This is a genomic window from Chthoniobacterales bacterium, from assembly GCA_035274845.1.
In the GTDB taxonomy this organism is placed as follows: domain Bacteria; phylum Verrucomicrobiota; class Verrucomicrobiia; order Chthoniobacterales; family UBA10450; genus AV80.
Map to the genome: position 1 here is coordinate 57,672 of DATENU010000015.1, position 57,671 is coordinate 115,342.

The 57,671-nt window shown below is 59.1% G+C and carries 52 protein-coding genes, 4 tRNA genes and 1 pseudogene (2 of these 57 cut by a window edge); 30 read left to right on the forward strand and 27 right to left on the reverse strand.

Going from position 1 to position 57,671, the window contains the following annotated elements:
* A protein-coding gene (locus tag VJU77_09880) for a hypothetical protein (protein HKP03654.1) crosses the window boundary here: on the reverse strand, positions 1-510 show its start. 1,323 nt of this gene lie to the left of the window's left edge; the window shows 510 of its 1,833 coding nt (coding positions 1-510); the start codon lies at positions 508-510; its stop codon lies beyond the left edge, outside the window.
* Between the two features lie 2 nt (positions 511-512).
* Complete coding sequence (locus VJU77_09885; protein ID HKP03655.1) at positions 513-1,736, reverse strand: metallophosphoesterase; 1,224 nt, start codon at positions 1,734-1,736, stop codon at positions 513-515.
* Positions 1,737-2,310: 574 nt separating this feature from the next.
* Between VJU77_09885 and VJU77_09890 the strand changes: the two genes are divergently transcribed.
* From VJU77_09890 to VJU77_09900, 3 genes are all read left to right on the forward strand, one after another.
* On the forward strand, positions 2,311-3,717 hold the full coding sequence (locus tag VJU77_09890; protein ID HKP03656.1) for a hypothetical protein: 1,407 nt from the start codon (positions 2,311-2,313) through the stop codon (positions 3,715-3,717).
* A gap of 1,163 nt (positions 3,718-4,880) precedes the next feature.
* Positions 4,881-5,312 (forward strand): hypothetical protein, encoded by a 432-nt coding sequence (locus VJU77_09895; protein ID HKP03657.1) that lies wholly within the window; start codon positions 4,881-4,883, stop codon positions 5,310-5,312.
* Between the two features lie 81 nt (positions 5,313-5,393).
* Positions 5,394-5,540, forward strand: coding sequence for a hypothetical protein (locus VJU77_09900; protein HKP03658.1), 147 nt, complete (start codon positions 5,394-5,396; stop codon positions 5,538-5,540).
* Positions 5,541-6,035: 495 nt separating this feature from the next.
* Here VJU77_09900 and VJU77_09905 read toward each other — a convergent pair whose 3' ends face one another.
* Positions 6,036-6,746: a hypothetical protein gene (locus VJU77_09905; GenBank protein HKP03659.1), complete on the reverse strand. Its 711-nt coding sequence runs from the start codon at positions 6,744-6,746 to the stop codon at positions 6,036-6,038.
* Positions 6,747-6,949: 203 nt separating this feature from the next.
* Between VJU77_09905 and VJU77_09910 the strand changes: the two genes are divergently transcribed.
* Complete coding sequence (locus tag VJU77_09910; protein ID HKP03660.1) at positions 6,950-7,261, forward strand: hypothetical protein; 312 nt, start codon at positions 6,950-6,952, stop codon at positions 7,259-7,261.
* Between the two features lie 377 nt (positions 7,262-7,638).
* Positions 7,639-8,094 (forward strand): hypothetical protein, encoded by a 456-nt coding sequence (locus tag VJU77_09915; GenBank protein HKP03661.1) that lies wholly within the window; start codon positions 7,639-7,641, stop codon positions 8,092-8,094.
* Positions 8,095-8,403: 309 nt separating this feature from the next.
* Here VJU77_09915 and VJU77_09920 read toward each other — a convergent pair whose 3' ends face one another.
* Positions 8,404-9,756: an aminotransferase class V-fold PLP-dependent enzyme gene (locus tag VJU77_09920; protein ID HKP03662.1), complete on the reverse strand. Its 1,353-nt coding sequence runs from the start codon at positions 9,754-9,756 to the stop codon at positions 8,404-8,406.
* 273 nt (positions 9,757-10,029) lie between these two features.
* On the opposite strand from VJU77_09920, the gene VJU77_09925 reads away from it, so the two are divergent.
* The 3 genes from VJU77_09925 (at position 10,030) to VJU77_09935 (ending at position 17,893) form a co-directional block, all read left to right on the forward strand.
* Positions 10,030-10,398 (forward strand): energy transducer TonB, encoded by a 369-nt coding sequence (locus tag VJU77_09925; protein ID HKP03663.1) that lies wholly within the window; start codon positions 10,030-10,032, stop codon positions 10,396-10,398.
* A 346-nt stretch (positions 10,399-10,744) separates the two neighbouring features.
* A complete protein-coding gene (locus tag VJU77_09930) occupies positions 10,745-14,173 on the forward strand; it encodes a kelch repeat-containing protein (protein HKP03664.1) in 3,429 nt (1,142 codons plus the stop codon).
* 210 nt (positions 14,174-14,383) lie between these two features.
* Complete coding sequence (locus tag VJU77_09935) at positions 14,384-17,893, forward strand: hypothetical protein (protein ID HKP03665.1); 3,510 nt, start codon at positions 14,384-14,386, stop codon at positions 17,891-17,893.
* A gap of 31 nt (positions 17,894-17,924) precedes the next feature.
* On the opposite strand, the gene VJU77_09940 is transcribed toward VJU77_09935, so the two are convergent.
* The 6 genes from VJU77_09940 to VJU77_09965 all read right to left on the reverse strand — a co-directional run bounded on the left by VJU77_09940 (position 17,925) and on the right by VJU77_09965 (position 20,323).
* Positions 17,925-18,341 carry a hypothetical protein gene (locus VJU77_09940; protein ID HKP03666.1) on the reverse strand — a complete coding sequence of 139 codons (417 nt, stop codon included), beginning with the start codon at positions 18,339-18,341 and terminating at the stop codon, positions 17,925-17,927.
* A gap of 42 nt (positions 18,342-18,383) precedes the next feature.
* Entirely contained in the window at positions 18,384-18,593 is a 210-nt protein-coding gene (locus VJU77_09945; protein HKP03667.1) for a hypothetical protein, read from the reverse strand.
* 21 nt (positions 18,594-18,614) lie between these two features.
* Positions 18,615-18,899 carry a hypothetical protein gene (locus VJU77_09950; protein HKP03668.1) on the reverse strand — a complete coding sequence of 95 codons (285 nt, stop codon included), beginning with the start codon at positions 18,897-18,899 and terminating at the stop codon, positions 18,615-18,617.
* A 60-nt stretch (positions 18,900-18,959) separates the two neighbouring features.
* The gene (locus VJU77_09955) at positions 18,960-19,145 is read right to left on the reverse strand and encodes a hypothetical protein (protein HKP03669.1); all 186 of its coding nucleotides are present in this window, start codon (positions 19,143-19,145) and stop codon (positions 18,960-18,962) included.
* An 8-nt stretch (positions 19,146-19,153) separates the two neighbouring features.
* Positions 19,154-19,984, reverse strand: a complete 831-nt coding sequence (locus VJU77_09960; GenBank protein ID HKP03670.1) for a hypothetical protein — start codon at positions 19,982-19,984, stop codon at positions 19,154-19,156.
* Positions 19,985-20,134: 150 nt separating this feature from the next.
* Positions 20,135-20,323: a hypothetical protein gene (locus tag VJU77_09965; GenBank protein HKP03671.1), complete on the reverse strand. Its 189-nt coding sequence runs from the start codon at positions 20,321-20,323 to the stop codon at positions 20,135-20,137.
* A 120-nt stretch (positions 20,324-20,443) separates the two neighbouring features.
* Here VJU77_09965 and VJU77_09970 point away from each other — a divergent pair, with 120 nt between their 5' ends.
* From VJU77_09970 to VJU77_09995, 6 genes are all read left to right on the forward strand, one after another.
* Positions 20,444-20,782 (forward strand): hypothetical protein, encoded by a 339-nt coding sequence (locus VJU77_09970; protein HKP03672.1) that lies wholly within the window; start codon positions 20,444-20,446, stop codon positions 20,780-20,782.
* Between the two features lie 11 nt (positions 20,783-20,793).
* A complete protein-coding gene (locus VJU77_09975) occupies positions 20,794-21,138 on the forward strand; it encodes a hypothetical protein (protein ID HKP03673.1) in 345 nt (114 codons plus the stop codon).
* A 13-nt stretch (positions 21,139-21,151) separates the two neighbouring features.
* Positions 21,152-21,457 (forward strand): hypothetical protein, encoded by a 306-nt coding sequence (locus VJU77_09980; GenBank protein ID HKP03674.1) that lies wholly within the window; start codon positions 21,152-21,154, stop codon positions 21,455-21,457.
* A 71-nt stretch (positions 21,458-21,528) separates the two neighbouring features.
* The gene (locus VJU77_09985) at positions 21,529-21,825 is read left to right on the forward strand and encodes a hypothetical protein (GenBank protein ID HKP03675.1); all 297 of its coding nucleotides are present in this window, start codon (positions 21,529-21,531) and stop codon (positions 21,823-21,825) included.
* A gap of 155 nt (positions 21,826-21,980) precedes the next feature.
* Complete coding sequence (locus VJU77_09990; protein ID HKP03676.1) at positions 21,981-22,463, forward strand: putative molybdenum carrier protein; 483 nt, start codon at positions 21,981-21,983, stop codon at positions 22,461-22,463.
* A 120-nt stretch (positions 22,464-22,583) separates the two neighbouring features.
* On the forward strand, positions 22,584-23,264 hold the full coding sequence (locus tag VJU77_09995; GenBank protein HKP03677.1) for an RDD family protein: 681 nt from the start codon (positions 22,584-22,586) through the stop codon (positions 23,262-23,264).
* A gap of 72 nt (positions 23,265-23,336) precedes the next feature.
* Here VJU77_09995 and VJU77_10000 read toward each other — a convergent pair whose 3' ends face one another.
* Complete coding sequence (locus VJU77_10000) at positions 23,337-23,879, reverse strand: hypothetical protein (protein ID HKP03678.1); 543 nt, start codon at positions 23,877-23,879, stop codon at positions 23,337-23,339.
* Positions 23,880-24,110: 231 nt separating this feature from the next.
* On the opposite strand from VJU77_10000, the gene VJU77_10005 reads away from it, so the two are divergent.
* A complete protein-coding gene (locus VJU77_10005; protein HKP03679.1) occupies positions 24,111-24,830 on the forward strand; it encodes a class I SAM-dependent methyltransferase in 720 nt (239 codons plus the stop codon).
* A gap of 145 nt (positions 24,831-24,975) precedes the next feature.
* On the opposite strand, the gene VJU77_10010 is transcribed toward VJU77_10005, so the two are convergent.
* Together VJU77_10010 and VJU77_10015 are read right to left on the reverse strand one after the other, a co-directional pair.
* A complete protein-coding gene (locus tag VJU77_10010) occupies positions 24,976-25,569 on the reverse strand; it encodes a hypothetical protein (protein ID HKP03680.1) in 594 nt (197 codons plus the stop codon).
* A 33-nt stretch (positions 25,570-25,602) separates the two neighbouring features.
* Positions 25,603-26,025: a VOC family protein gene (locus tag VJU77_10015; GenBank protein HKP03681.1), complete on the reverse strand. Its 423-nt coding sequence runs from the start codon at positions 26,023-26,025 to the stop codon at positions 25,603-25,605.
* Between the two features lie 118 nt (positions 26,026-26,143).
* Here VJU77_10015 and VJU77_10020 point away from each other — a divergent pair, with 118 nt between their 5' ends.
* Positions 26,144-27,133, forward strand: a complete 990-nt coding sequence (locus VJU77_10020) for a serine hydrolase domain-containing protein (protein HKP03682.1) — start codon at positions 26,144-26,146, stop codon at positions 27,131-27,133.
* A gap of 120 nt (positions 27,134-27,253) precedes the next feature.
* Here VJU77_10020 and VJU77_10025 read toward each other — a convergent pair whose 3' ends face one another.
* From VJU77_10025 to VJU77_10040, 4 genes are all read right to left on the reverse strand, one after another.
* Positions 27,254-28,327 carry a hypothetical protein gene (locus VJU77_10025; protein ID HKP03683.1) on the reverse strand — a complete coding sequence of 358 codons (1,074 nt, stop codon included), beginning with the start codon at positions 28,325-28,327 and terminating at the stop codon, positions 27,254-27,256.
* A gap of 47 nt (positions 28,328-28,374) precedes the next feature.
* Entirely contained in the window at positions 28,375-29,400 is a 1,026-nt protein-coding gene (locus tag VJU77_10030; GenBank protein ID HKP03684.1) for a hypothetical protein, read from the reverse strand.
* A gap of 8 nt (positions 29,401-29,408) precedes the next feature.
* Entirely contained in the window at positions 29,409-30,734 is a 1,326-nt protein-coding gene (locus tag VJU77_10035; protein HKP03685.1) for an amino acid permease, read from the reverse strand.
* Between the two features lie 223 nt (positions 30,735-30,957).
* Positions 30,958-34,185, reverse strand: coding sequence for a hypothetical protein (locus VJU77_10040; protein HKP03686.1), 3,228 nt, complete (start codon positions 34,183-34,185; stop codon positions 30,958-30,960).
* On the opposite strand from VJU77_10040, the gene VJU77_10045 reads away from it, so the two are divergent.
* The 5 genes from VJU77_10045 to VJU77_10065 all read left to right on the forward strand — a co-directional run bounded on the left by VJU77_10045 (position 34,170) and on the right by VJU77_10065 (position 38,161).
* Positions 34,170-36,311, forward strand: coding sequence for an MMPL family transporter (locus tag VJU77_10045; GenBank protein ID HKP03687.1), 2,142 nt, complete (start codon positions 34,170-34,172; stop codon positions 36,309-36,311). The two genes, VJU77_10040 and VJU77_10045, sit on opposite strands and share 16 nt — an antisense overlap.
* A 73-nt stretch (positions 36,312-36,384) precedes the next feature.
* A tRNA-Met gene (locus VJU77_10050) sits at positions 36,385-36,461 on the forward strand.
* 96 nt (positions 36,462-36,557) lie between these two features.
* A tRNA-Asn gene (locus VJU77_10055) sits at positions 36,558-36,632 on the forward strand.
* A gap of 55 nt (positions 36,633-36,687) precedes the next feature.
* On the forward strand, positions 36,688-37,623 hold the full coding sequence (locus VJU77_10060; GenBank protein HKP03688.1) for a DUF72 domain-containing protein: 936 nt from the start codon (positions 36,688-36,690) through the stop codon (positions 37,621-37,623).
* Between the two features lie 4 nt (positions 37,624-37,627).
* Positions 37,628-38,161, forward strand: a complete 534-nt coding sequence (locus tag VJU77_10065; GenBank protein HKP03689.1) for a DUF2062 domain-containing protein — start codon at positions 37,628-37,630, stop codon at positions 38,159-38,161.
* A 27-nt stretch (positions 38,162-38,188) separates the two neighbouring features.
* On the opposite strand, the gene VJU77_10070 is transcribed toward VJU77_10065, so the two are convergent.
* Complete coding sequence (locus tag VJU77_10070) at positions 38,189-40,342, reverse strand: hypothetical protein (protein HKP03690.1); 2,154 nt, start codon at positions 40,340-40,342, stop codon at positions 38,189-38,191.
* Between the two features lie 261 nt (positions 40,343-40,603).
* Here VJU77_10070 and VJU77_10075 point away from each other — a divergent pair, with 261 nt between their 5' ends.
* On the forward strand, positions 40,604-41,125 hold the full coding sequence (locus VJU77_10075) for a hypothetical protein (protein HKP03691.1): 522 nt from the start codon (positions 40,604-40,606) through the stop codon (positions 41,123-41,125).
* 119 nt (positions 41,126-41,244) lie between these two features.
* On the opposite strand, the gene VJU77_10080 is transcribed toward VJU77_10075, so the two are convergent.
* The 3 genes from VJU77_10080 to VJU77_10090 form a co-directional block, all read right to left on the reverse strand.
* A tRNA-Glu gene (locus VJU77_10080) sits at positions 41,245-41,319 on the reverse strand.
* Positions 41,320-41,405: 86 nt separating this feature from the next.
* Positions 41,406-41,813, reverse strand: a complete 408-nt coding sequence (locus VJU77_10085; protein ID HKP03692.1) for a hypothetical protein — start codon at positions 41,811-41,813, stop codon at positions 41,406-41,408.
* Positions 41,814-41,984: 171 nt separating this feature from the next.
* Positions 41,985-42,061, reverse strand: a tRNA-Pro gene (locus tag VJU77_10090).
* Between the two features lie 207 nt (positions 42,062-42,268).
* Between VJU77_10090 and VJU77_10095 the strand changes: the two genes are divergently transcribed.
* Complete coding sequence (locus tag VJU77_10095; GenBank protein HKP03693.1) at positions 42,269-43,192, forward strand: acyl-CoA desaturase; 924 nt, start codon at positions 42,269-42,271, stop codon at positions 43,190-43,192.
* On the opposite strand, the gene metH is transcribed toward VJU77_10095, so the two are convergent.
* Positions 43,186-47,040 carry a methionine synthase gene (gene metH / locus VJU77_10100; GenBank protein HKP03694.1) on the reverse strand — a complete coding sequence of 1,285 codons (3,855 nt, stop codon included), beginning with the start codon at positions 47,038-47,040 and terminating at the stop codon, positions 43,186-43,188. The two genes, VJU77_10095 and metH, sit on opposite strands and share 7 nt — an antisense overlap.
* Positions 47,041-47,194: 154 nt before the next feature.
* Positions 47,195-47,578, reverse strand: coding sequence for a hypothetical protein (locus VJU77_10105; GenBank protein ID HKP03695.1), 384 nt, complete (start codon positions 47,576-47,578; stop codon positions 47,195-47,197).
* 170 nt (positions 47,579-47,748) lie between these two features.
* On the opposite strand from VJU77_10105, the gene VJU77_10110 reads away from it, so the two are divergent.
* On the forward strand, positions 47,749-48,978 hold the full coding sequence (locus tag VJU77_10110; protein ID HKP03696.1) for an MFS transporter: 1,230 nt from the start codon (positions 47,749-47,751) through the stop codon (positions 48,976-48,978).
* Between the two features lie 285 nt (positions 48,979-49,263).
* On the opposite strand, the gene VJU77_10115 is transcribed toward VJU77_10110, so the two are convergent.
* Positions 49,264-49,962, reverse strand: a complete 699-nt coding sequence (locus VJU77_10115) for an N-acetylmuramoyl-L-alanine amidase (protein HKP03697.1) — start codon at positions 49,960-49,962, stop codon at positions 49,264-49,266.
* Between the two features lie 108 nt (positions 49,963-50,070).
* Here VJU77_10115 and VJU77_10120 point away from each other — a divergent pair, with 108 nt between their 5' ends.
* From VJU77_10120 to trmD, 6 genes and pseudogenes are all read left to right on the forward strand, one after another.
* Positions 50,071-51,405: a polysaccharide deacetylase family protein gene (locus tag VJU77_10120; GenBank protein HKP03698.1), complete on the forward strand. Its 1,335-nt coding sequence runs from the start codon at positions 50,071-50,073 to the stop codon at positions 51,403-51,405.
* Between the two features lie 60 nt (positions 51,406-51,465).
* The gene (gene ffh, locus VJU77_10125; protein HKP03699.1) at positions 51,466-52,785 is read left to right on the forward strand and encodes a signal recognition particle protein; all 1,320 of its coding nucleotides are present in this window, start codon (positions 51,466-51,468) and stop codon (positions 52,783-52,785) included.
* 4 nt (positions 52,786-52,789) lie between these two features.
* Positions 52,790-53,026: pseudogene (gene rpsP, locus VJU77_10130) on the forward strand (30S ribosomal protein S16).
* A 294-nt stretch (positions 53,027-53,320) separates the two neighbouring features.
* Entirely contained in the window at positions 53,321-53,953 is a 633-nt protein-coding gene (locus tag VJU77_10135; protein ID HKP03700.1) for a hypothetical protein, read from the forward strand.
* 144 nt (positions 53,954-54,097) lie between these two features.
* Complete coding sequence (locus tag VJU77_10140) at positions 54,098-54,328, forward strand: KH domain-containing protein (protein ID HKP03701.1); 231 nt, start codon at positions 54,098-54,100, stop codon at positions 54,326-54,328.
* Between the two features lie 16 nt (positions 54,329-54,344).
* Positions 54,345-55,061, forward strand: a complete 717-nt coding sequence (trmD, locus tag VJU77_10145; GenBank protein HKP03702.1) for a tRNA (guanosine(37)-N1)-methyltransferase TrmD — start codon at positions 54,345-54,347, stop codon at positions 55,059-55,061.
* Between the two features lie 80 nt (positions 55,062-55,141).
* Here trmD and VJU77_10150 read toward each other — a convergent pair whose 3' ends face one another.
* The 3 genes from VJU77_10150 to VJU77_10160 all read right to left on the reverse strand — a co-directional run.
* Positions 55,142-56,383, reverse strand: coding sequence for a beta-ketoacyl-[acyl-carrier-protein] synthase family protein (locus VJU77_10150; GenBank protein ID HKP03703.1), 1,242 nt, complete (start codon positions 56,381-56,383; stop codon positions 55,142-55,144).
* On the reverse strand, positions 56,376-56,906 hold the full coding sequence (locus tag VJU77_10155) for an SRPBCC family protein (GenBank protein HKP03704.1): 531 nt from the start codon (positions 56,904-56,906) through the stop codon (positions 56,376-56,378). Before VJU77_10155 ends, VJU77_10150 begins: the two co-directional genes overlap by 8 nt.
* A gap of 337 nt (positions 56,907-57,243) precedes the next feature.
* On the reverse strand, positions 57,244-57,671 hold the 3' portion of the coding sequence (locus VJU77_10160; GenBank protein ID HKP03705.1) for a RibD family protein. 304 nt of this gene lie beyond the right edge of the window; only the last 428 of its 732 coding nucleotides appear in the window; the start codon falls outside the window, past its right edge — the gene reads right to left on this strand; the stop codon is at positions 57,244-57,246.

A 57,671-nucleotide genomic window follows, 5' to 3' on the forward strand; every position in this document is an offset into this window, starting at 1 on the left:
CGGGTAAGAACCACTCTCCGCAAACCAAATGCTGCCACACAAGCGAATGATAGCTTCTTCCGCTATCAGTCGTTCCTTCGTGGCGCTGAAACAATCCTTCAAAAGGACGTGAACCTCTGCTAACAGCGCCTTCGCCGCTGCGCAGTTGAAGGCGAACTGAAAATATTCGAGCTTCTCATCATCGTTGCACTTCTTGCCCGCAATGGACGCGAGGAACTCTAAATGGAGCGGCACATAAAAGGCAACGTACGAGCGATTACGCAGAATCTCTTTTGCTCTAGGATGATCGAAATCCCTCAGGAGCGAGTAAGACATCATTCTAAGAAGGAAAGTTTTGCCGCTACCTCGCGTGCCCAGAAGAATCTCATGCTGGTCGTTGAACAGCGACCAAAAGCCCGATGTGGGGAAAAATTCCGCGAGGATTTTTTGTTCGGCACCAGCCCTTCCTTGGGATTCATGGAAAGGGTTGGGACCGGTATAGTCTTTGAGGAGATCGCTGCGTCGCTTCATAATCAGTTTCGCTTGAGGTAAACCTCCTCCGGATAGGCACCGACGACGTTACAATTTAACCCGGCGGCCGCATCGTGAAGTTCGCCACGCAGGTCGTTGATCGCCATGCAAGCGAGCTCTAGAGGTAGAGCGCCGTACGTCGGCATAGGCACAAAGGCGCCAGGATCTCCCGCCAACGCAGTCTGAACACATGCGATCATGGCCGCCTGGCGCTCGGCTGCAGTGGCGCAGCTACCAAAAGTCTGCTTCCCGTCCAGCGGAACCGCCGCGGCGCGCTTGACTGGCATCCATCCCGCGGCCGCAGAATAGGCGTATGTCTTCACGGTCCCAGTAGCCGCCCCGTGGGGTCCCTGGCCTTCCAACCGCACAACATGGAACAGATTCGGAATTTCACCTCCGTATCGGTGATCGGCCGAAACGGCTACGCTGCCCGCGCAAAGGAACGTAATCGGGTTTGACCATCCCTCTTTGAGTTCCGTTGTCAAAAAGGGGTGGTGCCGGTGTCCATGAATCACGATATCCACCCCGCCCGCTCCCAGAAGGGCGCAAACTTCCGCTCCTTCCTCTAAGGTGGAAATATCCAACCCGGGCGTGGGATACGGCAAATTGAACGGATGGTGATGGAGCATAACGACTCTCCATTTGCCCGCCTGTTTGGGCTTCGCCAAAACCTCCGCCAACCAAGCGAGCTGCGTCGAACCCAGTCTGCCATGTTTTACCTTCTGCTCGCTGCTGCAATAATAGCCGGTGTTTAGAACGATGAGTTCGAAACTGTCGCGTTCAAAGACTCCAGAGCCGGGAATGGGACCGGGATGTGTCGGCCGGATATTGTTTACGAAAAGCCCAGCAATTTCTCCACCCACGCGCGAATATTCGCCATCAGCCCGGAATTCGGGGGACTGTTCTCCGAGGCGGCAGATTCGCCAATTGGTATCATGATTACCGAAGGTGTAAAAGATGGCGTCCTGGGCAATTTCGCATCCGGCCGCGATGTCGTTTACCGCTTGCACGGCTCCCGAAAATTCGGCGGGCGAAGCGACAGACGTCATGTCCCCCGACACCAAGATTGCATCGATGACCTCGTGCCGAGCGACCTCGATTAAAGAGGCTTTCATTGATACGGCATTTTGAAGTTCACCAGCGCTATCGTCCGGGAGGGCGAAATCCTTCGAGCAAGACAGTCGCCCGAAATGAATATCGCTCAAAATCAAAAACGAAACTGGCATGGTTATCTGCTCGCTTCAGGCCAGAACTGGACAAGACGCGCACCTTCATTGCAACATCCGTTGTGAAATTCGCCGTTCCACTCGGCGAATATGCGCACAGTCATGGCGGGGGATGGCAGGCTCTGGTGGATGACAAGGGGAAGGGGCCGTCTGTTTTGCGATCCTCGAAAAGGAAGAGAATAGGAGGTTCGACGCGAAGTCAACCGTCGCGGTCGGCGTGGCATCGGTAGCCTTGGGAACGCAAAACGGAAGGGTTAAGGAGGGAGATCAGAAGGGGTCCGTCCTCACCTTTCACACTGATGCCGCCGCTCGGCCGGGCTTATTGAACCGTTGGCACCTTGAATTTGATCTGCGCGAGCTGCTCGGGGCCTTGCCGAGCTTGCGCAGGAGAGGCACCCAGCGCGGGTCGGAACGGATGTTGTCGAAGAGGTTCTCTGAACGATTTCGGCGAGGCCGGATTGAGCGCGGAAAAGCGTGACAGCGGGCGGCGTTTCCCGATAGGCTCGGCCAAACGCGAAGCGGCACAGCTTCGCTCCCCGACCTCAGAAAACCCCAACCCCAAACCAACCCCATCATGAAAAGAAACTCCCGGGCGCAATCCGCCTTCTCCAGTCTGATCGCGACGCTTCGCGTCGTCCTGTCTTTCGCCGCCGTTTTTTTGATCTTCGGCTTTGCCGGAGCGACGGCGGCTCCCGGCCCTCGACCGATCGTGGTGCGAAGCACCCTGATCCCCGGCCCCGACCAGGGGGTTCGCGGGCCGTTCGGTCCGTTCGTCGTTCTGGCCGACCTCGATTATGGTTATGCCGCCGGAATGGTTCGTTACTACCACGGCGGCTACATCTGGGTGGATGTTTACGCCCCGTTCCTCTGGCTGGAACGCGATAACAGCGCGACCCTGTTCAAGCTCCGGGAAGATCTGGCGGAAGTGGAGAGCCGCTACATCACCAACGGAGTGACGCCCGATGGAAAGACGGTGGTGGGCGCGGTCGTTTTCCTGGACGACGCGACCAATGCGCCCTGGGTTTGGACGCGAGAAAAGGGCCTGCAGTTCCTCGACACCCCGTCACCTTTCGAAGAGACCGGCGGGGCCCTCGCTGTCTCCAAGGACGGCAACCTGATCTCCGGCATCGTCGGGAATTTCATCCACCCGCCCATTCAGGCGGCGATCTGGAAGGAACGCTTCTTCGAGTTGCTGCCGAGCAGCCAGCCCTGGTCAACGGTGGGCGGTGTGGAAGCGGTCCGCCAGCGTCCCATGACCACCGACGGGAAGGTCATCGTCGGGGCTTCGGGCGAGAAGTACGCTAACATGCAGGCGACGAGCTGGGTGGATGGAACCGAACGCCCGCTCGCGACCGGCAACGCCGTTTCCAGCGGAGCCACGTTCGTCACCGATGGGGGAACCATCTTCGGCACCGGCACCCTGCCAGACGGTCGCATTGTCCTGATGCGCTGGGATAGCTCCGGAAACCTGGAGACGTTCATCCCTCCGAATGGTCTCAGCGTTGTTGATCTGAGGGCGGTCAATAGCACGGGGACCGCGGCCGGCGGTTCGCTCGCCGTGAAATCTTCCTGTATCAGCAGCGGCGACCCGGATTGCGACCGCGCCCCCTTCTTCTGGACCCGACCGCCCATTTCACCGCAAAACGGCATCTTCACGATTCTTCCCGAAAATGGTCACGAACATTTCTTCACCTACAGCGTCGTCACCGATATCTCCGACGACGCCCGGATCGTGACCGGCTCGCTGATCGCGGGAGTCAGAACCGACGGCGACCCGCCCGATGTGGCGTTTCTTTGGCGAAAAGATACAGGGATGGTGATCGTGAACGACCTGATGCCCGACCGCGCTCCGGACTACTACAGTTCCTACCGCCTGAGCCGCAACGGAAACCGCGTCCTCGTCACCGGCAACCCGCCCCAGGCCACCGACGAAACAACCAAGTCACTGATTCTCGATTTGATCTGGCCGACTGATCACTAGAGAGAGCAAGCTCTCGCCATCAGGTGCTGAAGCGTGAAAGGCGATGTAGCGTCCGCTGTCGCCAGCGGACTTCCTACGCTGGTGACAGCGCACACTACAACGGTTTCGCCCCTTCTGTAGCGGCGATCTCCGACCGCCGATCGCCTGAAATCGTTTCGACGGTCTGAGACCGCCGCTACAATTACTCCGCAGCCGCCCAGTTGCCTCCGTCTCTGCATGGGGGAGCGGAGAAAGGGTCACCCTGTGATCTCGCTCTTCTGGCGTTGAGATGCACTGAACCGAGGAATGTTGGGAATCACAGCTGACCTCATTGAATGTTGGATTAGAATTTCCTGGATGAAATGGGCAGTTCTCGCGGCGGTGTCGATCATGCTCGGAGGATGCGCGTCGCTTCCGCCTATCTTAGAGCGGTGGGCGGATTTGGAGATCGCGACCGCAAATCTCAGCCGGGAAGACTCAAAGACCGGTGAGGCATTAAACTTTTACCAATACGGACAAATCGGGCGAGTGGAGGTAAGTCCCCGTGCCGCTGACGGTCCGCCAGTCCGATGGAGAGTTCGGGGGGCGTGGCTTGAAATAGATGCTGGCAATGACGGCACTTATAAGATGCGGCTGCGCGCCCTGACGTGGACTAAGAACCGGGTCGTAGCGGTAGATCCGGCCGGAAAGAGAAGCGTGTGGCGAGATGATCGTGTTGTTGTCGTTATTCAAATGGTCCCGCAGCGTCCGGGCCTTTGGATGCCGTAGGCTGGGAAAGGAAGAATTAAGAAGGAAGAATCAAGAAGCCGGGAACCGGGGCGAGGGTGGAGGACCGAGGATGATGGTCTAGCGGAGTTCTTCGCCCGTCGGATTCTGTCCGGCACGAAGGAAGGTCTTCACGAGGTCACCTTCACCGCGAACGATCATGCCTGAGAAGCGTTTGAATCATTGGTCGAAGAGCCGACGGCAGATTGTGCCGGCGAACCTTAGGCATGCTCTTTCGCGCCATAAAAGCCGCGCACAATCGTTTCGCGGAAGCAGCGAGAGCCGGACTCGTCCAGCCGGGCGACGGGATTGCCGGATGCGAATGTGATTGCCTCAAAGAACTGCCCTCTTTAGTCTCCGAACCATGAGGCGAGTTCCCCCTGTGTTCGTTGTCCGCCGTTCATTTGAGCCAGACACGAATGAATGCGACGAGTGAAGCGCTGCCAGTCGCAGTGGCATCGCCAAAGGAAAAGCACGACTTCTTGGTCGGGGTCCTTAAAGAGGTGCGGGCGGCGGTAATCGATTTCATGTTCAAGCAGGCGGCCATCCTCACTCTGATCATGGGTTGGGTAATCTCCTCGCAACCCGCCCAGAGTTTCTTGGCTGCTCACTCCCCGGCCCGCTACGCCGCAGCGGGCGGAATCGCATTTCTTTGTCTGTTCTTGATTGCCAGAGTAATGAGCTTTCGCAACCGTTCACACAGTGACTACAAATTTCTTCTTCAGCTTGGGTACATGCCTCAGGAGTTTTATTCCCGCATCGTCATCACATGGAGTTTAGCGCTTAGCTTAATCAGTCTATACGTCGTCGCTTGTCTTGTTTTGATCATATGTCTTTTTTGCACCGCGTAGTCGGGGCTCTTTCGAGTCACGGCCAGACGAGAATGTGACCGCCGCAAACACACACCGCCCACCGTTGACCAGGGCGACCTGATGCCCGACCGCGCTCCGGACTACTACAGCGCCTACCGCCTGAGCCGCAACGGAAACCGCGTCCTCGTCACCGGCAACCCGCCCCAGGCCACCGACGAAACAACCAAGTCACTGATTCTCGATTTGATCTGGCCAACGGATCACTAACGAAACGACGCTCTGCCATCAGGCACCGAAGCGTGGAAGGCGATGTAGCGTCCGCTGTCGCCAGCGGACTTTCTGCGCTGGTGACGGCGCACACTACAACGTCAGCTTCTCGTTCTGCAGCCGCCCTTTTGGCCTCCGTCTCTGCGTCGTTCGTATCCATAGCGGGCGCTACCCTCGGGAACAATCGTAGACGCCAACGAAAGCGGTGTTGTGGTCTTCCAGCTCAGGCCGTCCGGCCGATTCTGGATCTACGCGATCGGATCGGCTTCCGAATCTGATGGTATGTTCCGCCTATGCCAGCCCGAATTTGCCGCTGAACGAAATGAGTGTCGAAGAGAAGCGCCAGACTTCGTGACGATCGAAATCCTCCCAGACGCGTTCGCGATTACTTGATTCCGCAACGACCGGCGCTTTGGCTTCCGTAAGATTCGCGCTAATTCGCGTCCATTCGCGGGAAATTATCAGTTATCGTTCAGACTGCTCCCAAGATTCAGGTCATCTCTCCCGGACCGATGGCCCGACGATAACTTCACCCTTTGAGCCGGCGATAATGGGCCCAAGCACAGATGCCGGAGGCGGTGGGAGCTTGGCCTTAAACTTCCCGTCACGCGCCAGCGAGGGCCCGTTTTGATCGGCGTGGTAGGGCATTCCACCTGCGTTCGATGGGCGCACCGCCCAGCCTCTCCCGTGAAGGCCATCGGGCCCCTCTATTTCGACCCATCGCCCATCCGCTTTTTTTATGACCGCGAGCCGGGCGCAGCCCCAATAGTACATTTGATCGCCGCCAGGTATGTCGAAAGTAGGAAATGAGAGAAGCATGGTCCCATCGGCGGTGTGATAAACCAGAAGGTGGAGCATGATGGCGCCGTCCCGAAGATTGGTTAGCTCGCCAGTGGATCCGGTAATCTCGAAGTCGTTGGCGAATTTCAGAGCGAGCTGATCGTAAACCCCGCCGAGCTCGGAGCGAACTATTCTGGGCCCGCTGATACGGCTGCCGACCCAACTCCCGCGGACAACAATCCAACCCTCAATCGGGGAGACCAGGAGACTTTTGTAGAACTTAGGACTGATGGATCTCTGCAGCACCTTGGTTGAGATAACATTCAGATCCTGGATTCTCTTGCCCTGCGAACTGGTGGGGGTTGCGGCCAGCGCGCTACTGCAAAGAAAACTGACGAGGATAAGCGGTGTGAGGAAGGGCTTCATGCGCCGAGTGTGAGCATGTGACGCAAGAAAAGGAAGAACTAAAAAGGAAGAGTTCGCGGCCAGTGACGTGTGACAAGGAGTGTAGGGCGGGCGGGTCGCCTGCCGGGCATTCGTGCGAAGGCAACCGACGCGGTCGCCCTACAACACTGACGAGCGTTGAAATTGGCTCGCTCGCGGAGACTCGCTTCGGTAAAACCTTGAACATGACGAAATTATTCTGCGGTATTCTCGTGCTCGCCCTGATGGCCGGCGTGGCGGTGAACGCGGGTGAGCCGCCCACCTTCGAGGTGCGGAAAAGAGACGCGGTCGGGGAGTTGAGCGTGGTCCAGGTTCCGTTCCGGTCGCTACCCGAAAAGGACGGAATTGTTGTCCTGACTTTTAACGCGCCGGAGCCAGGCGCCTACGTTTTCGTTTACACCAACGGCCCGGACAAGGGTAAAGCCGCGAAGGTTGTCGAGGTCAACAAACCTGGCCCGGTCACCACGGAGGTGAAAACGAGGGCGCAAAAAGATTGAACCGCGGATGGCGCGGATTTAGACGGATATTCAGAGGTTCGGAATCCGCGTAATCCGCGGTTTAATTCGGGCTTCCAGTCGCCCAATCGAAAGCGCTGAAGCCGACTCCCGGGAATTTCCTTGCGTGGATGGGCTTTTTCTGGGCAAGCTCCAGATTGCGCCGGATGGGGCGCGAACCCCCGGGGAAGGCCCTCAGACATGTTCAGTCGCGCGCACCCGACGAGATGCGAAAAGCGAATCGCTTTTCGGCGAAGGTCGCACACCTCAAAGGATCCGCAGGCGACAGCGGACGCTACAGCTTTTCGCCGGGAGAACCGGCACAGCGAAACAGACCGTCAGCGAACGCGGTCGTAACTCACCCCAACCCCAAACAGACCATGAGCAACCTCACCCTTAACGCGCGGCTTCTTGCGATCATCGGCCGGCGTATTCCCGCCATCTACGACGTAATCCCGCGCGGTCCGCAGAGCCGCCTGGCCGAAGTCGCGCTTAACCCGCAACCGCTTCCACCTATCGACGTCGGCGCCGCGGTGGCGGCAGAATTCATTCACGCCACCTGGCTCGCCGACCGGACGGGCCAAAATGAGGAACGCATCTTCGCCGATCTCGACGACTGGTGCCCGACCAAACCAAAACGGCTTAAACTACCGCCCTGGTGGCCGCCCGTTCCCGATCCGGAACCGCCGCATCCGGAGTGGTTCGTCGCCTTCCACCTCGGCTTTGCCGCAAGGGTCGCTGCTATCGCTGAAGTCTCCCAGATCGGAGGCGATTCATTCAACAAGGCTATCGACCGGTCGCTTTCGGCGATCGAATCCACGCTGGGAAGGAAATAGCAGCCAAGGCCGCAACAGTCTCAAAGTTCGAAGTTACACAGCCTCCGTCCAATCCGGAGGTCCATCGTGCATCTTCAATTCAACCTCGGATTACTCGCCACAGGACGAGTCCGTCCGACTGGCGGACGCGGATGACACGGATAGGAAACAGATTTTGTAGGCCGGGTGCTCCGCCTGCCAGCCTTTCGTTCGGCAACCGACGCGGTTGCCCTACAACCATCCGAGAAATCCGAGTAATCCGCGGTTAATTTTTCCTGAGCGATATTCCCTTCGCGCCCTGGAAAACGAAACGTCGAAAGTCGGGTCGGCCTACAAGCGATTTGCGATTCGAATCATCGCGGCGACGCTGCGGTCGACGTCGGCGTCGGTGGTCGACCAGGACGAGACGCTGATGCGCATGGCGGTGCGGCCTTGCCAGACGGTCACGCCGCACCAGCAGGTTCCGTCGTCCTGAAGTTCCTGGATGACGCGCTGGGTTTTTTCCGCGTCGCCGAAGGAGACGAGGACCTGGTTGAGGACGACTTCATTCAGGATCTCGAATCCGGCGGCGGCAAGTTGATCGGCGAAACGGCGCGCCTGTTCGCAATTACGCTCAATCATCCGGGCGAGGCCTTCGCGGCCTAACGAACGGAGAGCGGCCCAGACTTCGATGCCGCGAGCGCGGCGGGAGAGCTCGGGAGTGAAATCAGCCGGGTTCCGGTGCTCGGTTTCGGTCGGCAAATATTCGGCGGTGATCGCCATGGCGGCCGGGAGGGAATGTTGGTCGCGGACGAAGGCCAGGCCGCAGTCGTAGGGAACGTTGAGCCATTTGTGGGCATCGGTCGCCCAGGAATCGGCCTCGGCAATTCCAGTGGCGAGATGCGCGCGCGACGGCGTCGCGGCGGCCCAGAGACCGAACGCGCCATCAACATGGACCCACGCGCCGGCGGCATGCGTGACCCGACAAATCTCGGCGACCGGATCGAACGCGCCGGTGTTTACGTTGCCGGCTTGGACACAGATGATGGTGGGACCGGAGATCGCGGGCAGATGATCGGCCCGCATTCGTCCCTGACCATCCACCGGAACTTTTACGACGCGGCTCCGGCCAAGGCCGAGCAGGCCAAGCCCCTTGATAACGGAAGGATGCACTTCTTCACCGACGATCACCGTAATGGGCGGCGCGCCGAAGAGTCCGTCCGCTTCCGCGTTCCAGCCGGCTTGTTTGAGAACGCTGTGCCGCGCGGCGGCCAGCGCGCAGAAGTTTGCGACCGTCGCGCCGGTGACAAACGCACCGCTGCATTCCGGCGGCAGCCGAAGAACGTCGAGAAGCCAGCGCAACGAAACTCGTTCGAGGAACGAGGCCGTCGGAGTCGGGCGCCAAAGCCCGGCGCACTGGTCCCAGGCGGTCGCCAGCCAATTGGCCGCGACCGTGACCGGCAGCGCGCCGCCGATGACGAACCCGAAGAATCGCGGCCCCGCCATCGCCATCGTCCCCGGAGATCCAATTTCATCCAGGAGCCGCAACGTTTCCGCCGGATCGGTCTCCTGTTCCGGCAACGGCTCATCGAACGCGCGCAATTTTTCTACGGCATCAGCCGTCGGAGCTACCGAGCGGTCCCCGATTCCTTCCAGATAACGGATCGCGCGCGTGGAAGCGTCGGTGAGAAGGTCCTCATTCATCGTGCATCTTCAATTTAACCGCGGATTACGCGGATGATACGGATAGGAAACAGATTTTGGAGGCCGGGCGCTCCGCCTGCCAGCCTTTCGTTCGGCAACCGACGCGGTTGCCCTACAACCATCCGAGCAATTCGCGTCATCCGTGGTTCTCCTTTCCTCGTTCCCAAACTCCCCGGCGCGCCGAAGCCTTGGCAAAGGCGGCTGTTTGGGAACAAGGGCAAACGTAATTGGCGTAACTGTTGCCTCGATCCAAGCTCGCCTTAGACTGACACGATGCGAGCGCGAATCATTGTCGGCTTCCTGATCTGCCTGGGTTGCTCGTCGCTCTTCGCTGACAAGGTGTCGCCGGATGATGTCCTTTACAGTGTTACGCCCCGGTACCCCCGAATCCTCCAGAGCGAGCGCATCGGCGGGACGGGTAGGTTCCGGATGATGGTCGACTTCAAGACAGGCAAGGTCACCGATGTCCTGATTCTGAAAACAACCGGTTCCGACGTGTTGGACCGGGAGGCAATACTTGCCCTCCGCCGCTGGCGATTTAAGCCTGGCAAAGCGCGGCAAGTGGACCTGCCAATTACATTTCACGATGGCAAGGAACCGCTCGTCTTGCCGCCAGGTTCGACGCTGGCTCCGCATCGCTGAGAGCAATCGACCGGCGAGTCACTCGGATAAGATACGGGGAGGACTTGGTGATCATATACGTCACTGACGTATATGATCTGTTCACAGTCGAAAGTTCCTGAGGCGCGCGATGAACGCGGTGACGACATGCCGGGCTTCGCGATGCTCGAGCCGCGCATGGAGAAACTCGGTATCAAAGGCACGGCAACATCATGAGGTTGCAAGAGGCACTGCGAAACGGTGGGACGTCACATACCTTTCTGCATTCCTGGTTCCTTTTCTCACGATTGGGACCCATCGCAGCGACAGTCGGCGCTTGACATTAGCATCGCAAAGCATAAAAACGCGCGTTCCTCACGGCTCCTTCATGCGCTCTTTCCCCAACCGTTTGTCGACCAGGCGCCTTTTCCTCACGGTCGCGATTGGTTCGGCCGTCGTATCCGCGCTCGTTTCGCTGCGCGCGGCACAGACCGAGCCGGAGGTTTTCCAGCGAACGCTGACGTTCGAAGAGCGCGTGGAGAATCAGCGGAAAATTGAGGAAGTGTACTGGCGTCATCGCATTTGGCCGAAGGAACGCACTGATCCCAAGCCGGAGCTACGGGCGGTGATGTCCCGCGACCAGATCGAAACCAAAGTGCGCGACCATCTTCGAAGCTCGCGCATGCTGGAGGATTACTGGCAGCGACCGGTCAGCTCTGCGCAAGTGCAGGCGGAGATGGATCGAATTGCGCAGGAGACAAAGGATCCCGAGATGTTGCGCGAGTTATTTGAAGCGCTCGGCAACGATCCATTTGTCATCGCGGAGTGCCTGGTCCGACCGGCGTTGTCGGAGCGCCGGGCGAATGAATTCTATGGAACAAGCCCAAAACCGGCGAACCAGCGCCGCGCTGCAGGCGGGAGTGACGCCGTTTTCACCGGCTACTCGCTGCCCGTTTTAACCAGTAACGCGGGCGTATGCACCGATAACACCTGGTCGCCCTTGATCGATGTCCCAGCGCACCGCTCCGGCCACACGATGGTGTGGACCGGCAGCGAAATGATCGTGTGGGGTGGGGGTAACTATGACAGGGCTTTGGCAACCGGCGACCGATACAACCCAGCTACTGACAGTTGGTCGACGGTGAGCCTGACGAACGCACCGACTGCGCGAAGTTCCCATACCGCGGTGTGGACCGGGACGGAAATGATCGTCTGGGGCGGCAGTGGCAGTAACGGCCTTCCTGTTGTTAGCGGCGGCAAGTACGATCCGGCAAGTGACAGTTGGACGCCGACCAGCCTGAGCAATGTACCTACGGCGCGATATTCTCATACCGCCGTGTGGAGCGGCATTGTGATGCTGGTGTGGGGTGGCTTCGAGCCCGGGGGGGCGTATCCGAACACCGGCGGTCGCTATGACCCAATTACCGACTCCTGGAGCGCGCTGACCACGACGAATGCGCCGGCGGGACGGACTCGGTATTCGGCGGTCTGGACGGGAAGCGAGATGATCATTTGGGGCGGGCAGATTAGCGGCTCGGGTTCGCCAATGATCGGCGCGAAATATAATCCGGCGTCAGATACCTGGATGACGATGAGTGCGGTAAACGCTCCCGCCAACAGAACCAGCCACAGCGCCGTGTGGACGGGTGCCGAGATGATCATTTGGGGCGGGGAGAACGGCAGCTACTTGAATGACGGCGCCAGATACGACCCAGCGGCAGATACCTGGGTGACGTTAACTGCATCAAATCCGCCGCCCGGTCGCTATTCTCACAGCGCCGTCTGGACCGGCAGCGAAATGATTGTCTGGGGTGGCATTTACAATTTTACGCAACCCAACGCGGGGGGGCGTTTTAATCCGGCCACGAATACCTGGAGTCCGATGACAATGAATAACGCTCCGTCCGCGTTAGCCGAGCGCCCGACTATCTGGACCGGAAGTGAGATGATCACTTTCGGGGGTGGATATGGGGATTCAAACACCGGCGGGAGATATAATCCGACGGCAGATATCTGGACCCAAGTTCGCTCGACCAATACCCCGGCGGGCCGGTACCAGCACAAAACGGTTTGGACGGGGGCCGAAATGATCGTCTGGGGAGGCAGCAACGGTTTCAACTCGATCAACACCGGCGGCCGGTACGATCCTGCTTTAGACGCATGGACGCCGACCAGCACGGTGAATGCGCCCGACGCTCGGGAGCTTCACACGGCGGTTTGGACGGGAATGGAAATGATCGTTTGGGGCGGTTGGCGTAGCAAACCTTTCAATATTCTGAACACGGGCGGCCGATACAATCCCGCAACAAACAGTTGGACTTCTACGACGCTCACCAATGCCCCGCAAGCAAGGCGTTGGCATTCCGCTGTCTGGTCGGGCAGCGAAATGATTGTTTGGGGTGGCGAAAAAGTCGGCGGCGGGAACGCGAACACCGGGGGCCGTTATAATCCAAATACCGACTCATGGATTGCGACAAGCACAACGAACGCGCCCAGCGCGAGAAAGGACCATACGGCGGTCTGGAGCGGCAGCGAGATGATCGTCTTTGGCGGCGGTTATACCCCCGAGAACACCGGTGGAAAATACAACCCGGTCACCGATACCTGGGTTGCGACGAGCACGGACACCGCGGCGCGAAGCAACCACACGGCAGTATGGACGGGCAACGAGATGATCGTGTGGGGAGGATACAACGGCGCTCCTTTGAACACGGGAGCGAGGTACAATCCGAGCGCCGACACCTGGACTCCGACCAGCCTTGTCAGTGTGCCTACTGGCCGATCCACTCACGCAGTTGTCTGGACCGGGGACGAAATGATCGTGTGGGGCGGTTACAATGGCAGCTTTTTAAACTCAGGTGGCCGATACAGGCCGAGCACGGACGCCTGGACGGCGACCTCGAGGATCGATGCTCCCCACGAAGCCGAGTATCCCACTGGGGTCTGGACCGGCAGCCGAATGATCGTTTTTGGCGGCTTCTACAGCATTAGCACTGATAATTTTCTGCTCAATACGGGCGGGGCCTTGTGTTCGAAGTTTGTGAGGCTCGCCAATATCTCCACGCGCGCCTTCGTCCAGACTGGTGATAACGTCTTGTTTGGTGGGTTAATCATCACCGGCGGCGGACCGAAGAAGGTGGTCTTGCGGGCGCTTGGGCCCAGCCTTTCAAACTTTGGGATTGCCGATGCCTTACTCGATCCGGTTTTGGAACTGCATGACTCAACCGGTGCGTTGCTCGCATCGAACGACAACTGGATGGACGCGACTAACAAACAGGCAATTATCGATAGTGGGCTTGCGCCGAGTCACAATTTCGAATCGGTGATTTTCACCAGCCTCAATCCTGGGTCCTACACCGCCGTTATTCAGGGCGTGAATAATATGACCGGAACGGCGGTGATAGAGGCGTACGACCTCGATGAAACAGCCAGTTCCAAATTCGGCAATATTTCAACGCGCTCTTTCGTCAAAACGGGAGACAACGTGATGATTGGCGGGGTGATTGCAAGGGGATCAGCTCCGCAAGACGTGCTCGTGCGCGGGATCGGCCCGTCTCTGACGCAGTTTGGGGTTCCAAACGCCCTCAGCGATCCGTTGCTCGAATTGCACGATGGCAACGGCGGCTTGGTCGCCTCCAACGACAACTGGATAGATGCCTCGAATAAACAGGCAATCATCGATAGCGGCCTTGCGCCAAGCGACAAACTCGAAGCGGCGATCTTGACCGCGCTCAATCCGGGCTCTTACACCGCTATCGTTCGCGGAGTCCAAAATGGTACCGGGGTCGCATTAGTCGAAGTTTTTGGGCTCAACTGACTCGGAGTTAGAGACACCCGCCTGCAATGCTGTTTCACTCCGTCGATATCTGGACCGGACAGTTAGCCCGCGAATAACGCGAATTGGTGCGAATCAATCTGGCAGATCCCGGCCGGGTCAGATGTTCCACGTCACCGCTTTCCGCGAACCCCCTCGAGCTTGACATTTGCTTGAAGCTGCATAAAAAGGCGCGTTCCGTCACGCCACCTTATGGGTTTTTCCTCCTGCTTTTTGTCGATCAAACGCCTTTTCCTCGTGGTCGCGATTGGCGGGGCGGGCTTTTTCAGTCTCGTTTCTTTGAAGGGCGCGCCGATCACAGCCGCCGCCTTCGACCGGACGTTGACGTTTGAAGAACGCGTGGATTACCAGCGGAAAATTGAGGAAGTTTATTGGCGTCATCGCATCTGGCCGAAAGAACGCACTGATTCCAAACCGGCTCTCGAGGCGGTGATGTCACACGGACAGATCGAAGAGAAAGTCCGATCGTATGTGCGAAACTCGCGCGTGCTAGAGGATTACTGGCAGCAGCCGATTAGCTTTCAGGAATTACAGGCGGAAATGGACCGAATGGCGCGGCAGACGAAGAATCCAGACATGTTGCGCGAATTATTCGCAGCGTTGGGCAACGATCTATTTGTCATCGCGGAGTGTCTGGCCCGACCGGCGTTATCGGAGCAGTTGGCAAATCAATTTTATGAAATGAAACCACCCTCCGGCGGGGCAACCAGGCTCGGGGTGGCAGGGGTCCGTTCTCGGAACGTGCCGGCCTTCACCGGCTACTCGCTCCCGGCTTTAGGCGGAATTCCCTCCGGCACATGCATAGACGACACCTGGTCGGCGCTGGCCGACCTGCCGGCACGCCGTGCCACACATACGGCGGTGTGGACGGGCAGCGAAATGATCGTGTGGGGTGGAAGTAATTATGATCTGCCGATAGGCACCGGCGACAGGTACAATCCAGCCACTGACAGTTGGTCCAAGGTGAGTCTGACGAACGCACCAACGGCCCGATATCGCCATACGGCGGTATGGACCGGTACGGAGATGATTATCTGGGGTGGCGCCGACCCTGGCTTTTTTTTAAGCAGCGGTGGCAAGTACAATCCGGCAAATGACACGTGGACCCCAACGAGTCTCAGCAATGCACCTACGCCGCGGTTTTTTCACACCGCGGTCTGGACCGGAACAGAAATGATTGTTTGGGGTGGCACTGATGCCACTTCCCCGATTACTGGTGGTCGCTATGATCCGAGCACCGATTCGTGGCAGGCAATGAGCACCGCCAATGCACCGGAAGGCCGCATCGAGCACACGGCCCTCTGGACTGGAAGTGAAATGGTCGTTTGGGGCGGCAGGAGCTGCGACACCTGCTACTTAAAGAGCGGCGCGAAATACAATCCGGTGTCAGACACCTGGACGAGCACCAACACCGTGAGCGCCCCGGTGGCGAGAACGGCGCAAGGCGCGGTCTGGACGGGCAGTGAGATGCTGGTTTGGGGCGGCTGGAATGGCGCTTTCGTAGGTGACGGCGCCAAATACAACCCTGCCGCCGACAGTTGGGTCGGGTTGAGTGCAAGCAATCCGCCTGCGGCTCGCCAATCGCCTGTCGCTGTTTGGACAGGCACCGAAATGATTCTTTGGGGCGGCATAGTCGACGGTCAATCCGGCGCGCCGGCGAATTCTGGGAGTCGTTACAATCCAGTCACGAATATCTGGAGCCCGATGAACACAAGTAACGCTCCGTTTCAAGGAGCGACAAATACCGCGGTTTGGACAGGGAGCGAAATGATCGTGTTTGGCGGCGGCTATGGTGAAACCTTAAACGACGGGGGGAGATACAATCCGACGGCCGATAGCTGGACCCCAGTTCCCACTACGAATAACCCAGCCGGCCGATATGAGCACCAAACAGTTTGGACAGGCAGCGAAATGATCGTCTGGGGTGGCCAGCTCAACAATGTCCTTACGACCAACAGCGGAGGCCGATATGATCCCGCTTTGGACAGATGGACGCCGACTTCGACGTTAAACGCGCCGGAACGCCGGGAATCTCATACCGCGGTTTGGACGGGCACGGAGATGATTGTCTGGGGAGGCTGGGGTCCGGATCCTTTTCGCATCCTAAACACAGGTGGACGATACGCCCCCGCGACAGACACTTGGACTTCTACGACCCTGACAAATGCGCCTGCTCCCCGACGATGGCACTCCGCTGCCTGGACCGGTAATGAAATGATTGTTTGGGGCGGGGAACTCGGAGGAGGCAGCGGTTTTACCAACACCGGTGGGCGATACAATCCGAGCACAGACTCGTGGATTGCAACCGGCACCGCAAACGCACCCGGCTCGCGAAAATACCATACGGCGATTTGGACGGGGACAGAGATGCTGGTTTGGGGCGGCGTTTTTCTTTCGTCGGGCCCTACCAATACAGGTGGAAGGTATAATCCGGTCGACGACAGCTGGGCGGCCACTAGCACTATTGGGACTGCCGCGCGAAATCGGCATACCGCGGTATGGACGGGAGAGGAGATGATTGTGTGGGGAGGTTCTGCTGCCGGTCCTTCTGAAAACGGCGGGGCGCGGTACGACCCGAGAACCAATACCTGGGCTTCGACAAGCCTTTTCAATGCGCCGGCTGGTCGAGGCTCTCATGCCGCCATCTGGACAGGGGACGAAATGATCGTGTGGGGTGGAAATGGTTTACACCAGGACCCCTATTTGAACACCGGTGGACGATACCGTCCCAAGACTGACAGTTGGATCCCCATTACTACCATCAATGCCCCTCTCGGCGTCGAGCTCCCGACCGCCGTCTGGACCGGCGATCGCATGATCGTATGGGGAGGATACTTTAGCTATTACGACCCTTTGCACCATTTTCATGCCTTTGTCGCCAGCACCGGAGGACAATATTGCCCGGGCTCCGGCCTACCGCCGGGGACGCTCGCTAATATCGCCACTCGCGCCTTCGTCCAGACTGGCGACAATGCTATGATTGGCGGATTGATCGTCACCGGGACCGGACCGAAGAAGGTGATCCTCCGTGCAATCGGCCCGAGCCTGTCCAATCTTGGGATTACGGATGCGTTACCCGATCCGGTTTTGGAACTGCATGATTCGACGGGAGCAGTGCTTGCCTCCAGCGACAACTGGGGCGACGCGCCGAACAAACAAGCGATCATCGATAGCGGCCTGGCGCCGGGTCACAATCTCGAAGCTGCGATTTTGACCAATCTAAATCCCGGTGCTTACACGGCCGTTCTTCGCGGCGCGAACATGGGCACCGGGACCGCGGTGGTCGAGGCGTACGATCTCGAGCAAACAGCCAGTTCCAAACTTGGAAATATTTCCACGCGTGCTTTTGTGCAGACGGGAGACAGAGTGCTGATCGGCGGGTTGATCGTAACGGGCTCGGGTCCCGAAGTCGTGGTCGTACGGGCGATCGGGCCATCCTTGGCGCAGGTCGGAGTGGCAAATGCGCTAGCCGACCCGGTGCTCGAATTGCGCGACAGCAATGGCTCCTTGCGCGCTTCCAACGACAACTGGATCGACGCGGCTAACAAACAGGCGATCATCGATAGTGGCCTTGAGCCACGCCACAATCTCGAGTCGGCGATTTTGACGAGTGTCAGTCCCGGCTCTTACACCGCCATTGTTCGCGGAGTCCAAAATGGTACCGGGGTCGCATTAGTCGAAGTTTTCGGGCTCGATCACTGACATGTGACGAGCACGGCGACGCTGCGGCCGGCTAGGATTTCTGAAAGATCTCTTTTGGCAGGAAGGGGAATGTCTTCCGTATGTTCTTCTGAAAACCGGGGCCGTACTCCTCCTCGTTGGGGTTTGGCGGAACTTTCGAGAGATCGAGTTCCTTCCATCCTTTATCGGCGCCGTTAGGGCCGCGCACGTGATGTAATACCGCCACCTTCTGCTCGGCGAGCGGGTGGCCGGCCTTGTCGAGCGGCGTGACGTCGGCAAAGGCCCAGTCGCCGCTGATGTTCAGGATGTTCACCTTGAACGTCGCCACTTTGCCGTTCGGCGTCATTTTGCTCAGGGCCGAGAGGACGGCTCTGCGCTCGGGCGTCATGCGCGAGATGACGGGCTTGGCCTTAACACCGGCGATCAGGCTCAGCGATAGGAGCGACAGGGCGAGGTAGCGTAATGTCATATGGACCTATCGTTCAGATGAGGTGTTAGCCTGGGTAGTGTATCAGTTTGAATCGGAATTGCCCTCGCGCTTCACGATGGCTTGCCAAAAGTAAGGATGTGCACCTTCATCGGCATGTGCAGCAACGCCCCCTATCGGCTCCCATCCCTCGGCAATCGCCTGATTTACGAGGATCACCAAGTTTTCGATTCTGCGACGCTCCCCAATGCCAGAAGAACTCAGAATTTTGTATTCGACGATTCGCCCGATCATGGCCTTAGCCTGGGTAGTGCCTTAATTTGAGCGCGGCTTTCGAATTGGGCGAGGTTCGATCCGCGTCGCGAACGGAGGCTTTGCCGGGACGTGGTATTTGATCTCTTTTTCTAGGTCAAACAGGCCATGAACGAGGTCCGGGTGATCCTCATCAAATTGTGGATCAGGCTCGCTTGTGTTCCATCCACGAGCTTCTTCGAGTCCTCGCATTACAAATTTCATCCGCTGGTGAAGATTGCCAAATTGTTTCGGCTTGGCTGCTTCGTATGCTCTCGCCACTTCTCGATCTTTTGGGCTGATTTTCATAAAACCATTGTCTGGCCTGCGCCGCAATCGACGCTCTGACCGCCGCATTCGGGTGGCGCGTTAATTTGAACTGTGGTTTGCCTGTTTACGCTGTTCGAGCGCCGTCCGGGCTGCTTCTTCGTTCTCAAAAAACTCGAAACGCACCGCGTCCTGTTGCCTCGATGCGCAGAACCAACGGCCCTGCTCGTCCATCGCGACCATCGGCAGCTTCTTTTCTAACTCCGCGTCGAAGTTTTTTCGGTTCATAACTGAAATTAGATCAGTCCTCGCTCCGAGAGGTGTTCCAAGCCTGCGCGCAGGATAAACCACTGGCGCGGTGTGTTGAAATTAGGGGCGGCTTTATCGCTTGCCATGTTTCTCTGGCGTAGTCGCACCAAGAGAAAAAGTGCCATTGGAGCGGTGCCGTGCAGCGACTCGGCAACTTCGTCTGGGGATGCGCCTTCGCTTTCGTTCCTTGCCAGCAACAGCAATATCGTTTCCTCACTGCTCGTAAGCTCCCCGTGCTGCGAGCGCTGTGGCTTTATCTCTTTTGGCTCCTCCTCGCCCGCCCAGCGCTTGGACACGACGAGTTGATTTCCTTTCGGACTCCGGCGCCATGTCGTCCCCTCCATTCGATTGTGGAACCGATTAACGAATCCCTGGGCCTCCAAGCTCTGCGTGTAGAGTTCGGCCTCATCTACTGGCACGCTGACCGAGCGACCAATTTCATGGATATCCATCGCTTGCCCGCTGTATTCACTCGGCAATTTTCTGAGAATTTTAAGCTGAATTGGGTCAATCTCGCGCTCGGCCTCTTGTTGTTTCTCCCTTTCTGCGCGAAACGCCTCTACTTCGGTCCTGAGGGGTTGTAGCTCGGTCTTAAGATTGCGCTTCTCCTCCTCCAATTTTTCAAGAGCCGCCTTCTGAGCCTCTATCTGAGCTTCCAAATCGCGTACGACCGTGCCGTCCTCCAGGGTCTGCGTGAGGCCGAGGCAAGGAACCAGTTCGCCCTTGATGTCGGCCATGCTCGGCGTTGGCAATTCGCCGACTCGATTTATGAGCGCGGAAATGCGCTCAGTCAGGCTTTGATCTTTCTTTTTGGCCATAGGGGCAGTTCTACCGTTCTCGACCCTAGAGCAACGCGATCACTTCTTCCAGAGTCGAGACACCCTCTCGCGCGCCCATGCAGATTCCGACGCGCAAACTGAGCCACTGCCTGATCCGGCAATCTTGCGGCCGACCGGCCGCGTTTGTTTCTAGACTATCCGAGTCATTCGCGTAAACCGCAGTCGATTTGGCGGGGTGGGTGAGCGGTTGTCGTAATTTCCGAGCTCGACCATCGCGCGGCGAATCAGGGCGTCCCAAATCCGGCGCTTGAGCGAGGGGGTCAAAACCAGCGGGCGGGTCACTCCGCGCCGGACAACATGAAAATGGGGATGGCTCATGTCGCGGGAGATTGAATCGTCGAATCCGATTCTGCCCGATCGCGCGCGGTCGGCAATCGGACCTTGGTCCAATTGTCTAAAGGAAGAAGGAAAATTAAGAAACGTGTTCGTCTTCGGAGGATGACGATCTTTCGATCGATTCTGTGCGGCGCCGTTCTGGTATTTAGTTTTGGGGCGCTCGGCGGCGAGCCGAAAAGCATGCCGGCCTCCATCGGGACGGCGGAGATGAAAGCCGACGGGACAATTCTGTTGCGACTGCGGGGTGAGCTTCCGGGTGGCGGTAACGGGGAAGGACAGCTCGTTTATCCAAAGACCCATCCCGATTACAGAATGATCCTCGAACACATCAGTCCCATCGCGCCCGGCCAGAGTGTTTCGGCGCGTCCCTGGCCGGAGCGCAAGTCGTCTCCAATTTCGGCCCCTGTTTCCGCTCGCTTACCTGATCCGACGCGATCTTAAATGACGCACCTATGGAATCTTCATTCGATCAAGTCAGGGTATTTCTCTCCATGTTGGTGGTGCACGTGCCGACGCTTGTTGTCTGCGCTATCGCTCTGGTGGTGATCATGGGCCGGCGTCAGGAGGGATCATCGGCTTCGTTCTGGGCGATAACCGGGTTCGGGGCAGCACTGCTGTTGTGCTTTGTTATCCCGGCTGTGCAGACAGCGCTGCAACAATGGGTCTTTGCAAGCGACGGACGAATGGGCCGGGCGTGGGTCTTTACCGCGTTCGGGTTCGTCGTTTCCGCCCTGCACGCCGGGATCTATGGCTGCCTTTTGATGGCGATAATCGATGACAGGCGGGTGCAGCGGTAAGCGAGGACCGCGGGTGAACGCGAAGCCGATCATCTATTCGGTCGTTAACCTCGTCGGGGCGGCGTGGATTTATTATTATCTGAAGACGGGCGGCTGGCTGACCCACCATTATCAGTTGAATGATCCGAACGTCGTCAATCTGGCCCTGGCGATTTTCGAGCCGCTTGTGGTAGCCGGCGTCGCCGCTTACTGGATCTGGCGGACACCGTTCTTTTACAGACTCCTCTTCATTTTCTTCATCATCCAACTTGTCATCGACGCCGGGTTTCTCGCGCTCATCGGGTTCTTCGCTTTGACGTGGAAACCGAAGATGATGTGAGGACAAAGCAGTGACATGTCACTGCGAAATTGGCTGGAAGGAGAAGTTCAGTTTTGTTAGAAACATCGGGCATGAGAAAGTTATTCTGCGGGATTCTCGCGCTGGCGCTGATGGCTGGCGCGGTAGCGAACGCGGCCGAAACCCCGGGCCTCGAAGTGCGGAAGCAAAGCGCCATCGGCCGGATGGGTCTGGTAAACGTTGAGGTCGCGGTCAAGGCGGAAGCGGACGGAAGTTTACTCGCATCGTTCCAGGCACCGGATGCCGGGACTTACATTCTAGTTTACACGAGCGGCCGGCACACAGGGAAAACGGCGACGAGGATCAACGTTTCAAGACCGGGACCGGTGACGGCGAAGATCAAGGGATAGTGACGAGCGACATGTGACGAGTGACATGTTGGGCGTCGCGGGTGCCGCGCTCATCCGACCTCCGACCTCGTAAACCAAGACCGGTCATACTCCGCAGTCACTCTGATTGGCGCCGGGTTGATCTCGTCACACGTCACATGTCACTCGTCACTGCATTGAAAAGGGTTATTTCTGGCGGGCAGACGGGCGTAGACCAGGCGGCGTTATGCGCGGCGAGGGATTGTGGATTGGAAATCGGCGGGTGGTGTCCGCCGGGACGCGTGAGTGAAGACGGCGTTATTTCGGCGGAGTTTCCGCTGGAGGAAACGGAACGGGAACGAAGTCCGGATGCGCCAGATGTGCCTCGATCGCAACGGACGGAATGGAACGTCCGCGATGCGGATGGAACACTAATAGTTAGGCGGAACGATTGCTCCCCAAGCGCCGACGTTGACTGGACGATCGAATGCGCGAGGCGTTTCCAGCGGCCGCTGCTGGTTTGCGACGTGGGCGATCCGGAGGCCAAACAGAAGATCGACCGATGGCTGGCGGTAAACAAAATTACAACGCTGAATGTGGCCGGACCGAGCGAAGCAACCGCGCCGGGAATTGGCGAGAAAGCCTACGCATTATTAAAGCAGGTTCTAACCGGGTTGTGATTTGGCTCAGGAAAATTCGCGTTTATCCGCGTTATTCGCGGGCCCGCTGGTTTCCCCTTGTCATGGGCTTCCCCGATTTCCTAGTCTGCGGCGCTTCCGATAACCACTACTCAAAATTTTATGCAAATTCATATAGCCAAGAACGGACAACGGATGGGACCCTATTCCGACGTGCAGGTGAGAGAGATGCTCGCGGCCGGATCGATCGCCGGCACGGACCTGGCCTGGCACGAAGGAATGGCGGATTGGAAACCCGTTAGCCAGGTCCTCCCCGCGAGCACACCACTGGTGGCCGGAGCTCCGCCCGCCGTCTCACCTGTTCCCGGCACTCAGCCGGCCGCTGCCGTCGCCGTGCGACCGATCGATTCAAACCTGGCAGGCCGCGGGACCCGGTTGGCGGCCGTTTTGATCGATGGGTTGCTCTTCTGCCTCTGCTGCGCTCCGGGAGGCATAATGCTGGCGATTGGAGCTGATGATAACAATGACACACTCCAAATAATCGGCGGCATCCTGCTCGGCCTTGGCTTCCTCGCGCTGCTCATCGTGCAGATTTATCTGCTGAGCACCCGCGGCCAGTCAGTCGGCAAAAAGATGATGAAGGTGAAGATCGTGAAGTATCTCGATGACTCCAGCCCGGGGTTTGTCCATGCCTGCTTGCTCCGGCTGATCGTTCCCGGATTCATCAACGGGATCCCCATCGTGGGCAGCATTTTCCCGCTGGTGGACGCCTGTTTTATCTTTAGCGAGGAACGCCGCTGCATTCATGACTTGATCGCGGGCACCAAAGTCGTGAACGCGTAGGCGACGGGTTCAGCGCTCTACCCGTAGCCGCGGCGCTCTGTCGCCGCGTCAGGCGCCCCGAGAGCGGGGTGGCTACAGCGATTGCTCTACGTTCCTCGCGAGCCGCCGGCGGATGCCGGCTGCGTAAGCGAGATAATAACCGATCACCAGCGCGCCGACGGCCATCGAGCCGGCAATACCGGCCGAAGCCAGCCACGAGGCGTCGGGTCCCGTTGTGCGCCAGTGGTGCCAGACACGCCACAGGCTGTAGAGGAGCCGGCTCGTTAGGGCGAGCGTGATGAGCAACACCAGCCAGCGATTAGGCGTGTAGTGAAGAGCTCGCGGCGATCGCTCCCAACGGGTCAGGGCCAACCCGAGGAGCCCCAGCAGCATCCCGGCAACGAGACCGGCGAGCGAGTAGAGGAGCGCCCGGGGGATCCAAAGCCCTGTGATGGCGGCCGCCCAAAGAAAAAGTCCCGCCGATGAAATCATCATGATGAGATTGGTAGTCGCGACCCAGGGACGGCCCATCCGGCGAGCGGTGCCGACGCGGTACCGCAACACCAGCAAAAGTGGCATCGCGAAAATCAACGCCACGATGAGGAGCAGCACTGCAAGCAAGGCAATCAGCGGCACGCGGACAACTTACCCCGAAGAGGAACCCTGGAAGCGAGGAATCTAAATTTAACCGCGGATTACGCGGATCAAACGGATGAAGAAAAAAGATTCGGGCAAGATGCCGGGTTTTTGAAAATCTGTGTTATCCGCGTCATCCGCGGTTAAGAGTCTGGAAAAGCAAACGGCAGCGTGGAATTTGCGTCGGCGCGATCGTCCGCCGGAGCGGCCGATCCACCAGGAAATGCATTGATGAGCCAGATAACAAATTCGTATTCGGAGAATTGGTTCCGGTTCTTTCATGCCGGCATCCCGGAGAGTCGCACCAGGCAGGAAGTGGATTTCATTTGCGCGTGCGCGCCTTTGCCGCGGTTTCGGGATGTCCTTGATGTCTGTTGTGGAATGGGAAGGCATGTCCGTGCGCTGGCTCAGCGGGGTTATGCGGTGACAGGCGTCGAGCGTGATGCCGCTGCGATCGCCGCGGCGCGCGAACGGGAGGGTGGCGTGACCTACGTCGAGGCCGACATCCGCGACTACGCACCGCGTCTGGACGCTTATGATCTCACGATTCTGATGTCGCAAAGCTTTGGTTATTTCGATCCGCCCGCCAATCGCGACCTGCTGAAACGATTGGCGAACGGGCTACGCGAGGGCGGTCGCATGATTCTCGATCTGTGGAACCCGGAGTTCTTTGCGAGGCATCAGGGAACCCGGGATTTCGAGCTGCCGTCCGGGATTGTGCGCGAGCAAAAAGAAGTCAGGGACGGGCGGCTCTACGTCCATCTCGATTACCCCGGAGGCGGTGCCGATGCGTTCGAATGGCAATTATTTACGGCCGAGGAAATGCAATCGCTGGCTGAATCAGTTGAGCTCTCCCTCGCCATTGCGTGCACAGATTTCGACGCGGCGACAAAGCCGGACAGCAGTAATCCCCGTCTTCAGTTTGTTCTCGAGCGGCAGCCAGAATCTTGACGGCTTAAAGCCGTCAAGATTGCGATGGAATGGAAGCCGGCACGGCATCGTGCCGGAGGCGGAAAGCGAAGCTGCGGTTTATCTCACCGGCCTGAGGGCAGGCCGTCTCCAATATTTCTGTTTCGAATCAGAGACGGCCGCTCGGCTATTTCAGAATCCGGAAGCGGAAGCGGAGTTTTTTGTGCTCGAGGAGCTGGCGCCAATCGACGAACAGGAAAGCGCTGATAATGATGAGGCCGGCGGCGAGGGTCAGGATGCCTTTCCAATTCGCCTCGCCGTGAAGAAGCTCGCTCAGGTTCTTGCTGGCGTATTTGCCGGAGAAAACCAGGACGCCGTCGGTAATGAGGCGCCCGAAAAAGAAGGGGATGAGGATATGAAACGGACGTTTCAGTCCGGCCATCGCCACCGCGGTGAAGAGAGCGGTCGTCGAGAGTGGCGTGAGAGTATAAAGAAAGACAAAAACTGCAGAGGACCATTTCGCTTTCCCGATTTTGTTACCGATGTAGCGAAGGTTGGCGTCCTCGCGCCGATTTACGAGGCGTGACGAAATTTTCGGGATGTAACGAGTGAGAATGTAGCGGCCGATGGTCGAGCCGGTCACGCCAATGGCGACGGTGAGCCATGGATTGAGCTTAAATTTCACCAGGAGAACAACGAGAAGGATCCAGGCCGGCGGGGCGAAAACCGGGATGGTGTCGACCGCCAGGGCGGCGAAGAAGACGAGGAGGTACGGCCACATTGATATTGCGAAGACGCCGCGAACGAAAAGGGCTCAGCGCTGCGTCTTCTTCGAAAACTTGATTCCCTGTTTCTGGACTTCGGCGTAAGGCAGCATCCAGACAAGGGATTCGTCGTGGAGATCGACAACCTGGATGCGATTGCCAAAGGGATCGCGGAAGTCGCACCGAAATCCGGGGATTAGTTTGATTCCGTATTTACCCGTTAGCTTCTTGCGCACTTCGGCGATCTGCGCTTCATCCCGAACCATGATGCCGAAGTGGCGCATCCGGTCGCGCCTCAGCTTTTTCACTTCGAAGATCGCCAGGAACTGGTGCTGCCCGAGCTTGAAGAAAGCGTCGCCTTCGCCTTCATCGAGCTTCCTGAGATTGAAGACGTCCCGGTAGAACGCGACCGCTTTTTTTACGTCGTCGACTTCGATCGCGATATGGTTACAGCCGTAAACCTGGACGCTCATGGACGGTGTCGGTGACGAATCATCTTTCGCATGCGGGAAATCGGCGCGCAATGGGGTGAGCCGGGCGTCTGTAGTTCCGCTGGAAATTCCACGAGTCGGCAGCCAGAGTGGAACGCGAATGAAGAAATGGCTTCTCCTTTCGGTGTTGGTTTTCGCGGGCTCGGCGTTGGCGGCTCCGGTTAATCCAAATGCGTTGCGGGCAGCAGCGGCTTATTCGCGGAGCGCGGGAGGAACCTCGTTCCTCGCTTTGCAGAATGGGCAAGCCCTCCTCGAGCAGAATGCGAACGAAGGGCACAAGATTTATAGCGGGACGAAAGCGTTCTGGTGTCTGGCAGCCCTGGCGGCGGCCGAGGATGGATTGCTCAGCCTCGATGAAAACGTCGCCAACACGATCCCGGCGTGGGCCAGCGATTCGCGGAAGTCTCGGATCACGATCCGGCAACTCCTCGATTTCTCCGCCGGCTTGGAACCGGTCAACGGCCTTCACAACAACAATCCGGGCGACCGCGACGCGATTGCGATCCGGGCGCCGATCGTCGCCCGGCCGGGCAGCACTTTCATTTACGGGCCGGCGGCGCTCCAGGTCTTTCACGCGGTTCTGAAAGCGAAACTGAATGGCGAATCGCCCACGCATTATCTGGAGCGGCGCGTTCTGGGCCGAATGGGACTGGGTTCGCAGCGTTACCTGACCGATAGCGCGGGCAATCCGCTCCTGGCGGCCGGTTGGGTTTTGAGCGCACGGCAGTGGTCGAGGATGGGTGAGCTGGTCTTGAACGGCGGCGCCCCCGTGGTCAGCCCGAGCTCGCTAGCGCAATGCTGGCGCGGTTCGGGCGCGAACCGGGCCTTCTCGTTAGGCTGGTGGAATAATCGAAATGCTCCCGGAGGCCGCGAGTTCGACATTGAAAAGATGCTGGTGCCTCCGTGGCATCGGCAGAGCTGGGGCGGGACCGTGCTTTGCCGCACCGCGCCTTCGGAGGTGGTGGCGTGTATTGGATCCTATTACCAGCGGCTCTACGTCATTCCGTCGATGGGCCTGGTAGTGGTCAGGAATGGCGCCGGCGGGAGATTTTCTGATGGGCAATTCCTGCGACTACTGGTCGGGCGATAGGGCCAAGGAGCGGCGCTTTCCAAACCGCCGACTGGTTGATTGCGGCGAAGCCGCCACACTTCAAAATAAGGCGATGCGATCGCCTCTAAGAACGGCGGTTTGGAAAGCGCCGCTCCTTGCTCACTTCGGCGTGGCGATCATGATGGCCGACTGGCTCGGTTTCCATTGGTAGCCAAAGCTGAAAGGCAAAGGCGCCGGGTGGCTGGCGTTGGCATCCTTCTGGAGGTCGAGCTGGCCGTGTTTCAGGAAGCGGTTGATCGGCCCGATGTAATGTCCGTGGAAACGAATGTCCCACTTGTTCTTCGCAAAGTAGCGATAGGGAATTCCCGAATCTTCCTGGACGATCATCTTGCTATGGGTCAGTAGGTAATCACGAACCTGGGAGAAGTTGTCTGAGTGCATCAGATAAGAGGCGGCCTTTAACAAACTGACGCCCGTACCTTGCTGCTCGCAAAACTTCATGAAATTCGGGTTCACTTTGATGGCCCAATCCGCCAGGTCGGTCGTAAAATAATAAAGCGTTTGGGGCCGGCCGGCCGGCCCGGTGAACATGATCTTCACTCCCGGGGTGGTGCCTTTCCCTTCCGGGACAAAGGCGCCGGCCTTGTCGAGCGCGACGAGTTCGACCGAGTCGATTCTGCATCCAGCGCGGGCGAGGAAAACGTAGAGGACCGGCAGGGTGCCACTGAGCTGCTGTTGCCGCAGATCGACCTTCATGTTTTTGGTGATGAAAAAGCTGAAGCTGAGGACGGAATCCAGTGACTTGCGCAGATTTGCCAGGGCCGAAGCGAGGGCAGGGTGCGCGACTTTCGTCACATCGGGGATGGGACCGACGGGTTCGACGCCGCAAAGAATGTAAGTGCTGGCGTTGGGAAAGAAGACGTTGGCGTAAAGAAAGTCCGGGCCGCTGAACATGTAGTACATTGGGCCCTGGTCCTGATAAGCGGGGCCGAGGACCTCGGGTGTCCAGGTGCGAAGTTTCGAAAGCTGCCGCTGCTCCAGTTGGTTCCACGCCTTGTCGAGATCGGTGGCGTGGGTGGTCCAGCCGGCAACGTTCACGTAGTTCTCGAGGGGAGTGTCCCGGACCGGCAATCCGGCGAGGTATTTTGCCGTGGCATCGGCGACCGGATCGGCCGCGAAAGCGGAAGAACAGGACGCAATCGAAATAACTAAAAGGAGTAATTTATTACGCAACGCGTGTAACGATAAGGTATTAGCTAGAATAGCTTTACGAAGTGCGCTCACTTGTGCGTCGCCAGCATCAGAATGCCGCGGTCCCGTTGCCAGTGGTAGCCAAAGGCGAACCCGAGCTCGGGCGGCGGCGGCTCCCGATTGTATATCGCCGCCAGATCGGGTTGATGATATTTCCCGAACATCTCCGCGTGCGGCACATAGCGCCCATAGAAATCAACCTTCCAGCTCTTCGGAAACGCTTTCAGAGGAAGGCCGGTATCGTCCTGGATAATTACGCGGCTGTGTTCGAGCAGGAAATTGCGGACGCCTGAGAACCCCTCGGTGTGCATCAGGTAGGAAGCGGCTTTGAGCAGGCTGTTTCCCGGGCCTTGCTCAGCGCACCATTTCAAAAACGGGCTCGGACCGCCGGAGAGATCGGTCTTGAAGTAATACAATGTCTGGGGGCTGCCGCCCCGGGTGGTGAAAGTAATTTTCACCCCTTCGGCCGGGGATTTGACGTAGGTGGTGGAGAGAACGGTGCAGTTCAGCCGGGCGAGGAAAACGTAAAGGATGGGAAGGGTGCCGCCGAGATTGGGGCGGGTGAGGTCGGCCCGCATGTCCTTGGTGATGAAGTAATGGGTCTGGAGGACGGTATGCATCGAAGCGCGCAACGCGTTGAGATCGGTCCGCAACGCCGCGATATCCATCTTGTTTAGATCGGGCACCGTCCCGACCGGTTCGAGTCCGGCGAGGATGTAAGTCTTGGCCTGGGGATAGAAGAGGTTGGCGTAAAGGAAATCGGGGCCACCGAACATGTAATAAACCGGCTTCGTGCTCGAATACGGCTCGGGCGCGTTGGCCAGCATCCAGGCGCGGATCGGGCGGATCTGGAAGAAATCCTTTTTCACCCAGGCGCCATCGAGGGTGCGGGCATGGTCCTGCCAGGCGGGATCGTGGGTGAGCGGCTCCAGCGAGGAGCGATCTCCCTGGGTGCGAATGCCGGCGAGAAAACGCGCGGTTTCGTCGAGGGTGGCGGCCGGAGCGAAAGACGGGAGAGCGAGGGCGATAAGTAAAATGAGCAAGAATCGTTTCATGAACTCGGTTAGGACGCGCGCGGGGCCGCAGTTTTCGGAGAAAGAAAATAAACGGTCAAACCTAGCGCCATTGTGGCAAGTCCCCAGAGGGACGGCGCACGGGTGGAGGCATCGGCCAGGAGATGTTCCAGCATCCAGAGGCTGATGGCGAGAAAGATCAGCGGCGTGACCGGATATCCCCAGGTGCGATAAGGGCGGGGGAGATCGGGGCGTTTCCAGCGTAAAACGAAGACGCCGAGCACGGTCAGGGTCGAGCAGAGGGTGAGGCTGAATTGCACGTAGTTGACCGCCTTTTCAAAAGTCGCCGTCAACAACAGGACGATGACGATGGCAAACTGGGTCAGGATCGCGTTGACCGGGACCCCGTGCGGATTGCGGCGGCCGAGCCAGCTCAGCGCGCGCAGGTCTTCGCCCATCGCCGCGGTGATGCGCGGCCCGATCCACATCATGCCGCTCACGCTCGAAATAAGGCCGAGACAAATGAAAACACCGGTAATTTTGCCACCGGCCGAGCCGAAAATATGGGAACCGGCGATGAGGGCGACCTGCTGTTTGCCCGCCATTTCCGCAGTGGGCGTCGTGCGGAGGAAGGCGGCGTTCGTGGCCACGTAAAGAAGAATGACCAGGATCGTCCCGAGCCCGACCGATAAGGGCACGGTCCGAGCCGGATTCCGCAGCTCGCCGACGATGTAGGTCGACGCGTTCCAGCCCGAATAAGCGTACATCACCCAGTAAAGGCTCACCGCGAACGGGGCGCTCAGGATCAAAGCTCCGTCGCCTTTGGCCGGAAGAAATGAAACCGGCTGGTCCGCTTTAACGAAAAGACCGGCCGCCACGATGATGAGGATGAGCGCGATCTTCAAAATGGTGGAGCCGTTTTGAAAGACGCTGCCCAGCTGGAGATCGCGCAGCAGGACCAGCGTGCAAATGGTCACAATGGCGAGTGAAAGGACGAGCGGGTTAAATCCTGGGAAAACGTCGGCAAAATAAGTGCCGAACGCGATCGCAGCGATCGCCACCGGCGCGGCGAACCCGATGGTGGACGAGATCCAGCCGGCGAGAAACCCGAGCGACGGATGGTAGATTTCGCGAAGGAAATGGTATTCCCCGCCCGAGCGCGGCAGGGCGGCTCCGAGCTCAGCGTAGGAGAGGGCCCCGCACAAGGCGCAAACTCCGCCGGCGATCCAAAGCGCGAGGATCGAAAAGCCAGTTGGCAACCCGGTGACCTGGAAACCCAGGCTAGTGAAAATCCCGGTGCCCACCATGTTGGCGACCACGATGCAGGTGGCGGTGAGCGGCGAAATTGTATGAGGGCCGTTCCGCCGCGAAGTCATGCGGCGATCATTTAGAGGGGGAGAGCGAGCGAGTCAATGCCCGCCGTTCGGGTGGTCCGGCCCGGGCATTTCAAGTTTTCACGATGCGTCTCGACATTCGTGGCGGACGGCGCAGCGCGCCGTCCCTACCAGATGGGGTGGGGTCTCGCTTGGCGAAGGGGCGTCTTTGGTAGGGACGCCGCGCTGCGGCGTCCGAATCGCAGCCCAAGGACCGACGCAAACCCTACTTCTCGGAGGCGCTGAGCTCTATTTTGCCCAGCCCGGCTTTTTCCAGTTCCTGGTTCAGCGCCGGCAGGTCGTGCGAAACAACCGCTTTCCATTTTTCGATGATGGCCGGCGCGGTCCGAAGAACGTCCGCGACGGCAGTCTTCGCCGCGGAAGTCGGTGCGGCGTCGGCTCCCTGGAGGATACCGAACAAACGTTCCAAGGAGTCTAACAAATGAAAGGAGAGCGGCGCGCCCGGGCGGGGATTAGGCGGCGCGAATTCCTCCAGTTTCTTTGCGAACGCATCCAGCTGTTCTTTCGCCGGATTGTTTGCGGCGCGCCCTTTGGTCTTGGTCACTTCTGCCGCCAGATCGCCGAAAGCTTTGCCGATCGGTTCCACCGTTGGCCTTAACTCGTAAAGTTTGCGCGAGAGATCGAACTGTTCCTGTAATGCCTGCGCGGTCGCATGCACTCGTGGATCCATTTTCACGGTCAACGGTTGCGAATAGCTCTTCCCATTCGCGGTGAGCACCACCCGATATTCTCCCGGCAGCGCCCAGGGTCCCGTCGCAGCCGGCGGCGTGTTCGCGAAAATCGCCGACATCGGATAGTCGGGCTCAACGTTGGGAACCGGCGCGAAGTGCAGGTCCCAAAGGAAACGGTGCAGGCCGCGCGTCACCGGCAGCGGTTGCGGCGGCCGGATCCAATATTCGGGGATGCGCAGCTTTTTCGCATCCGGTAGAATGGGTTTGTCGGTGTTGGAATAGCGGCGGACGAGGTTTCCCTTGCTGTCCTTGATCTCGATGGTCACCGGGCCGGACGAATCTTCGGCGAGGAAATAATCGATCATCGCGCCATCGGGCGGATTTTCAGCGCCCGGTTCGTCTGGCGGGAGAGGAGTGTCGGTGTTCAAACTCCACCGAATGCGGAGCGCGACCTGCGGCTTGAAGAGCGCCGTAGCCTGGTTCTCCAGCGCGATCTGGCGCAGCGGCGTGATGTTGTCGAGAATCCAAAATCCGCGGCCGTGGGTCGCGACCGCAAGATCGTCGTCTTTGACGATGAGATCGCGGACGGAGGTCGCTGGCATGTTGAGGCGCAACGGCAACCAGTTCTCGCCGTCATCGAAGGAAACGTAAACGGCGCGCTCCGTGCCGGCGAAGAGAAGGCCTTTCCGCTGGGGATCTTCCCGGACCACATTCACCGTCTGCCCGTCGGGGATTCCCCGGACGATTTCCTTCCAGGTCTTGCCCGAATCGCCGGTCCGGTAAATATGGGGCCGGAGGTCGTCGAGCCGAAGCGTGTTCACTGCCGCATAGGCGGTGTTGGCGTCGAAATGGCCGGCCTCGATGATCGAAATCTTTTGCCAGGCGGAAATCAACGAAGGGGTCACGTCCTTCCAGGCTTTGCCGCCGTCGGTCGTTAGGTGAATCAGGCCGTCATCCGTTCCGGCCCAGATCCGCTTCACGTCGAGCGGGGAAGGGGCGACCGCGTAAATGACTCCTCGCCGTTTCGCCTCCGCTGTCGGCGCGGTTCGATACTTCCCGATACTGACCGGCAGCTCGTAGGTGGTACGCGAAAGATCGGGACTGATTCGCTCCCAATTATCTCCGCGGTCGCGCGTTTGCCAGAGCGTATTCCCGGCAAAGAAAAGGAGGTGCGGATCAATTGGCGAGAAAACAACCGGCTGGGTGCGCAGCATCCGGAAGTCCGGCGAACGGAGCGGCACCGGCAAAATGTTTTGATCCTGCCCAGTTCGGCGATCGTAGCGGCTCAACTTTCCACCATAGACAATGTCGGGATCGAGCGGATCAGCGACGACATAGCCGTATTCCTCCGCGCCCACCGGCCGCCAATCGCGAAAGTTGATCGCGCCATCATTTCCGCGGCTGGCGATGCCGACCGACCCACTCTCCTGCTGGCCGCTGTAAAGGCGGTAAGGAAACGCGTTGTCCGCGCTGACATGATAGAGCTGTGCGGTGGATTGGTTGTACCAGGAGCTCCAAGTCGTGCCGCCATTCAAGGTCACAATCGCTCCCTGATCGCTGGCGAGTAAAACGATGTTGGAATCGTTCGGATTAATCCAAACGTTTTGATAATCGTCGCCACCGGGCGCGCCTCGCCAGCCGGTCCAGGTCTTTCCTCCATCGGTCGATTTCCAGCAAACGATACTCGCGGAATAAACGACGTTGGGATCCTTGGGATCGATGCGCACGACCGGCAAATCGCCGCCACCGATTCCAGAGCTGGGCCGCTTGTCTTCCGTCGCTAGCCGCCAGGTTTCCCCGGAATCGTCGGAGCGATAGAGTTTGGAACCGCCCGGCGCGGCGACCGCGGCGACGAGCGTGTTAGGAGAACTCGGTGCGATGGCCAGGTTCGCCTGGATCAGATTGTCCGGGAGCCCGCCGCCGAGGCGCTTCCAGGTCTTGCCGCCGTCGACCGATTTGAAGATGCCGCCGCCGTCGCCGGTCCAGCTGCTGTTTTCCCAAGGACCTTCGCGCGCCTCCCAAAGCGACGCGTAAACGATCTCCGGATTGCGCGGGTCGATCTGCACATCCGCGCCGCCGGTGTTCTCGTCCTTGGAGAGAACTTTCTCGAAGCTCGCGCCGCCATCGAGGGAACGAAAAATTCCGCGCTCTTCGTTAGGCCCGTAGGGATGGCCCGCGACGGCAACGAACAGACGGTTGGCATCCCGGGGATCGATCGCCAGTTGGGCGATCTGTTGTCCATCTCGGAGACCGAGATGCGTCCAGGTCTTGCCGCCATCGGTCGACTTGTAAATGCCATCCCCAACCGAAAGGTCAGGCCGATGCAACCCTTCGCCGCTCCCCACATAAATGATCTCCGGATTGGAAAGCGACACCGCCATCGCTCCGATCGAACCGGTCGGTTGGTCGTCGAAAATCGGCGTCCAGGTCCGGCCGGCGTCCGTCGTTTTGAAGACGCCGCCATTGACCTGCGCCATGTAAAAAACGTGCGGCTGACTCGGAACTCCAGCGATGGCGCGAACGCGTCCGCCGCGGAACGGCCCAACGTTCCGCCAGTGCAAAGCAGTGCCGAAGTCCGTTTGCGCATCCAGTTTGGCCACGAGGAAAAACAACGCCACCGTGAACGCGGCGGTCGAAATACGAGCATGAGAAACGGAGCGGAAGAACGAGAAGAGCATCGAGCCCGCCACCATCAACTGCGCGGAAGTTGAGCGCAACCAGCTCGCGCCACACGAACCAATTGGGAATGAAGTTGAGTTCATTCATGGGGAAGATGCCGGTCCCGTTCGCGGTGCACTGGTGGATGCTGGTTCTGACCGGCCTCCTGTTGGGAGTGGTGGCGACCTTCGTCGATCTCAAGCCGGTGGTGGAAGAGAATTTTTTCTTCGCCGCAAGTGATCCCGGGGTCCGCCAGTCCCAAAAGATCGAGAAGCGTTTTCCGGCTCAGCCCGAGATGATCCTCACGGTATCGGCACGGGATATTTCTTCTCCAAAATACCTCAGCAGACTTCAACGGCTAACCCAGAAAGTCGAAGCGATCGATGAGGTGAGTAGCGTCAAAAGTTTGACGAACGGTCCGAAGAGTTTCCAAGACGCGCGAGCCAGCCCGTTTTGGAGCCGGCTGCTGATCGCCAAAAACGGCAAGGCCAGCAATCTCATTGTCTTCATGGAACGCGGCAAAGACCCGGGCAAGCCCATCAAGCGTCTCGAGGAGATCATGCATGAGCTCGAGGAGAAGGATTTTGAAATTCATTTGGCTGGCGCGCCCTATGTCGTCGAGAGAATCCGGCGCAGCCTGACCCACGACTTCTGGTATTTCAGTCTTACCGCCGTGGTTCTCTTTGGGCTGACCATGGCGGCGATGTTCCGATCGGTGCGCGTCTTTCTCGGAATGCTCGCCACCTGCACGAGTGCGGTCTTGTTGACGTTGCTCCTCCAGTCACTCTTCGGGAAAAAGATCGGTGTCCTGACGGTCAACCTCGGCACCATCGTGTTTGTGGTGGCGCTGTCGCACCTGGTTTACCTGACCTTCAATTGGCAAACCCTCTCCAAACGCCTTGGAAAGGAATCGTCCAGCCTCGTGGCGGCCGCGTTGCGCATGACCTTTCCCGCTTCTTTCTGGTCGATGATTTGCGCTTCGCTTGGGTTCGCCAGCCTGTTGATTGTTCAAGCCCAGCCGTTACGCGAATTGGGATTCGGCGGCGTGCTCGGATCTGTGGTGGCCTTGCTTTGCGCCTACCTGATGTATCCGCCGTTTCTGCGCTGGGCGGTCCCGCACAAAACCAAATTGGTCGAGGTGGAGCCTCCCCGCCGTTTTTGGTCGCGCCGGTTCGTTCTGCCCGCGGCTGCGGTCATTCTGATCAGCGTCGTTTTGGGGTTTGGCCTGTTTCGAGTAAACACCGATCCGAGTCTGCTCGACTACTTCAAGCCGAACGAAGAATTGCGCGAAGGACTCGAATACGTGGACCGCAACGGCGGCTCGAACCCGCTCACCCTTGTCGTCTCCGCGGCGGATGGCAGCAAATTGAACACAGACGCCGCCTACGAGAAGCTCTGGACGCTCCAGGCGGCGCTGGAGAATTACAAAAGCGTGGGAGCGGTAGTTTCCCTTCCGATTCTCCTGGCCGAAGGCGATCGCGCGCCGTTCTCATTTTTCATCAGCTACGAGACGATGATGCGAATGCTCGAGCAGCCCAAGTACTCGCGGATTGGCAAGAGTTTTGTAAACGAGGATCGCACCCAGGCGGTGTTCCTCCTTCGCATGATTGAAACCCGCCGGGACAAACTCCGGTCAGAAGTGGTCGACGATCTGCGGTCCATCGTTCGAAAGCACGGATTCAAGCCCGCCCTGGTCGGCGGCATTTATTATTTGCAAGGTCGACTGGCGGAGATGGTCGCTTCCAGCCTGGTGACCGGCCTGTTTTGGCTGAACGTCTTGTTTGTCGGGATCGCCTGGGTCGTCGCCCGGTCGGTCCGCGGGGCCCTGGCCATGATTGTGAGTTTATGCCTGGTGCCGCTTTGCATGCTCGGCGGCATCGGTTGGTTGCACGTGCCGATGGATATCATCTCCGCGCCCGCCACTAATGTTTGCATCGGGATCGCGATCGATTCGATGATTCATCTCGTCTTCGGCGTTCGCCGCGCTCAACGCGACGGGAAAAAAGGATGGGAAGCCTGGGTCGCGGCCCGCGAGGAACAGTGGCGCGGAATCGTTTATTCCGACGTGATCATTGCGGCCGGTTTCGCCATTTTTGTGTTATCGGATTTCCCCCCGACGCAGCGTTTTGGCCTGGTAGTGCTCGCCGGCACGATTATCGACATCCTGGCCAATCTTGTCGTCCTGCCCCTTCTTGGCGGCGCCCAGTGGAAGACGAAACGGACCGCATAGGGCATCTCTGAGGCACAGCCGGAGCATTTGCGGTTGCGTTCGAAGTCTGATGCTGCATAATCACGCTCCTAGACGCGGGGTGGAGCAGCCTGGTAGCTCGTCAGGCTCATAACCTGAAGGCCGCGGGTTCAAATCCCGCCCCCGCAACCAATTTCTGAATGGTAGGGCGAGACTCTGTCGAGCCGTCGATCGAATTCGCGCTTGCCCATTATGGGTCGGCAGGCATTTTACGAATCGCCATCACGATCCAGCGTAGCTCAGTGGTAGAGCGGTCGGCTGTTAACCGATTGGTCGTAGGTTCAAATCCTACCGCTGGAGCCACTCCGGAGGTCTCTCCACGATTTACTTTCGCTGCGAAAAGGAATCGAATCGCGACGTGGGGAAAAAGGCTAAGACGGAATCCAACATCCTCGTCGGCACGGCGAGCTGGTCGGACCCGGGGTTCGTCGAGCATTGGTATCCGAAGAAAATGCCGGCGGGCGATCGGCTGGGTTGGTACGCCGGGCATTTCGAGATGGTCGAGGTGAACTCGACGTTTTATTCGGCGCCGGATCCGCGAATGGTCGAGCGCTGGTGTTACGCCACGCCAGCGGGGTTCGTTTTCGACGTGAAACTGCATCAGTTGCTTTCGCGGCATTCGACGAACCTGAAGCTGCTTCCGCCGGCTTTGCAGAAAGCCGCCGAGACCGATGCTAAAGGCAAAGTGACGCTGACGCCGGAAATCGAAATGGCGATGGTCGAACAATTTCGCCGCTCGCTCGCCATCCTGGAGGCCGCGGGAAAGCTCGGCGCGTTGCTCCTGCAATTGTCGCCCGGCTTCTCGCCCCGAAAAAACAATCTAGGAGAGCTCGATGATTTGTTGGACGCGCTCGAAGGTTACCGGCTGGCGATTGAGCTCCGGAATCGAAACTGGGTGAGCGACGAAAATCGCGAAGCGACCTTCGATTTTTTCCGGCGAAAGTCCGCAACCCTCGTGGCGGTGGACGCGCCGGTGGAAAAACACTTCACCATCATGCCGCCGGACCTCAATACGATTACCAATCCGAAGCTAGCTTACTTGCGGCTTCACGGACGGGATGCCCGCGCTTACACGACCGGCAAGACTGTCGCCGCGCGCTTCAATTACGATTACAGCGACGAGGAAATCGACGAAGTCGCGAATCGTGCTCGCAACCTGGCGAAGGAGACAAAAGAAGTGCACGTGGTGTTTAACAACAATGCCCGAGACTATGCGCCGCACGCCGCCTTGCGAATGCGGAAGGCCCTCGGCCAAATGATTCCGCCCACGGCCCGGCAATCGGAGCTATTCTAAAATCATGAGCGAGCCGGCCTCGAAGGAAACGAAACCGGAAGACGCGAAAGAGCGTCCCGGGCTCTGGCGCCGGCTGAACCGCTGGATGCGCGCCCATCACATGACCTTGATGACGCTGCCGGATACTCCTCACGCGATCGCGCTCGGATCGGCCATCGGGATGTTTTTCGGGTTTACGCCGCTCTTCACGATGAAGACGTTGCTCGCGTTTCTGATCACGTGGCTCTGCCGCGCCAACAAGACGGCCGCTGTGATCACGGTGACGTTGCACGACGTTCTCCTGCCGCTCGTCCCGGCGATGTTCTTCTGGCAATACCGGCTTGGAATGTGGGCCCTGTATGGGCGCATGCCCCAACGTCCCGGCTTCCGGCGAGTGGCTCTCTGGGACTTTATGGAATGGACCACCTTCCTGACGGTGGGCCGGCCGATTCTGGTGGGATCGCTTTTCTTCGCCGTTCCCGCGGCTCTTCTCGTCTATTTCGGGCTTCGCGGAGTTCTCATCCGGGCCCACGCGCGCCGGGTGGAAAAAACAGAATAATTACTGCGAAGACCGAGAGTCGCCTCACTACTGAGCGCCACGGTCGTAGACCTCGACAAGACCGACTCCGGTTCCGCCGTTCAGTCCGGCCAGGATTGCCGTGTAGGCGCCCGCCGGGAGCATAATTGCGATCGCGGCGTCCTCCGGGAAGAGCGGGGCAAGGTGAGCTGCGCTCAATTCCGCGGCTTGGGCGGGATCGTCCTGCCAATTGTTGTTGGCGATGAGAAGCGCTCCGTTGCTATCGCGCAATTCCAGGGTCGGATCGGCCAGCGCGTTTGGAATACCATAAAGGGCAAGAATCGGCCCGAGACCACGGATCACGATTCGGCCCGGGCCGGTTGCGGGAGGATTTCTCCATTCACCGCTGAGGATGAAACCCGCAATCACGACATCGTTACCCGTGCCGACCAAGCCGCGGGTGCTGATATTTTGCAGCGGGAAGTAAGGGGTACGTCCGAGGTTATAAATCTCCACCAAAGCCGCCCCGGACGTATCATTTTTGCCTTGCAGGATGGCGGTATAACTTCCGGCTTCCAGCAGCACCCCAGTCGCTGCTTCCAGATCGTAAAAGGGCGCCAGATTTGAGCCTTGGATCAAAATCGCCTCTGGGTCGTCTCTCCAATTATCGTTCGTCCGCACGTCGAACCCGAAGGGGCCATGCAACTCCAGGACGGGATCGGCGAGAACGTTCGGGACGCCGCTGATTTCCAAGGTAGGTCCCAGACCTCGAAGGACTATTCTGGTGCGGCCATTGATGATAAACCCGGCGATAGCGGCGCTGTCCCCAGTTCCGACTCGCATCCGCGTCGATAGGTTGAGGGCGTGCATGGGGTAGCCATTCGGGATGGGGGTTGCGGTCGGGACTGGTGTCGGGGTGGCGGGGGGTGGCGTCCCGGTCGCGCTTGGCGTGGCTGTCGGAGTTGCATTGCTGGGATCCGGACCCTGAATCGCAGCCACGAAAGGGGTCCCGGTCTTGAAGAAGCCGATCGTCGCCGTCGCCGCATGCGGGGGGCGGTTGGAATCGAACCGGAAATTGTACAACGTCCCCCAGCGAATGGCGTTCGCGTTCTGGTTTTGCGCGAACGTCTCCGAACTCCAGCTGAGCGAGCTGGCGGTTTCGTTCGAACTCCAGGCCGCGTTGCTGTAACCCGCATCCCCGAGAGTTCCATCGTGGGGGAACCCAGGATGATTCAGCGGCGCATGGAACCCCGCGTTGCTCACCGCGATCGTGCCTCCCAGGGGCACACTGACGGATTGAATCGCGCGATCCAGATTCATGTTGTAAATCGCGTACTCGTAATGCCACATCCCGCCGGCTGGGCCGGAGACTTTGCTGGCGATAAAGGCCCGGCCATCTTCTCCCGGCACGGGTTCGATGGCGGTGATGGTGGCTCCGGACCAGGCGTTGAGCGCAGGGGACATTCGGACCGTGTTTTCCGCTGGGGCAAAGGTTATATCCGCCCCTACCGAGAACCGGCGATACGAAACGTTGTTGAACATGTTGCACTCCCCAGGATGCGCCTGACACCACGCATATTCGCTTGGGGTGACGTATTGAACCTCGGCGTAATAGGTCGCCCCGGGGTTCGTCGCAGGCACCAGGTCATTGCGTTCGACAAGGAGCCGATGAGATGTGCCGGTCTCGGTGTGGCCAGTGTGGTCCATGGCATTCGACGGAAAGACACCTGTAAAAGGATTCACCCAGGCTCGTGAGCCCAGGCCGTTCTGCATTGCATTTTGGGACGAGAAGTAGGGGTCGGAGCACCCCGGCTCGAGATGAGTGGATTCGCTGGCGCTGCAGCCGAAGCCGCACTCATCGGCGTTCGCCGATCCGAACGTGTGCTTGATCCAGGCCTGGCCCACCTGCTCAAAGCGTTCGGCGTTACCGGTTCCTCCGCTCATTCGATAGAGATTCTGTGCTATCACAGCGTGGCTCGTATTGGGGAGGGGTATAAAATCAACCTGGACGTTTCCGGCGTTGCAACTGTCCGTTCCCATGCCGAGACCGAGCTGGGAGGACGATGTTCCGCTGGCGCCATACACAGCGAGGTTAGGGACATCGCCGACAATGATGTCAGGACCAGGGACAAGACTGCCCGCCACGCTGAAATCGGCGGCCCCAAGCCAGGCGAATAACAGTGAGAGTGCGAAAGTGAAATGCCGGGATCGCCTGGTTAACATCGTTGGAACGCTCCTACTGCAGGGCCCATTCGGAAGGCGATGGAAGTCCCCGTTTAAGACGCCAATCGCCCCCGCGCAGGCGGTGACTTCGCTTTTAGAAGTTTTGGGCGGGAAAAGCGATCTTTTTTTCTGGTCCTGGACGTGGCATCGATAAAGCGGCCGAAAGCCGGTCGGCCACCGCTTCCTGGTTGTTCGGCCCGCGGCAACACTGCCGATCAGGAATCTGCTTTGATCAGGGGAAGGGGGCGGATAGTTTGCCCCATGAAATCCAAGATTATCGCGTTCGCTCTGGCCCTGGCATTCTTCCTTCCCGGTCTTGCGAAGGCCAAGACGCTCAAGTTTCCCAAGGACGATCCGGAATTCTCGGTCACCTTCACGAATAACTGGAAGGCTGAGATCACCAGCGCCGGAATTATTAGCGCCCAGCCCAAAGGCGCCGGCTACGCCCTGAGCATATTCCCGGTCGCTTCGAAGAACGCGCGGGACGCGATCGATGAAACGGCCCAGGAAGTGGAGAAGCGTTTCACCAACATCAAGCCGGATGAGCCGGTCGAATACAAGAACGCCAATAACATTACCTTTCTCGAGCGCGACATGACGGGCAAAGACAAAGGGGAAGCCCGCGCCCTGGCCATTGTGGCTTTCAGTCCGGGCGGGAAAAGCTTTTATGCGCTTTTCCAGGCGAGCACGCCGGAGGCCGACAAAAAATACACGCAAGACGTCATCGCCATCGTCAAATCAATTACGTCATTGAAAAAGAGCAGCAATGACGACGACGAATAGACTCCGCGTGCCTTGTTGGAGACGGCCTGCCTTCAGGCCGTTGAGGGAAACCGTGGCCTTGCGTTCCGCCACCGGCACGATGGCGTGCCGGCTCCATGAAGGCGGTTGCGGAAAGAGACTGGCAGCGCGTACGGGAATCGAACCCGTCTTTCGGCCTTGAGAGGGCCACGTCCTAACCGATAGACGAACGCGCCACGCTTGTCGGCGAAAAGGCTAGCGGCAAATCCGAGTTCGGCAAGCCGTCGCCAAGGGGAGCAAATTCGTTAGGCTGACCACCAGCTCAACGAGGGCGGGCGGTCGCTTCCGGGTGAACTCTTGGTTGGGCGAGGCTGTCGAGGACCGCTTTCTTTTTTCCTTCGAGATAGGCCTTCACGTCGGGCGCCGAAGCGAGCGATTGCATGCGAGCGTAAAAGACCCGGTAGTAGGCGCGCATCCGCTCGCGCTTTTCCAGGTCCGTCCGGGCGGTTTTAATCTCGGCTTTCGCCGCGATCACTTCCGGATCGAGCGACGCTCGATTCTGGAGCTGGCGCCATTCGACATGGAGCCGGTATTCCTCAGCCGCCTGGCCGAGAGAGGATTTTTGGAACGCGGCATCGAGCTCGGTCAACGGAGGAACGCTTTTCTTCGGCGCAGAGGAGGAGGAAGAGTTGGGGACATTCGGAGCCGGCACCAGCGGGGAGGGTTCCACGGCCATAGGGATTTCGGGAATGTTGAGCTGAGGGCGAGCGCTGGCGCTGGGGGAAGGCGCTTCCGTCGCGGCCGGGAGTGGCGGTTCCTGCCCGCGAGACATTGGCCGGCAAAACAAGAGGACTGCGCACACAGTCGTCACCAAAAGAGATTTCATTCGAGCCTTTGACGATGGTCGGGGTGACAGGATTCGAACCTGCGACCTCCTGGTCCCAAACCAGGCGCTCTACCAAGCTAAGCTACACCCCGGGGTCGCGCGTCACTTACCACGCTCCCGGTCAGGTTGCACCCGGAATCTCAGTTGCGCGTCCGATCTCGAGAGATCGGACGCGGATTAGTAACGTGTGCGCGCGCGATGAGGTTCGGAAATAAGGCCTTGCGGCTCTTCAGATAAGGCCGAAGCTAAGACCCTCGATCGCAATTCCGGAACGTGCGCGGGCGTTCCAAACGCGCCTCATGTTTAAGCACGATAAGCTCAACCTTTTTCTTTTCATCATCCTGGTCGGGCTTCAGGTGCTCGGATTCATTGCCCTCTGCACGCAGTTTGAATGGATTTATCTGCCGATCATGCTCGCCATTTATTTTTGGGCGGGAATCAGCACCACGCTTTATCTGCACCGCTACCTGACGCATCGCGGGTTTGAAATGCCGGGCTGGCTGAAATTCTTTTTTGCCACCGGTTCGGCCGTCGCCCTCTCAGGTGATCCGGTGACGTGGGTGGGAGACCACCGCTATCACCATTTGAAATCGGACACCGAGGAAGACATCCACAGCCCGCTGCACGGATTTCCCTATGCCCATATGATGTGGCTGGTGCGTAAGCCGCCCGGTTTTCGGGACCGGTCGCTGCGTTACGCGGCGGATGTGCGGAAGTTCTGGTACTGCCGGCTTTGGGAACGCCCTTACCTTTATGTGATCCCGCATCTCTGTGTCGCCGCGCTGTTCTACTTCACCCTGGGAGGAACAGGCCTGCTCTGGTGCCTCTATGTTCCGATGCTGGTCGTTTACAATTTCACCTGGGCGGTGAATTCAATCTGCCACATGCCGTCGTTAGGCTACCGCAGCTTCGAGACGACGGATCACAGCAAGAACAACTTTTGGATCGGGCTCGGCGCTTTTGGGGAAGGGTACCATAACAACCATCACGCCAAACCGCGTTGCGCGGCCCACGGCTTGAAATGGTGGGAGTTCGATCTGACCCGCTACTTGATCTGGGCGCTCGAGAAGTGCGGGCTCGTCTGGAACGTGGTCTGGCCAAAACCTGATGACGTTCCCGTAGATCCGGTCACCGCTGATCAGGCGGGAGCGCTGCTTCTCTTCGGCGCGCAAATTCGGGATCCTCGTCTCGATGCCAAGCGAGAGAAATCCGGCCGTCAGTAGTCCAGGTTAGGCGCCAGCCACTTCTGGACGAACTCGGGACTTACCTTTTTCCGTGCCGCGTAGTCGCGCACCTGGTCCTCGCCGATTTTGCCGACCCCGAAATATTTGGAGTCGGGATGGGAAAAATACAGACCGCTCACGCTCGCGCCGGGGTGCATCGCGAATGATTCGGTCAGGCTGATCCCGGTAGCGCTAGTGGCATCGAGCAACCGGAAAAGCGTCTCCTTTTCTGTGTGATCCGGCGAGGCCGGGTATCCCGCCGCTGGCCGGATGCCGCGATATTTTTCGCGGAGCAATTCGTCCTGCGAAAGTTTTTCGTCACGGCCAAAGCCCCAGGCGATTCGGGCTTCACGATGCAGGAATTCCGCGAAGGCTTCCGCGAGCCGGTCCGCGACCGCCTTGGTCAGGATCGCGTTGTAGTCATCGTGATCGGCGGCGAACCTGGCGGCCAGTTCATCCGCGCCGATTCCGGCGGTGACGGCAAAGCCGCCCAGGTAATCTGTGGTCTCCGGAGCGATGTAATCCGCCAATGAATGATTGAATTGATCGGCGGGTTTTTTCATCTGCTGTCGCAGGAAATGGAAGGTGGCGAGCCGCTCCGACCGCGTGTCGTCGTGAAAAACTTCCACGTCATCGCCCTTCGCGCGGGCAGGCCAGAAGGCGAAGACGCCGCGCGCCGTCAGCAATTTTTCGTTCCGAATGCGCTCCAGCAATTTCTGCGCGTCATCGAACAGTTCGCGGGCCTGTTGGCCGACGACGGGATCGTCGAAAATGGCCGGGTAACGGCCGCGCAATTCCCAGGTATGGAAAAAGGGCGACCAATCGATGTAGGGGATGAGATCATGGAGCGAGATAGTTCCGGCGTCGGATGAATAGCTGCGTGACCCTGCAAATTCCGGTTTCGGCGGCGCGTAGCCGGTCCAATCGATCGGCGTCCGGTTCGCCCGCGCTTCTTCGAGCGGGATCAATTTCTTCTCGCGCGATTTGCTGGCGTGTTCTTCCCGGAGCCGCTCATAGTCGGCCCGGGTTTGTTTGTCGAACGATTCCTTCGTCTCCGCGTTCAACAAATTGCTGACCACCCCGACCGCGCGCGAGGCGTCGAGAACATGCACCGTGCTGGCTCGATAATGCTGCGCGATTTTCACCGCGGTATGCGCCCGGCTCGTTGTCGCCCCGCCGATGAGCAGCGGCAGCGTAAATCCTTCCCGTTCCATCTCCTGGGCCACATGGACCATTTCGTCGAGCGACGGCGTGATGAGTCCGCTCAAGCCGATCACGTCGGCTTTCAATTCACGCGCCGTTTCCAAAATCTTCGGAGCCGGCACCATCACCCCGAGATCGATGACTTCGTAGTTGTTACACTGGAGCACGACACCCACGATGTTCTTGCCAATGTCGTGCACGTCGCCTTTCACGGTCGCCATGACGATGCGCGCCTGCGGTTTCGCGTCGGCGCGTTTCTCGGCCTCCATGAACGGCAGCAGATAGGCGACGGCTTTCTTCATCACCCGCGCGCTTTTTACCACCTGCGGCAAAAACATTTTCCCGGCCCCGAACAAATCGCCCACCACGCTCATCCCGGCCATGAGCGGCCCTTCGATGACCTGGAGCGGGCGGCTGAATTTCTGGCGCGCCTCTTCGGTATCGGCTTCGATAAAATCGACGATGCCTTTGACCAGCGCGTGGGAGAGCCGCTCTTCGACCGGCCCGTCGCGCCACGCTTCTTTTTCGGCAGCGGTCTTGCCAGTCGCTTTGACGCCTTCGGCGAACTCGACCAGCCGCTCGGTAGCGTCGTCCCGCCGATTCAGGAGGACGTCTTCGACGCGCGTCTTCAGTTCCGGCTCGATCTCTTCGTAAACCGCGAGCTGTCCCGCGTTGACAATCGCCATGTCGAGCCCGGCCTGGATGGCGTGATAGAGAAACGCGGCGTGCATCGCTTCGCGCACGGTGTTGTTGCCGCGGAACGAAAACGAAATATTACTCACGCCCCCGCTGGTCCGCGCTCCCGGCAGGTTCGCCTTGATCCAGCGAACCGCCTCGATGAAATCGACGGCGTAATTGCGGTGCTCTTCCAGACCCGTTGCGACCGTCAGAATGTTTGGGTCGAAAACGATGTCGCTAGGCGCGAGCCCGGCGCGCTCGGTCAGGAGCCGGTACGCGCGTTCGCAAACTTCGATGCGCCGCTGGTAGTTGTCCGCCTGGCCGGTTTCGTCGAAAGCCATGACGATGACCGCGGCGCCGTAGAGTTTCACCAGCCCGGCCTGGCGGAGAAATTCTTCCTCGCCGTTCTTGAGACTGATCGAATTCACGACCGCTTTTCCCTGGACACATTTCAGGCCCGCTTCGATCACGCTCCATTTCGAGCTGTCGATCATCATCGGGACGCGGGCGATCTCGGGCTCGCTGCCGATGAGATGGAGGAATTTCGTCATCGACGCTTCGGAATCGATCATTCCTTCGTCCATGTTGACGTCGAGAATGTTGGCGCCGCCATTCACCTGCTGGCGGGCGACGGCCAGCGCCGCTTCAAAATCGCCGGCCAGAATCAGCTTCGAGAATTTCGGGGAACCGGTGATGTTGGTTCTCTCACCCACGACGACGAACCCCATCTCGGGAGTGATGTTCAGCGGCTCGAGCCCGGAGAGTTGGAGCGGCGCTCTCGGAGCGTCGAAATTTTGTAGCGGCGCTCTCTGAGCGTCGGAATTCTGTAGCGGCGCTCTCTGAGCGTCGAAATTGTCCAAGCCTCGACGGTCAGAGACCGCCGCTACAGGAATCTTTCTCGGGGGGAGATCGCGCACTCTTTCGGCGATCAACCGGATATGGTCCGGCGTCGTGCCGCAGCAGCCTCCCACCACATTCAGCCAGCCGTTGCGCGCCCATTTTTCCAGCTGCGGCGCCAGGCTTTCCGGCGTTTCGGGAAAACCGGTCGGCGACAGCGGGTCGGGCAGGCCGGCATTCGGATACGCGCTGACGAACCGGCGGGTGGTGTGAGCCAGTTCCTCGATGTATGGCTCCATCTCGCCGGGTCCGAGCGCGCAGTTCAATCCGACCACGAGCGGATCGGCGTGCGCGATCGAAGTGAGAAACGCTTCCACGGTTTGGCCGCTGAGAATTCGCCCCGAGCGATCGGTAACGGTTCCCGAGATAATGAGGGGCACGCGCTTCCCCGATTCCTCGAACAATTCCGTGATGGCCGCGATCGCCGCCTTCGCATTGAGCGTGTCGAAAATCGTCTCGACCATGAGAAGGTCGACGCCGCCCTCGAGCAGAGCGGCCGCCTGTTCGCGGTAGGCCTTCCGGATCTGATCGAACGTGACCGCGCGAAAACTGGGGTCGTTCACGTCTGGTGAGAGTGAAGCGGTCACGGGGAGGGGACCGAGCGAGCCACCGACGAAACGACGCTGGCCGCTCTGGTTCGAAACGACATCCGCCGCATGACGCGCCACCCGCGCCGCGCTCAGGTTGATTTCGGCGACCAGGTCGCAAAGCTGGCGGTCATCGACGACTCCCTGGAAGAACTCAGCGTCCTTGCGCCCACTTTTCGGTTCTGCCTGGTAGAGAAAGTCGTGCAGGCCGATGGTGGTGCCGCTGAACGTGTTGGTCTCGATGATGTCGGCGCCGGCTTCGAAATAACGGCGATGAATTTCGTCGATGACCTCCGGCTTGGTGAGGAGGAGGATCTCGAGGCAGCCTTTGAGATCCTTTCCCTTCCAGTCTTTGAACCGCTGGCCGCGATACTCCGCCTCGGGAAGTTTGTATTGCTGGACCATGGTGCCCATGGCGCCGTCGAGCACGACGATGCGCTCGCGGAGGAGGGCTTCGAGAGGATGGAGACCATTATCCGGCATGGTGGACAACTAAACTGCAGTTCCCGTGCACGGCAAGGAACAAATTGACGCATCATGATGCGTAGATGTGTTAGCGAAGCATCGTGCTCGTGCTCCTACTCGTGCTCGTAATCGAATTGGCGCGCTTAAGAATCGAGCACGAGCACGAGCACGATTACGAAGAAGCTCGCAGCTTCTTCAGAAAAAGTTCGCCTTGACCCGCCAGCTTCGCCTCCAGCTTCGCGGTACAATCGCAATCGCAGCAGGCCCAAGGCTCGGTTCCGTTTTCGTGCCGGCAGTTCCGCCGGGAATGCGCGTCTTTCACGGAGAGAAGCTCGAAGTATTTCTCCCAATAGGGCCGCTCTTCCTCCAGCGGCGGATCGCAAAAACAGGTTTCAACCCAGGTCGCAACCCCGGCGGGATCGACCCGCGCCTGTTGCATGTCGTGCTGGTATTCGTCACCCGCGATGGAGCCTTGACCGAGCGTTCGCTGGTCGATGGCGCGGAGAAGCGGATTCTCCCGACCAGGTTTCACGCGGGCTTTGACGAGGTAGCGCATGGGACAAAGTTAGCGCGCCCCCAGGCCTTGTCATCCCGAGCGCAGTCGAGGGATCCCGTCGAGAGTCGAGCGGCGGCAACGGGGTCCCTCGACTGCGCCTTCCGCTCCTTTTGCGATGACACGCTTTTTTTGATTACACGCGTTCCGGCTGTGCGATTAAATTCGCCCCCATGGAATCGCTCCGCCTCTTTCGAGAACTGACCCCGGTCCAGCGGAAGACGTTCCTGGCCTGTTTTCTCGGCTGGGCGCTCGACGCGCTCGATTTCTTTCTCGTTACCTTCGTCCTCGCTCAAATTTCCCAGGACTTTGGCCGAAGCATTCCGGAGGTCGCCTTCTCGATTACGCTCACCCTGATGATGCGCCCGTTAGGCGCTCTCATTTTCGGCTGGTTAGGCGACAGGTTCGGCCGGCGGATCCCGCTCATGATCGATATCGTCTTTTATTCGGTCATGGAATTGGCGACGGCGTTCGCTCCGAATTTCACGGTGTTCCTCATCCTGCGCGCTCTCTTCGGGATTGGGATGGGGGGTGAATGGGGCCTGGGCGCGTCGCTCGCGATGGAGTCCCTGCCGACGAAGGCACGCGGGTTGTTTTCCGGGATTCTGCAGCAGGGCTATGCCGTCGGCTATCTTCTGGCGGCCCTGGTTTATTGGATTGTATTCCCTTTGTTCGGCTGGCGGGGTCTGTTCGTGGCGGGAGCGTTGCCGGCGTTCCTCGTGATCTACATTCGAGCGCACGTCCCGGAATCGCCGGTCTGGGAGAGACATCGCGAAACGCGCCAGCACCGGCCGCGGTTTTCGGTGCTCGTCCGGCAACACGGCGCGCTCTTTCTTTACGCGGCCCTCCTCATGACCGCATTCAATTACATGTCGCACGGCACGCAGGATCTTTACCCGACGTATCTGGAGAAACAGCGAGGGTTCGGGGTCAGCGCTAAATCCATAATCAGCATCGTTTATGCGATGGGCGCCATCTGTGGCGGCGCCATCGTCGGTTCGCTTTCCCAAACCTGGGGTCGCCGGCGCGTGATCATTCTTTGCGCCATCGGCGGCATGCTTTTGATCCCGCTCTGGATATTCGCGCCGAACACCGCCTTGCTCATGCTGGGCGGCTTCCTCATTCAATTCATGGTGCAGGGGGCCTGGGGCGTGGTTCCCGTCCATCTCAATGAGCTCTCACCGCCGGCGTTTCGCGGATTGTTTCCCGGCCTGGCCTATCAAATGGGAAACTTCGCGGCGGCGTACGCTGCTCAGCAACAGGCCTGGCTGGCGGAAAAATTTCGATTACCCAACGGCGAACCAAATTACGCGCTGACCATGGCGCTCGTGCAGTGCGTGGTGTTCCTGGCGGTGATCATCCTCGCTGCTGTTGGGCGCGAGAAACGCGGGATCGAATTTTAGGTGGATCGAGCGCTCCGTCGCTCGATGGGTGCAGACGACATTGGCGCAAACTCCCATCGAGCGGCGGAGCGCTCGATCCACCCCGAGAAACGGACGAGCCTCGCTCCGGTGCGATCCTTCATCGCCCCAGACGCGCACGTCGCATCTTGACGGCTTAAAGCCGTCAAGTTTGCGCCGGGTCTCGCTGGGGCAGGTAGGCAAATGGTGGATCGAGCGCTCCGTCGCTCGATGAGTGATCCACCCGAATTGGGGAACGAGCATCGCGCGACAGAGCGCGTGATCCAATTAATTCCCGTGCTCGGAGCTACTCGCGGCGGAATCGGACGCGGTGGAGGGCGCGTGATAGGTTCCCTTGCCGTAGCGTTCATCCACGATCGCCTCCGCGATCTTGTCGGCCAGATCATCGCGGCGACTCGCGCTTCGCGCAGCGGCGCCTTCCTTGCGGTTGCTCAGGAAACCGCACTCCACCAGCACCGCCGGGTAGGCAGCTTTTCGAAGGACACGAAAATTGGCGGTCTTTACGCCGCGATTGACCGCCCCGGGCAGCGTCATGATCCGCTCCTGGATTTTGTAGGCGAGATTCCGGGCGACCGGTGAGTGGTAATAAGTCTCGAAACCGCGGATGCCGCGGCGTCCGGAATCGTTGAAATGGACGCTGACAAAGATCGCGTTCTTTTGCCGGTTTGAAATCGCAGCCCGTTCGTCGAGGTCGACAAACAGATCGCTCGACCGGGTCATCACGACCCGGAATTGCGACTCGCGCAGCTTGGTGGCGAGCCGGGTCGCTACATCGAGCGTTGCGTTCTTCTCCGCGCCGCCAAAACGGCGAAAAGCTCCGTTATCCTTTCCGCCGTGGCCTGCATCGACCACCACGGTGGTGAAGCTTCGCGTGGTATCCTTGACCCGGATTTCACGGGTGGTGCCGCAGCTGGCGAGCAAAAGGCAGGCAGCCGATCCAAGCACCATGGAGAGGGAGCGCATCATGCGACTTGATAGCTGAAAGCGAAGAGAGCGCCACAGATTTCTAGGGGGAATGAACCAAAAACCGCTTGTTTTTTTCACGCGGCAAACTAAAGGCCCCTTACCTCACTTATGCGTAATCGATTTGCACTTTTAGCGCTGTTTTTTGCGCTCAGTTTATCTGCCTGCAAAAAGCCCGCCACGGCGGCTGATGCGAGCGCGGGCCCAAACCAATCGTCCGCGAAGGCCTCAGCCACGCCGTCATCCAATTCATCCGCTACTCCCACCCCGGCCACTTCGGTGGCCATCACCAAGCCGGCGGTCGATCAAAATGCGCAGGTGGTGATTTTTGGTTACCACCGCTTCGTTAACAGCGTGCGGCGCCCCGACACGGAGATCACGCCGGCGTTGTTCGAGCAGCAAATGCAGGAGCTGAAGAACAAGGGGATCGCCGTGATCCCGATGCAGGATTTCCTGGCCTGGAGACGCGGGGAAAAGGCGATTCCGGCGAAGAGCGCGATCATCACCTTCGACGATGGCTGGAAGTCGCAGTACGAAGTCGGCTGGCCCATCCTGAAGAAGTTCAATTTTCCCGTCACGCTGTTCATTTACACGGAAGGGATTCGGCCCGGGCATTTCAGCGGCGGCGAGTCGATGACCTGGGAAATGCTCGCCGAGATGCGCGATGCCGGCGTCGACATCCAGGGGCACACCGCAACCCATTCCGATTTGAGAAAGCCTTACGACAAGGTGGCCAAGAAAAAACTGAACCCGGAAGAGTATGAGCAATGGCTGAACCAGGAAATCGCTGGTTCCAAGCAGATGATCGAGCAAAAGCTCGGGGTGAAGGTGAACTGCTTCGCCGTGCCCTACGGATTTCACAACGACCACATTCGCGACGTAGCAATGAAGGCGGGATATGAAGCGCTCTTCACCGTCTACGGCCAGCCGATCACGATGCATACGCCGCTGAATTCCGTCGGCCGATACCTGATGGAGAATAACAAGCCGAAGACGTTCACCGATGCGGTGGCATCGATCGCGACGACAGCAGTCGGGCCCGCGGTCGCGGAGGTGGCGCCGTCGAACCTGCAAACGCAGCCGGCGGACGGCGAGACAATCAAGAACGCGTTGCCGCTGATCAAAGCGAACATCTCATCGTTAGGCGCAATTGATCCGGGCACGACTCCGGAAATGCGGGTGAGCGGTCTCGGGAAAGTCGATTCCAGCTTTGACCCGAAAACCTCCACCGTGGCCTACCAGGTAACACAAAAGTTGCGGGACAAAACCTGTACCGTGATCGTGAGCGCCACGTCGGGCGGCAAGAAGGTGGAAACGCATTGGTCGTTTAAGATCGATGATGGCAGTCCGTCCGCCGCGCCACCGGCGCCCATTCCATCGGTCGCTCCGGCCACGGCGCCGCCCGCCGCGCCTCCCGCGGTGAAACCCAAGAAGAAGAAAAAGTAGGCGGCCTGAGGAATTGAGGAGGAGACGCGCTTTCGGGGGCGCTCCCCGCGTTAACCAGTTATGTTTTCACAGCTCGGCGATAAGCTTCAGGACATTTTCAAGGATCTTCGCGGTCACGGGACGATCAGCGAGAGCAACATAAACGACGCGCTCCGTCAGGTGCGGCTCGCCTTGCTGGAAGCGGATGTCGATTTTCAGGTCGCGAAGAATTTCATCGGACGGGTCAGGGAAAAGGCGCTCGGCGAAGAGGTTCTTCGGAGCGTCACGCCCGGTCAGCAAATCGTTAAGATTTTCCACGATGAGTTGACCACCTTGCTGGGGAGCGATGCCGCCCCGCTCAATCTCGAGAAGCCAGCCCGTATCCTGATGGTCGGCCTGAATGGCGCTGGCAAAACGACCTCGTCGGCAAAGCTCGCCCGTTATTTGAAAAAGCAGGGGCGTGCTCCGTTGCTCATTGCCTGTGACTTGCAGCGGCCGGCCGCAATCGAACAGCTTGCTACCCTGGGCCGGCAGGTGGAAGTCCCGGTTTACACCCCTGCGCCGGAGGAAAAAAATGTGCGCCGGTCAGCTGCCGCGAGCCTCGAATGGGCTGCGCAACAAACCGGCAACGTCCAGATCTTTGACACGGCCGGCCGGCAGGAAATCGACACGGAGCTGATCAAGGAAATCAAGGAGCTGAAGGAATTCCTCAAGCCGCAGGAGATCCTCCTCGTGGCCGACGCGGCGACGGGGCAGCAGGCGGTCAGCGTTGCCACTCATTTTCACGAAGCGCTCGGCCTCACCGGGATCATCCTGACCAAGCTCGACGGCGATGCGCGGGGCGGGGCGGCGCTTTCCATGCGGGAAGTGACGCAGCGGCCGATCAAGTTCGCCGGCGTGGGTGAGAAACTCGATCAGTTCGAGGCCTTCGTGCCGGATCGCCTGGCCGGCCGGATCCTGGGCATGGGCGACATCGTCGGCCTGGTGGAAAAGGCGGCCGAGGCGGTGGATGAGGAGGAAGCCCGGCGGATGGAGCGCAAACTCCGAACGGCCTCGTTCGATTTCAACGATTTCCTGGCCCAGTTCAAAATGATGAGGAAGATGGGCCCGCTGGAGAATATCCTTGGCATGATCCCGGGGATGAGTAACGTGCAGGGCCTCTCCGTGGACGAGAAGCAGCTCAAGCGGACGGAAGCGATTGTGCTTTCGATGACGCACGAGGAGAGAACGCGGCCCGACATTCTAAATGCGCGGCGGCGTCAACGAATCGCCCGCGGCAGCGGCAGCAGCGTCACCGAAGTGAACGACTTGCTCCAGCGTTTCAATCAGATGCGAAAGATGATGAAGAACGCCGGGAAAATGAAGAAAATGATGGCGCAGATGGCGCGGATGAAAAATTAACGATATGGCAGTTTCAATCAGATTACGCAGAGAAGGCGCGAGGAATCGCCCGTATTACAAGGTGGTGGTGGCCGACAGCCGCAGCCCGCGCGACGGCAAATTTATCGAGATCATCGGGACCTACGATCCGAAGAAGCCCGATCCGAACAGCGCCCTCGACCTGGACCGGATCGATCACTGGATTTCCAAAGGCGCGCAGCCGTCCGATACCGTTCGGAGCCTGATCAAGAAGAATAAGAAGCAGAAGGCGTCCGCTCCGGCGGAAGCCGAGGCTCCCGCCAGCCAGGCAGAGGAAGCAAGCGCTCCCGTGAACGAAGCACCCGCTGCTCCGGCAGCGGAAGAATCCGCTCCGGGAGAAGAGGCGCCTGCGGCGCCGCCAGCGTAATTGTAGCGGCGGTCTCAGACCGCCGAAACGATTCCAGGTTCGCGTTGTCGACGGTCAGAGACCGCCGCGACAGGAGAGGCGAAACCGACGGAAGCGCTCGACTTTGAAAAATCTTTTCAAGTCCGCCAGCGGCGTGCGTTGATAGTGCAAATGAAGCACACAAGCCTCCTCTTGGCCCTCCTGACCGCGCTGATTTCCCCGGCTCTCGCGCAGTCCGTCTCTGTGAAAGACGGCAACATCCAGTTCACCGATCAATCCGGAAAGACCACGGCCCTGACCTCCGGCGGCCGCGATTCTGATCCGATCCTGGCGCCTGACGGCAAATGGGTGGCGTTCGTCCGCAAAGTGGACGGTAAGAAAATCGCATCCGGCTCGGAGGAGATGAACCCAACCGAGCTCTGGCAGGTTCGCATCGATGGAAAAGAGCCGTCGCTCCTGGTTAAGGTCCGGGAGTCCGAGAAGGTGGAGTCGCTTATTGCCGCCTTCCAAAACCTGCAGTTTTCGACTAGCGGGAAGCTGCTTTATTTCGTCACGCCAGCCTGGGCGACCTCCGGGGCGGTCCACGTGGTCGATACCACCAATCGCAAAGAACGTTACCTTTTCCCGGGCAGCGACTTGAAACTCGTTCCGGCGGGTGAATACAAGGATTGCCTGCTGACCCAGCAACACCGCTATTTCATCGGTGGCGGAAGCTACGATTGGTACTGGCTGCTGCGCCCGGATGGCAAGGAAATCGGTCCGGTCGGGGAAGACACTTCGAATTTCGAGGCGTCCTACCAGTAGGTGGATCGAGCGCTACGTCGCTCGATTTTTTCACGCGTCTGATTTATTAGACAGTGAATTTCCAGGGCGACGCCGCACTCATCGAGCGGCGTAGCGCTCGATCCACCTCGTGACAAATTCGAAAGTTCGAATACACTCGGGCTCGTGAAAGAGTTCCTCGAGTTTGTCATTCGCCAGTTGGTCGAGTTTCCAGATGAAATGATGCTCTCGGAGATTCCGTCGGGGAAGACAACGATTTTCCGGGTGCAACTGCGCCAGACCGATGTCGGCCGAATTATTGGCCGCAATGGCCAGACGATCCAGGCCATTCGCGCGCTTCTGGCCAGCTCCGCGGCCCGGCACGGCCAGCGCGCCACGCTCGAAATCGTGGAGTAGGGCCCGCATTCGTCCGATGCGGATCGACATCCTGACGTTGTTCCCGGAAATCTGCCGGGCGCCGCTAAACGAAAGCATGATGAAGCGAGCCCAGGAATGCGGGGCCTTGGAGCTGCACATTCATAACCTGCGCGACTGGACCACGGACAAGCACCACGTCGTCGATGATGCGCCGTTTGGCGGAGGCCAGGGGATGGTCATGAAGCCCGAGCCGATTTTCGCGGCGGTGGAGGATTTGAAGAAAACGTCCAACGCCCAACGTCCAACATCCAACGCCGAATTACAGAGGCCGAAGGTGATTGTGATGTCTCCGGCGGGGAGAAAGTTTGATCAGCGGGCTGCGACAGAGTTTTCGAGCGAAGAACACTTGATCATTATCTGCGGGCATTACGAGGGAGTAGATCATCGCGTCATCGAGCACCTGGTCGACGTTGAAGTTTCCATCGGTGATTATGTCCTCACGAATGGTGCGATCGCGGCGGTCGTGTTCGTGGACGCCGTCGTGAGATTGCTGCCCGGAGTGCTCGGGGATGAACAGTCAGCAGCTGATGACAGCTTTGCCGGCGGTTTGCTTGAAGGACCGCAATACACGCGGCCGTCGGACTTCCGCGGCATGACCGTTCCGGACGTGTTGTTATCGGGGAACCACGGCGAGATCGCGAAGTGGCGGAAAGAGCAGGGATTGAAACGGACGCAGAAGAATCGGCCGGATCTGCTAAAGGACAATTTGTAAGGCAAGCGGTCGCCGCGGCGACCTTGCCTCGGATTGGCATTAGACCAGGCAGGCGGAGCGCCCGCCCTACAATTCAACCGCTACACCCGCCCGAGAATCACACACGAATTGATCCCGCCGAAACCGAAGGAATTGCTCAGGACATAATTCAATTCGGCATCGCGACCCTGATTTGGCACGACATCGAGATCACAAGCGGGATCGGGCTCGTTACGGTTCAAAGTGGGCGGTATCCATTTTTGTTCGATGGCCAGGGCGCAGATCGCCGCTTCGATTGCGCCGGTCGCGCCGAGGGGATGCCCCGTGTAGGCCTTGGTTCCGCTGGTCGGCAAAGTTTTCGCGTGCTCGCCGAACACCTGCTTAATGGCCATGGTTTCGGTGCTGTCGTTCAGTTGGGTCGAGCTGGCGTGGGCGTTGACGTAATCAATCTGCTCGGGGCCAAGCTGAGCGTCGGCGAGGGCGTCCCGGATCGCCCGAATGCACGATTCGCCGCTGGGAAGAGGTGAAGTCATGTGGAACGCATCGTTATTCAAACTGTAGCCGAGCACTTCCGCAAAGATGCGGGCGCCGCGTTTCCGCGCGTGTTCGAGCTCCTCAATTACGAGCGAGGTCGCGCCTTCTCCCATGACGAACCCGTCCCGCCGGAGATCGAACGGCCTGCAGGCCAGCGCCGGGTCACCTGTCCATTGGCTCATTGTTTTGATGATGGCAAAGGCGCCGAAGGTGAGGGGACTAAGGGGCGCTTCCGCTCCCCCCGCCACAATGACGTCCGCGAAGTCGTCCCGGATATAACGAAGCGCTTCGCCGACGGCGACGGTCCCGCTGGCGCAACTGTTTGAGTTGGTCGTGCCGACACCCCGAAACCCAAACTCGATCGCAATATTCGAGTGCGCCGAGCCGCCAAAAACCTGGAGCGCGAGCGTCTGGTTCACGCCGCGGGTCCCCTTCTTCAGGAAATGCGCGTGCTGGTATTCGGCATTCGCCACGCCTCCGAGAGCGGTCCCAAAACTGACGCCCACGCGATGTTGCGGCGTCTGTTGCGAATAGGGCAGGCCGGCGTCGTCGAGCGCCATTTTTGCCGAGGCCACCGCGAACTGGGCGTAGCGGTCGAGCCGCTTTAAGCGATGCGGCGGAAAGTGATCTTCCGGGGTCCACTCCGGAATCTCACCGCCGCAATGCGCGTTGAACTCCGAGGTGTCGAAGCTGGAAATGCGCTGAATGCCACTCTTCTCCGCGCGCAGGCCATGCCAAAAATTCTCCCGCCCGATCCCGATGGACGTGATTGGGCCGATGCCGGTAATGACTGCGCGACGCCTAGGCATTTTCGATTTTCGATTCTCGATTTTCGATTGAGTTTTCCAAGTATGCTTTCATGCAACGGAGAGTTTTGCTGGCCACCGGATGGATGAATCCGTGTCCGATGATCGGCTCGGCGACGGGGGCGAGGATGGGGATTCGGAATCGAAGATCATGCACAATCTCCACCAGAACGCCCGCCGGTGTTTCCTGGAAGGACCAGACCACATGCATCCCTTTTGTCCAAGCTTTCAGGTGATGGAAATGAACTTCCATTTTCTCCCGATCGATAATTTGTTCGGAGGTCCACGAGATAGGGATTCCCCCGCGGACGGCGGCCATGACCACGAGATTGCGATCGGGGCCGCGCTCGAGGTATTTTATGTAGCGGTAGTGGGGCAGAATCTTTGGCCACAGTTCGAGGTTCGCGGCCGTTTCGAAGATAGCGCTCCGGGGGGCCTGCATGAGGATGGAATTGCCGGTATGCATGGAGCGGATTCGCTCGTGCTCATCCGCCAGTGAGGATAGACTCGCCCTGAATGAGCGCAACGCAGTGAAAGGTAACAATGGCCCTTGAATTGAAAAAATCGTGTGAGAAGTGCGGGCGCAAACTGGAGCCGAGAGATGAGGCGCACATCTGCGTCTACGAATGCACTTTCTGCCCGGCTTGCATGGAAACGCTCAGCGCCATCTGTCCGAATTGCGGTGGTGAGCTGGTGCGACGACCACGACCGGCGGCGAAGGAGCCGCCGTTGTTTTAGTACCAAGGAGGGGCGCTTTCCAAACCGCCCTCTGGCCTACGGAGGCATTGCCGCGGGATTTAAGAATGAGGCGATGAAATCGCCTCTTGCAGATCGGCGGTTTGGAAAGCGCCGCTCCTTGGGCCTTATCGCCGCGGACGCTTGATTCGATACGTCAAAAAACATTCCTCGCCGACGGTTCGCATCTCGGTCAGCGTGCACTGAACGCTTCGGGGCAAAAATTCCTTGCTCAGGCCGGTCAAGGTTGGGGCGTCGGCGCCACCAAAGAGGAACGGGGCGATCGTCAGATTGAGCTGGTCGACCAGGTCTTTCTCGAGCAAGGCGCGAAAGAGCGTGGCCCCGCCTTCGCAGGCCACCGATCGAATGCCGTAGTCTCTTCGCAGCTGTTGCAACATCCACCCAAGATCGACTGACCGCGCGTCGCTCAGGTGAAGCGTCGCTTTTTCCCGGAGCGCTTTCTGATACCGGGCCGGCATCCGGAGCGTGGAAAAAATGACGATTGGTGAAATGTCGGTTTGGAAGAGTTTCAGGTCCGAATCAATCCGGCCTTCGT

Bases quoted from the DNA above. Each gene is read 5' to 3' on its own strand.
- VJU77_09885 (HKP03655.1), bottom strand. From the start codon at position 1,736: ATGCCAGTTTCGTTTTTGATTTTGAGCGATATTCATTTCGGGCGACTG.
- VJU77_09890 (HKP03656.1), top strand. From the start codon at position 2,311: ATGAAAAGAAACTCCCGGGCGCAATCCGCCTTCTCCAGTCTGATCGCG.
- VJU77_09895 (HKP03657.1), top strand. From the start codon at position 4,881: ATGAATGCGACGAGTGAAGCGCTGCCAGTCGCAGTGGCATCGCCAAAG.
- VJU77_09900 (HKP03658.1), top strand. From the start codon at position 5,394: ATGCCCGACCGCGCTCCGGACTACTACAGCGCCTACCGCCTGAGCCGC.
- VJU77_09905 (HKP03659.1), bottom strand. From the start codon at position 6,746: ATGAAGCCCTTCCTCACACCGCTTATCCTCGTCAGTTTTCTTTGCAGT.
- VJU77_09910 (HKP03660.1), top strand. From the start codon at position 6,950: ATGACGAAATTATTCTGCGGTATTCTCGTGCTCGCCCTGATGGCCGGC.
- VJU77_09915 (HKP03661.1), top strand. From the start codon at position 7,639: ATGAGCAACCTCACCCTTAACGCGCGGCTTCTTGCGATCATCGGCCGG.
- VJU77_09920 (HKP03662.1), bottom strand. From the start codon at position 9,756: ATGAATGAGGACCTTCTCACCGACGCTTCCACGCGCGCGATCCGTTAT.
- VJU77_09925 (HKP03663.1), top strand. From the start codon at position 10,030: ATGCGAGCGCGAATCATTGTCGGCTTCCTGATCTGCCTGGGTTGCTCG.
- VJU77_09930 (HKP03664.1), top strand. From the start codon at position 10,745: ATGCGCTCTTTCCCCAACCGTTTGTCGACCAGGCGCCTTTTCCTCACG.
- VJU77_09935 (HKP03665.1), top strand. From the start codon at position 14,384: ATGGGTTTTTCCTCCTGCTTTTTGTCGATCAAACGCCTTTTCCTCGTG.
- VJU77_09940 (HKP03666.1), bottom strand. From the start codon at position 18,341: ATGACATTACGCTACCTCGCCCTGTCGCTCCTATCGCTGAGCCTGATC.
- VJU77_09945 (HKP03667.1), bottom strand. From the start codon at position 18,593: ATGATCGGGCGAATCGTCGAATACAAAATTCTGAGTTCTTCTGGCATT.
- VJU77_09950 (HKP03668.1), bottom strand. From the start codon at position 18,899: ATGAAAATCAGCCCAAAAGATCGAGAAGTGGCGAGAGCATACGAAGCA.
- VJU77_09955 (HKP03669.1), bottom strand. From the start codon at position 19,145: ATGAACCGAAAAAACTTCGACGCGGAGTTAGAAAAGAAGCTGCCGATG.
- VJU77_09960 (HKP03670.1), bottom strand. From the start codon at position 19,984: ATGGCCAAAAAGAAAGATCAAAGCCTGACTGAGCGCATTTCCGCGCTC.
- VJU77_09965 (HKP03671.1), bottom strand. From the start codon at position 20,323: ATGAGCCATCCCCATTTTCATGTTGTCCGGCGCGGAGTGACCCGCCCG.
- VJU77_09970 (HKP03672.1), top strand. From the start codon at position 20,444: ATGACGATCTTTCGATCGATTCTGTGCGGCGCCGTTCTGGTATTTAGT.
- VJU77_09975 (HKP03673.1), top strand. From the start codon at position 20,794: ATGGAATCTTCATTCGATCAAGTCAGGGTATTTCTCTCCATGTTGGTG.
- VJU77_09985 (HKP03675.1), top strand. From the start codon at position 21,529: ATGAGAAAGTTATTCTGCGGGATTCTCGCGCTGGCGCTGATGGCTGGC.
- VJU77_09995 (HKP03677.1), top strand. From the start codon at position 22,584: ATGCAAATTCATATAGCCAAGAACGGACAACGGATGGGACCCTATTCC.
- VJU77_10005 (HKP03679.1), top strand. From the start codon at position 24,111: ATGAGCCAGATAACAAATTCGTATTCGGAGAATTGGTTCCGGTTCTTT.
- VJU77_10010 (HKP03680.1), bottom strand. From the start codon at position 25,569: ATGTGGCCGTACCTCCTCGTCTTCTTCGCCGCCCTGGCGGTCGACACC.
- VJU77_10015 (HKP03681.1), bottom strand. From the start codon at position 26,025: ATGAGCGTCCAGGTTTACGGCTGTAACCATATCGCGATCGAAGTCGAC.
- VJU77_10020 (HKP03682.1), top strand. From the start codon at position 26,144: ATGAAGAAATGGCTTCTCCTTTCGGTGTTGGTTTTCGCGGGCTCGGCG.
- VJU77_10030 (HKP03684.1), bottom strand. From the start codon at position 29,400: ATGAAACGATTCTTGCTCATTTTACTTATCGCCCTCGCTCTCCCGTCT.
- VJU77_10035 (HKP03685.1), bottom strand. From the start codon at position 30,734: ATGACTTCGCGGCGGAACGGCCCTCATACAATTTCGCCGCTCACCGCC.
- VJU77_10045 (HKP03687.1), top strand. From the start codon at position 34,170: ATGAAGTTGAGTTCATTCATGGGGAAGATGCCGGTCCCGTTCGCGGTG.
- VJU77_10040 (HKP03686.1), bottom strand. From the start codon at position 34,185: ATGAACTCAACTTCATTCCCAATTGGTTCGTGTGGCGCGAGCTGGTTG.
- VJU77_10065 (HKP03689.1), top strand. From the start codon at position 37,628: ATGAGCGAGCCGGCCTCGAAGGAAACGAAACCGGAAGACGCGAAAGAG.
- VJU77_10070 (HKP03690.1), bottom strand. From the start codon at position 40,342: ATGTTAACCAGGCGATCCCGGCATTTCACTTTCGCACTCTCACTGTTA.
- VJU77_10075 (HKP03691.1), top strand. From the start codon at position 40,604: ATGAAATCCAAGATTATCGCGTTCGCTCTGGCCCTGGCATTCTTCCTT.
- VJU77_10095 (HKP03693.1), top strand. From the start codon at position 42,269: ATGTTTAAGCACGATAAGCTCAACCTTTTTCTTTTCATCATCCTGGTC.
- metH (HKP03694.1), bottom strand. From the start codon at position 47,040: ATGCCGGATAATGGTCTCCATCCTCTCGAAGCCCTCCTCCGCGAGCGC.
- VJU77_10105 (HKP03695.1), bottom strand. From the start codon at position 47,578: ATGCGCTACCTCGTCAAAGCCCGCGTGAAACCTGGTCGGGAGAATCCG.
- VJU77_10110 (HKP03696.1), top strand. From the start codon at position 47,749: ATGGAATCGCTCCGCCTCTTTCGAGAACTGACCCCGGTCCAGCGGAAG.
- VJU77_10115 (HKP03697.1), bottom strand. From the start codon at position 49,962: ATGATGCGCTCCCTCTCCATGGTGCTTGGATCGGCTGCCTGCCTTTTG.
- VJU77_10120 (HKP03698.1), top strand. From the start codon at position 50,071: ATGCGTAATCGATTTGCACTTTTAGCGCTGTTTTTTGCGCTCAGTTTA.
- ffh (HKP03699.1), top strand. From the start codon at position 51,466: ATGTTTTCACAGCTCGGCGATAAGCTTCAGGACATTTTCAAGGATCTT.
- VJU77_10135 (HKP03700.1), top strand. From the start codon at position 53,321: ATGAAGCACACAAGCCTCCTCTTGGCCCTCCTGACCGCGCTGATTTCC.
- trmD (HKP03702.1), top strand. From the start codon at position 54,345: ATGCGGATCGACATCCTGACGTTGTTCCCGGAAATCTGCCGGGCGCCG.
- VJU77_10150 (HKP03703.1), bottom strand. From the start codon at position 56,383: ATGCCTAGGCGTCGCGCAGTCATTACCGGCATCGGCCCAATCACGTCC.